The 55286-nt window shown below is 62.8% G+C and carries 46 protein-coding genes, 1 tRNA gene and 1 pseudogene; 28 read left to right on the top strand and 20 right to left on the bottom strand.

Annotated features, from left to right (window positions below; genetic code table 11):
- From H7225_RS17705 to H7225_RS17715, 3 genes are all read left to right on the top strand, one after another.
- A partial coding sequence (locus tag H7225_RS17705; protein ID WP_290664234.1) for a hypothetical protein occupies positions 1–285 on the top strand: 285 nt, incomplete at its 5' end.
- Positions 286–297: 12 nt separating this feature from the next.
- The gene (galE, locus tag H7225_RS17710; protein WP_290664236.1) at positions 298–1329 is read left to right on the top strand and encodes a UDP-glucose 4-epimerase GalE; all 1032 of its coding nucleotides are present in this window, start codon (positions 298–300) and stop codon (positions 1327–1329) included.
- A gap of 29 nt (positions 1330–1358) precedes the next feature.
- Positions 1359–2813, top strand: a complete 1455-nt coding sequence (locus H7225_RS17715; RefSeq protein WP_290664237.1) for a mannose-1-phosphate guanylyltransferase/mannose-6-phosphate isomerase — start codon at positions 1359–1361, stop codon at positions 2811–2813.
- Positions 2814–2825: 12 nt separating this feature from the next.
- Here the strand turns inward: H7225_RS17715 and H7225_RS17720 are convergent, their stop codons facing one another.
- Positions 2826–3515 (bottom strand): HAD-IA family hydrolase, encoded by a 690-nt coding sequence (locus H7225_RS17720; RefSeq protein ID WP_366481738.1) that lies wholly within the window; start codon positions 3513–3515, stop codon positions 2826–2828.
- On the bottom strand, positions 3512–4222 hold the full coding sequence (gene ubiG, locus H7225_RS17725) for a bifunctional 2-polyprenyl-6-hydroxyphenol methylase/3-demethylubiquinol 3-O-methyltransferase UbiG (RefSeq protein ID WP_290664239.1): 711 nt from the start codon (positions 4220–4222) through the stop codon (positions 3512–3514). The genes H7225_RS17720 and ubiG overlap by 4 nt, the downstream gene beginning before the upstream one ends.
- 59 nt (positions 4223–4281) lie before the next feature.
- On the opposite strand from ubiG, the gene H7225_RS17730 reads away from it, so the two are divergent.
- Positions 4282–4641, top strand: a complete 360-nt coding sequence (locus tag H7225_RS17730) for an ArsC family reductase (protein WP_290664241.1) — start codon at positions 4282–4284, stop codon at positions 4639–4641.
- A 65-nt stretch (positions 4642–4706) separates the two neighbouring features.
- On the opposite strand, the gene H7225_RS17735 is transcribed toward H7225_RS17730, so the two are convergent.
- Positions 4707–7556: an aconitate hydratase gene (locus H7225_RS17735; RefSeq protein WP_290664243.1), complete on the bottom strand. Its 2850-nt coding sequence runs from the start codon at positions 7554–7556 to the stop codon at positions 4707–4709.
- A 95-nt stretch (positions 7557–7651) separates the two neighbouring features.
- On the opposite strand from H7225_RS17735, the gene H7225_RS17740 reads away from it, so the two are divergent.
- The 9 genes from H7225_RS17740 to kefC all read left to right on the top strand — a co-directional run bounded on the left by H7225_RS17740 (position 7652) and on the right by kefC (position 22886).
- Positions 7652–8383, top strand: a complete 732-nt coding sequence (locus H7225_RS17740; RefSeq protein WP_290664245.1) for an RluA family pseudouridine synthase — start codon at positions 7652–7654, stop codon at positions 8381–8383.
- A gap of 21 nt (positions 8384–8404) precedes the next feature.
- Positions 8405–8824 carry a UPF0158 family protein gene (locus H7225_RS17745; RefSeq protein WP_290664247.1) on the top strand — a complete coding sequence of 140 codons (420 nt, stop codon included), beginning with the start codon at positions 8405–8407 and terminating at the stop codon, positions 8822–8824.
- Positions 8825–8849: 25 nt separating this feature from the next.
- Complete coding sequence (sbcB, locus tag H7225_RS17750; RefSeq protein WP_290664249.1) at positions 8850–10274, top strand: exodeoxyribonuclease I; 1425 nt, start codon at positions 8850–8852, stop codon at positions 10272–10274.
- A complete protein-coding gene (locus H7225_RS17755; protein WP_290664251.1) occupies positions 10271–10777 on the top strand; it encodes a M48 family metallopeptidase in 507 nt (168 codons plus the stop codon). The genes sbcB and H7225_RS17755 overlap by 4 nt, the downstream gene beginning before the upstream one ends.
- Positions 10778–10868: 91 nt before the next feature.
- Positions 10869–11111, top strand: a complete 243-nt coding sequence (locus tag H7225_RS17760; protein WP_290664253.1) for a hypothetical protein — start codon at positions 10869–10871, stop codon at positions 11109–11111.
- 6 nt (positions 11112–11117) lie between these two features.
- Positions 11118–19700, top strand: coding sequence for a glycoside hydrolase family 94 protein (locus tag H7225_RS17765; protein WP_290664255.1), 8583 nt, complete (start codon positions 11118–11120; stop codon positions 19698–19700).
- A gap of 107 nt (positions 19701–19807) precedes the next feature.
- Positions 19808–20365 carry a ferritin-like domain-containing protein gene (locus H7225_RS17770; protein WP_290664257.1) on the top strand — a complete coding sequence of 186 codons (558 nt, stop codon included), beginning with the start codon at positions 19808–19810 and terminating at the stop codon, positions 20363–20365.
- 74 nt (positions 20366–20439) lie between these two features.
- A complete protein-coding gene (locus H7225_RS17775) occupies positions 20440–21060 on the top strand; it encodes an NAD(P)H-dependent oxidoreductase (RefSeq protein WP_290664260.1) in 621 nt (206 codons plus the stop codon).
- A 2-nt stretch (positions 21061–21062) separates the two neighbouring features.
- The gene (gene kefC / locus H7225_RS17780; RefSeq protein WP_290664262.1) at positions 21063–22886 is read left to right on the top strand and encodes a glutathione-regulated potassium-efflux system protein KefC; all 1824 of its coding nucleotides are present in this window, start codon (positions 21063–21065) and stop codon (positions 22884–22886) included.
- A 29-nt stretch (positions 22887–22915) separates the two neighbouring features.
- Here the strand turns inward: kefC and H7225_RS17785 are convergent, their stop codons facing one another.
- The gene (locus H7225_RS17785; RefSeq protein WP_290664264.1) at positions 22916–23659 is read right to left on the bottom strand and encodes a DUF4142 domain-containing protein; all 744 of its coding nucleotides are present in this window, start codon (positions 23657–23659) and stop codon (positions 22916–22918) included.
- Between the two features lie 37 nt (positions 23660–23696).
- Positions 23697–24152, bottom strand: a complete 456-nt coding sequence (locus H7225_RS17790; RefSeq protein ID WP_290664266.1) for a PA2169 family four-helix-bundle protein — start codon at positions 24150–24152, stop codon at positions 23697–23699.
- Positions 24153–24367: 215 nt separating this feature from the next.
- On the opposite strand from H7225_RS17790, the gene H7225_RS17795 reads away from it, so the two are divergent.
- From H7225_RS17795 to H7225_RS17810, 4 genes are all read left to right on the top strand, one after another.
- A complete protein-coding gene (locus tag H7225_RS17795; RefSeq protein WP_290664268.1) occupies positions 24368–25030 on the top strand; it encodes a porin family protein in 663 nt (220 codons plus the stop codon).
- Between the two features lie 4 nt (positions 25031–25034).
- A complete protein-coding gene (locus tag H7225_RS17800) occupies positions 25035–25958 on the top strand; it encodes a YihY/virulence factor BrkB family protein (protein ID WP_290664270.1) in 924 nt (307 codons plus the stop codon).
- Complete coding sequence (locus H7225_RS17805; RefSeq protein ID WP_290664272.1) at positions 25945–26205, top strand: hypothetical protein; 261 nt, start codon at positions 25945–25947, stop codon at positions 26203–26205. The genes H7225_RS17800 and H7225_RS17805 overlap by 14 nt, the downstream gene beginning before the upstream one ends.
- Positions 26206–26368: 163 nt before the next feature.
- Positions 26369–27829 carry an RNA polymerase factor sigma-54 gene (locus tag H7225_RS17810; protein ID WP_290664274.1) on the top strand — a complete coding sequence of 487 codons (1461 nt, stop codon included), beginning with the start codon at positions 26369–26371 and terminating at the stop codon, positions 27827–27829.
- A 2-nt stretch (positions 27830–27831) separates the two neighbouring features.
- On the opposite strand, the gene H7225_RS17815 is transcribed toward H7225_RS17810, so the two are convergent.
- The 5 genes from H7225_RS17815 to H7225_RS17835 form a co-directional block, all read right to left on the bottom strand.
- Positions 27832–28944, bottom strand: a complete 1113-nt coding sequence (locus H7225_RS17815) for a catalase family protein (protein WP_290664276.1) — start codon at positions 28942–28944, stop codon at positions 27832–27834.
- Between the two features lie 12 nt (positions 28945–28956).
- Positions 28957–30309, bottom strand: a complete 1353-nt coding sequence (locus H7225_RS17820) for a sorbosone dehydrogenase family protein (RefSeq protein ID WP_290664278.1) — start codon at positions 30307–30309, stop codon at positions 28957–28959.
- Between the two features lie 85 nt (positions 30310–30394).
- The gene (locus H7225_RS17825) at positions 30395–30808 is read right to left on the bottom strand and encodes a DUF2177 family protein (protein WP_290664280.1); all 414 of its coding nucleotides are present in this window, start codon (positions 30806–30808) and stop codon (positions 30395–30397) included.
- Positions 30805–31737, bottom strand: coding sequence for a DUF6279 family lipoprotein (locus tag H7225_RS17830; RefSeq protein WP_290664282.1), 933 nt, complete (start codon positions 31735–31737; stop codon positions 30805–30807). Before H7225_RS17830 ends, H7225_RS17825 begins: the two co-directional genes overlap by 4 nt.
- On the bottom strand, positions 31734–33758 hold the full coding sequence (locus tag H7225_RS17835; RefSeq protein ID WP_290664284.1) for an AsmA family protein: 2025 nt from the start codon (positions 33756–33758) through the stop codon (positions 31734–31736). The genes H7225_RS17830 and H7225_RS17835 overlap by 4 nt, the downstream gene beginning before the upstream one ends.
- A 183-nt stretch (positions 33759–33941) precedes the next feature.
- Here H7225_RS17835 and H7225_RS17840 point away from each other — a divergent pair, with 183 nt between their 5' ends.
- Positions 33942–34592 (top strand): DJ-1/PfpI family protein, encoded by a 651-nt coding sequence (locus H7225_RS17840; RefSeq protein ID WP_290664286.1) that lies wholly within the window; start codon positions 33942–33944, stop codon positions 34590–34592.
- Here the strand turns inward: H7225_RS17840 and H7225_RS17845 are convergent.
- Together H7225_RS17845 and H7225_RS17850 are read right to left on the bottom strand one after the other, a co-directional pair.
- On the bottom strand, positions 34562–34762 hold the full coding sequence (locus H7225_RS17845; protein ID WP_290664288.1) for a hypothetical protein: 201 nt from the start codon (positions 34760–34762) through the stop codon (positions 34562–34564). The genes H7225_RS17840 and H7225_RS17845 overlap by 31 nt on opposite strands.
- A gap of 29 nt (positions 34763–34791) precedes the next feature.
- Complete coding sequence (locus H7225_RS17850; RefSeq protein ID WP_290664290.1) at positions 34792–35691, bottom strand: hypothetical protein; 900 nt, start codon at positions 35689–35691, stop codon at positions 34792–34794.
- 244 nt (positions 35692–35935) lie between these two features.
- Here H7225_RS17850 and H7225_RS17855 point away from each other — a divergent pair, with 244 nt between their 5' ends.
- Complete coding sequence (locus tag H7225_RS17855; protein WP_290664292.1) at positions 35936–36391, top strand: response regulator; 456 nt, start codon at positions 35936–35938, stop codon at positions 36389–36391.
- 27 nt (positions 36392–36418) lie between these two features.
- Entirely contained in the window at positions 36419–36655 is a 237-nt protein-coding gene (locus tag H7225_RS17860) for a hypothetical protein (RefSeq protein ID WP_290664294.1), read from the top strand.
- Here the strand turns inward: H7225_RS17860 and H7225_RS17865 are convergent.
- Together H7225_RS17865 and H7225_RS17870 are read right to left on the bottom strand one after the other, a co-directional pair.
- A complete protein-coding gene (locus tag H7225_RS17865) occupies positions 36597–38003 on the bottom strand; it encodes a sigma-54 dependent transcriptional regulator (protein ID WP_290664296.1) in 1407 nt (468 codons plus the stop codon). The two genes, H7225_RS17860 and H7225_RS17865, sit on opposite strands and share 59 nt — an antisense overlap.
- Positions 38004–38197: 194 nt before the next feature.
- Complete coding sequence (locus H7225_RS17870; protein ID WP_290664298.1) at positions 38198–38701, bottom strand: pyridoxamine 5'-phosphate oxidase family protein; 504 nt, start codon at positions 38699–38701, stop codon at positions 38198–38200.
- Between the two features lie 534 nt (positions 38702–39235).
- Here H7225_RS17870 and H7225_RS17875 point away from each other — a divergent pair.
- Complete coding sequence (locus H7225_RS17875; RefSeq protein ID WP_290664300.1) at positions 39236–39733, top strand: FxDxF family PEP-CTERM protein; 498 nt, start codon at positions 39236–39238, stop codon at positions 39731–39733.
- A gap of 65 nt (positions 39734–39798) precedes the next feature.
- Here H7225_RS17875 and H7225_RS17880 read toward each other — a convergent pair whose 3' ends face one another.
- Positions 39799–41382, bottom strand: a complete 1584-nt coding sequence (locus H7225_RS17880; protein ID WP_290664302.1) for an ATP-binding protein — start codon at positions 41380–41382, stop codon at positions 39799–39801.
- 235 nt (positions 41383–41617) lie between these two features.
- Here H7225_RS17880 and H7225_RS17885 point away from each other — a divergent pair, with 235 nt between their 5' ends.
- Positions 41618–41926, top strand: a complete 309-nt coding sequence (locus H7225_RS17885) for a hypothetical protein (protein WP_290664304.1) — start codon at positions 41618–41620, stop codon at positions 41924–41926.
- Positions 41927–42040: 114 nt separating this feature from the next.
- On the opposite strand, the gene H7225_RS17890 is transcribed toward H7225_RS17885, so the two are convergent.
- Positions 42041–45055 carry an ATP-binding protein gene (locus tag H7225_RS17890; protein ID WP_290664306.1) on the bottom strand — a complete coding sequence of 1005 codons (3015 nt, stop codon included), beginning with the start codon at positions 45053–45055 and terminating at the stop codon, positions 42041–42043.
- 124 nt (positions 45056–45179) lie between these two features.
- Between H7225_RS17890 and H7225_RS17895 the strand changes: the two genes are divergently transcribed.
- The 3 genes from H7225_RS17895 (at position 45180) to H7225_RS17905 (ending at position 51195) form a co-directional block, all read left to right on the top strand.
- Positions 45180–47636: an ATP-binding protein gene (locus H7225_RS17895; protein WP_290664308.1), complete on the top strand. Its 2457-nt coding sequence runs from the start codon at positions 45180–45182 to the stop codon at positions 47634–47636.
- Positions 47633–48526 (top strand): sterol desaturase family protein, encoded by an 894-nt coding sequence (locus H7225_RS17900; protein ID WP_290664310.1) that lies wholly within the window; start codon positions 47633–47635, stop codon positions 48524–48526. Before H7225_RS17895 ends, H7225_RS17900 begins: the two co-directional genes overlap by 4 nt.
- Positions 48527–48681: 155 nt before the next feature.
- Positions 48682–51195, top strand: coding sequence for a DNA internalization-related competence protein ComEC/Rec2 (locus tag H7225_RS17905; protein ID WP_290664312.1), 2514 nt, complete (start codon positions 48682–48684; stop codon positions 51193–51195).
- Here the strand turns inward: H7225_RS17905 and H7225_RS17910 are convergent.
- On the bottom strand, positions 51183–52487 hold the full coding sequence (locus H7225_RS17910) for a hemolysin family protein (RefSeq protein WP_290664314.1): 1305 nt from the start codon (positions 52485–52487) through the stop codon (positions 51183–51185). The genes H7225_RS17905 and H7225_RS17910 overlap by 13 nt on opposite strands.
- A 63-nt stretch (positions 52488–52550) precedes the next feature.
- Between H7225_RS17910 and H7225_RS17915 the strand changes: the two genes are divergently transcribed.
- The 3 genes from H7225_RS17915 to H7225_RS17925 all read left to right on the top strand — a co-directional run bounded on the left by H7225_RS17915 (position 52551) and on the right by H7225_RS17925 (position 53989).
- Complete coding sequence (locus H7225_RS17915; protein WP_290664316.1) at positions 52551–53375, top strand: symmetrical bis(5'-nucleosyl)-tetraphosphatase; 825 nt, start codon at positions 52551–52553, stop codon at positions 53373–53375.
- Positions 53376–53407: 32 nt separating this feature from the next.
- Positions 53408–53497, top strand: a tRNA-Ser gene (locus tag H7225_RS17920).
- Between the two features lie 96 nt (positions 53498–53593).
- A complete protein-coding gene (locus H7225_RS17925; protein WP_290664318.1) occupies positions 53594–53989 on the top strand; it encodes a DUF6538 domain-containing protein in 396 nt (131 codons plus the stop codon).
- Between the two features lie 213 nt (positions 53990–54202).
- On the opposite strand, the pseudogene H7225_RS18380 reads toward H7225_RS17925, so the two are convergent.
- From H7225_RS18380 to H7225_RS17935, 3 genes and pseudogenes are all read right to left on the bottom strand, one after another.
- Positions 54203–54298, bottom strand: a pseudogene (locus H7225_RS18380) (ATP-binding protein); the annotation flags it as partial.
- Positions 54299–54388: 90 nt separating this feature from the next.
- On the bottom strand, positions 54389–54664 hold the full coding sequence (locus H7225_RS17930) for a helix-turn-helix domain-containing protein (protein ID WP_290664320.1): 276 nt from the start codon (positions 54662–54664) through the stop codon (positions 54389–54391).
- A 22-nt stretch (positions 54665–54686) separates the two neighbouring features.
- The gene (locus H7225_RS17935) at positions 54687–55001 is read right to left on the bottom strand and encodes a transcriptional regulator (protein WP_290664322.1); all 315 of its coding nucleotides are present in this window, start codon (positions 54999–55001) and stop codon (positions 54687–54689) included.
- Positions 55002–55286: the final 285 nt, after the last annotated feature.

Below are 55286 nucleotides of genomic sequence, written 5' to 3' on the forward strand. Positions count from 1 at the left end.
CGATGGACGCCCACCGCGAAGTTGGGTTTCACCGCTGGCTTGGGGTGGGATAAATATGATGTGAATACATCGCGCACCAACGGGCAGTCTGGAAAGACATCAAGCGACTACACCGTGGCATCGCTGTCCTCCGACTACAACTTCTCGCGCGCCATCGCCGTGGGCTGCTCAGTCCAGCAATACAAGCAGTCGGCTGAAAGTAATACCCAGGTGATCACCAACACGCAACGCGTTGCCCATGATGGGCGCCAGTTCAGCTGCAGTGCCAGTTTCACCATCGACTGAGAGTCATTGACCATGCCCTGCATTCTCTTGACCGGCGCCACCGGTTACATCGGCTCCCACACTTGGTTGGCGCTGCAAAGTGCCGGGTTTGACGTGGTGGGGGTGGACAGTTTCGTCAACAGTTCGCCCAAGGTGCTGCAACGGCTGGAGCACCTTGGAAAGATCAAACCTCGGTTTGTCGAAGGCGATGTTCGGGATGCCGCTGTGCTTGACCGGTGTTTCGAGCTGGGGCAATCAGAGTTCGGGGGTATTTCGGCGGTGGTGCACTTCGCGGCGTTGAAGGCCGTGGGTGAATCCGTTGAAAAGCCCCTGGATTACTTCGAAAACAACCTGGGTGGTTTGCTGTCCGTGAGCCAGGCCATGAAACGGCATGGCGTGTTCAACCTGGTGTTCAGCTCGTCGGCCACGGTGTATGGCAAGCCTGACCAGTTGCCCATCACCGAAGCGGCCGCTTTGCGGGTGACCAATCCCTATGGTCAGACCAAGTTGATGGGCGAAGAAATTCTGCGCGAACTGGAGCGTTGCGACAGTGGCTGGCACGTGGCTTACTTGCGCTATTTCAACCCCGTCGGCGCCCACCAAAGCGGCCAGATTGGCGAAGATCCGCGCGGCATTCCCAACAACCTGATGCCCTATGTGGCCCAAGTTGCGGCTGGCAAACGCGAGCACTTGAACGTCTACGGAAACGACTACGACACGCCCGATGGCACCGGCGTGCGCGACTACATCCACGTCTGCGATCTGGCCGATGGGCATGTGGCCGCACTGCGGTACCTGGCCGAGCAAAACCGCTCCTTGACGGTGAACCTGGGCACGGGGCAGGGCTACAGTGTGCTGGAGCTGGCGCAGGCCTATGGCAAGGCATCGGGGCGCGACATTCCGGTGGTTTTTGCCCCCCGTCGCCCGGGTGACATCGATGCCTGCTACGCTGATCCGGCGCATGCGTTCAACACCATGGGTTGGAAGGCTCAGCGCGGCTTGGACGACATGTGTGCGGACTCCTGGCGCTGGCAGTTCAACAATCCCCAGGGCTTTGCTGGATAACAGGCCTGAAATTTGCTGAATAGAACCGTATGAAACTCAATTTGCTTCCCGTGATCATGGCCGGTGGATCGGGCACCCGCCTTTGGCCGCTGTCTCGTGCCTTGTACCCCAAGCAGTTCCTGGTGTTGCAAGGCAATCAAAGCTTGTTCCAGCAAGCGCACCTGCGTCTGCAATCTTTGGGCGCGCAAGACATCGAGGTGGCCAAGCCCTGCGTGGTGGGCAACGAGGAACATCGTTTCCTGGTGCTGGATCAACTGCGCGAGCTGAAGGGCGAGCCCTCGTCTTTGCTCTTGGAGCCCGTGGGTCGCAACACCGCGCCAGCTGTGGCGCTGGCCGCCTTGCAGGCTGTTGCAGCGGGGGATGACCCCATCCTGGTGGTGACGCCTGCCGACCAGACCGTGACCGATGAAGCGGCTTACACCAAGGCCTTGCAATTGGCGGTGCGTTGCGCCGCCAAGGGCGACATCGTGATCCTGGGCATCACGCCCGACCGCCCTGAAACCGGTTTCGGTTACATCCGCACTGGGCAAGCGGAGGCCGATGGTGCGCGCGGCGTGCTCGCTTTCGTTGAAAAACCCAACCTGGAAACCGCCAAGGGCTATCTGGCCGAGGGCGGCTACTTCTGGAACAGCGGCATGTTCGTGATGCGTGCGTCACGGTGGTTGGCCGCGCTGGAGCATTTCCGGCCGGACATCCTCCAGGCCACGCGCCAGTCCTTTGACGTGCGCACCACCGATGCCAGTTTCGTGCGTCCCGGCAAGGCCGAGTTTGCGCAAGTGCCGTCCGAGTCGGTCGACTATGCGGTGATGGAGCAGTGTCCTGGCAAACCGGCCAGCGGCTTCGTGGTGCGCATGGTGCCCCTGGACGCAGGTTGGTCCGACCTGGGGGCCTGGGATGCCGTCTGGCAGGTCAGTCCTCAAGATGCCCAAGGCAACGCTAGCCAGGGCGATGCGTTGCTGCACAACAGCCGCAACACCTTGGTTCATGCCACCAGCCGCCTGGTGGCCACGGTGGGCCTGGACAACATCGTGGTGGTTGAAACACCCGATGCCGTGTTGGTGGCCGATCGCAGTTGCAGCCAGGACGTCAAGCAGATCGTCAATGCGCTGGCCTTGCAGGAGCGCAGCGAAGGCACGGTGCACCGCCGTGTGCACCGGCCTTGGGGCTGGTACGACTCGATCGATTTCGGGCCGCGTTTCCAGGTCAAGCGCATCATGGTCAAGCCCAAGGCCAGCCTCAGTTTGCAGATGCACCATCACCGCGCCGAGCACTGGATCGTGGTCAGCGGCACGGCCGAGGTCACCAATGGCGACAAGGTCCTGATGCTGTCCGAGAATCAGTCAACCTACATCCCTCTGGGAACGGTGCACCGCCTGGTCAACCCCGGCACGATTCCTTTGGAGATCATCGAAGTGCAGTCGGGCAGCTACCTGGGTGAAGACGACATCGTCCGCTTCCAGGACAACTACGGCCGTTCGGTTTAAGCCAGCCAGGTCTCAGCGTTGATTCAAACCGAGCACGGCCAGCAAATCCAGCGGCCGCTCGGTGATCACATTGGCGCCCCAGTCGCGAATGTCGTGGCTGTGGCCGAGGTAGCCCCAGGCTGCGGCGGCGCTGGGCATGCCGGCAGCTTGGGCGGCCTGGATGTCGCGCAGGTCATCGCCGACGTACAGCGTGGCTGCCGGGTCTGACTTGATCTGTTCGCAGGCGGTCAGCAAGGGCAGGGGGTGAGGCTTGGCGTGGGCCGTGCTGTCGCCGCTGATGGTGGTCATGCTCCGATTTACCAGGCCCAGACCCTGCATCACCGGGATGGTGAAGCGGTGGGGCTTGTTGGTGACCACGCCCCATTTCAGGCCGGCCCGTTCTAACTGATCAAGCAGCTGCGCCACGCCGTCGAACAGCACGGTGGTGTCGCTCAGGCATTGCGTGTAGGCGTCCAGGAAGGCCAGGCGCGTGTCGTCGTATTCGGCATGGCCGGGATGGATGTCCAGTCCGACACCGATGAGGCCCCGCGCACCCGCAGAAGCATGCGGGCGGAGCAAGTCCAGGGACATGGGCTGCAGGCCACGTTGCACCCGCAGGTGGTTGAGCGCACCGCCCAGATCACCGGCTGTGTCGGCCAGGGTGCCATCCAGATCGAACAGCACGGCCTGAGGCGGCGTGGTCCAGTTCAAGGCCATGCTCATGCGCCGGTGGGCTTGCGGCAAGCGATCATGTAATTGACGCTGGTGTTGCCCGACAGCCAGTAGCGGCGGGTGATCGGGTTGTATTCCAGGCCCTTCATTTGCGTGGTCGACAGATCGGCCTCACGGGCCCAGCGGGTCAATTCGGCTGGGCGGATGAAGCGCGAGAATTCGTGCGTGCCTTTGGGCAGCAGCTTGAGCAGGTATTCGGCGCCAACGATGGCGAAGAGGAAGGACTTGGGGTTGCGGTTGAGGGTGGAAAAGAAAATCCAGCCGCCCGGCTTGGCCATCTGCGCGCAAGCCCGCACCACTGATGATGGGTCGGGCACGTGCTCGAGCATTTCCATGCAGGTGACCACGTCGAACTGGCCAGGTTGCTCGGCGGCCAGGTCTTCAGCGGCAATGCTGCGGTAGTCGAGGTTGGCCACGCCGCTTTCCATGGCGTGCAATTGGGCGACCTTCAAGGGCCGATCGGCCAGGTCGATGCCCAGCACGTTGGCGCCACGGCGCGCCATCGATTCAGCCAGGATGCCGCCGCCGCAGCCAATATCGACCACGCGTTTGCCGGCGATGTGGGCTTGCTGGTCGATCCAGTCCAGGCGCAGAGGGTTGATCTGGTGCAGCGGTCGAAACTCGCTTTCAGGGTCCCACCAGCGGTGGGCCAGGTCACTGAATTTGGCGAGTTCTTGGGGGTCGGCGTTCGTCGTCATGGACAACATCGTACCGCGTGGACAGGCAGGCAGAATGGGGCTTTGCGAAAGGGCCGAGGATGTTGAAGGTTTACGGGATCCCCAATTGCGACACGGTGAAGAAGGCGCGGACGTGGCTGACGGCGCAAGGCCTGGCCGTCCAGTTCCACGACTACAAAAAGCAGGGCGTGCCAGCAGATCGGCTGGACGCCTGGATCAAGGCGGTGGGCTGGGAGGTTCTGGTGAACCGGCAGGGCACGACCTGGCGCAAGTTGGATGAGGCGACCAAGGCGGGCGTGCTGGACGCGGCCAGTGCCAAGGCCCTGATGCTGGCCCATGCCAGCGTGATCAAGCGGCCGGTCATTGAGAAAAACGGGCAGGTGCTGGTGGTGGGTTTCCACGAAAAAAAGGCCGCTGTCTTGCTGGATCAACGGCCTTGAGTGCGCTGGCGTGCGCTGGCTGGCGCGGTGTGGCCAGCCGGGGCATTTTTGCCTGAATGGATGGGTCAGGCCGCCAGCAACTGCCTCAGCACGAAGGGCAGGATGCCGCCGTGCTGATAGTAGTCCACCTCGATCGGGGTGTCGATGCGCAAGGTGACCACGACCTCCTGGGTGCTGCCGTCCAGGCGGCGGATGATCAGTTTGGCGTCGGCCTGCGGCTTGATCTCGTTGTCCAGTTGGACGTCGATGGTCTCGTCGCCCTTCAGGCCCAGCGTCTCCCAGGTGTCATGGCCTTTGAACTGCAGGGGCAGCACGCCCATGCCGACCAGGTTGGAGCGGTGGATGCGCTCGAAGCTGCGTGCCACCACGGCCTTGATGCCCAGCAATTGGGTGCCTTTGGCGGCCCAGTCGCGGCTGGAGCCGGTGCCGTACTCCTCGCCCGCCAGGATCACGGTGGGCACCTTGGCGGCCTGGTACTTCATGGCCGCGTCGTAGATGGGCAGCTTGGTGCCCTTGTCTTCGCCATCCAGCTGGTACAGGGTGTAGCCGCCTTCTTCGCGCGAGCCATCAAGCTTGGCCGGCAGCATCAGGTTCTTGATGCGCACGTTGGCGAAGGTGCCGCGCATCATCACTTCGTGGTTGCCCCGGCGTGAGCCATAGCTGTTGAAGTCGGCCTTCAGCACGCCTTGGGCCAGCAGATATTGTCCGGCGGGCGTGGTCTCTTTGAACGAGCCAGCGGGCGAGATGTGGTCGGTGGTGATCGAATCGCCGAACAGGCCGATGATGCGGCCCCCGGTGACGCCCGGTTCGGTGATGGCGGGCGTCTGGGTAAAGTCCTTGAAGAAAGGCGGCTCGGCGATGTAGGTGCTCTTGGGCCATGAGTAAACATTGCCCTTGACGCCGTTGATCTTGTTCCACAACTTGCCCGGGTCGCTGATGACCTTTTCATAGTTCTCGCGGTAGGCCTTGCCATTCATGGCGTACTTGAGAAGTTTGTAGATCTCGTCGCTGCTGGGCCAGATGTCGCCCAGGTAGATGTCCTTGCCACCTTTGCCTTGGCCCACGGGCTCGGTCATCAGATCTTTGGTGACGTTGCCAGCGATGGCGTAGGCCACGACCAGCGGGGGCGAGGCCAGGAAATTGGCCTTCAGGTTGGGGTGGATGCGGGCTTCGAAGTTGCGGTTGCCGGACAGCACGGCCGCGCACACCAGGTCGTTCTTGGTGATGACTTCGTTGATCTCGGGCGTCAGGTCGCCCGCGTTGCCGATGCAGGTGGTGCAGCCATAGGCGGCCAGGGTGAAGCCCAGCTTTTCAAGGTAGGGCAGCAGACCGGCTTTTTCCAGGTACTCTGTGACGATGCGCGAGCCAGGCGCCAGGGAGGTCTTGACGTGTGGCTTGACTTTCAGGCCCGCTTCGACCGCCTTCTTGGCCAGCAGGCCGGCCGCCAGCAGGACGCTGGGGTTGGAGGTGTTGGTGCAGGAGGTGATGGCCGCGATTAGCACGTCGCCATTGCCGATGTTGACGACGTCGACATTTTTGCTGGGCTTGCCCTTGGCCGATTCCAGCGTGGGGCGGTTGCCCTCCATCTCCACCACCTGGCGTGGCGCGCCAGCGGGCGTGGGTGTGGCAGGCGGTGCCACTTCGCCTCCGCCCAGGCTGTAGCGTTGACCCAGCTTGTCGGCCGGTTGGTTGAAGCCGTTGTCGGCCGCAGGCTTGCTGTAGAGGTTGATGAATTGGCTTTTCACATTGCCCAGCTCAATCCGGTCTTGCGGGCGCTTGGGGCCTGACAGCGAAGGCGTGACCGCGCCCAAATCCAGCTGCACAACGCTGGAGTAGTCGATCTCGCCAGCCTGGGGTATGCCGAACAGCTTCTGGGCCTTGAAATAAGCCTCAAAGGCTTCGATCTCGGCTTTGGTGCGGCCGGTGCCCTTGAAGTAGTCGATGGTTTTCTCATCGACCGGGAAAAAGCCCATGGTGGCGCCGTATTCGGGGGCCATGTTGGCGATCGTTGCGCGGTCGGGCAGCGCCAGGGTGGTGGTGCCCGAGCCGAAGAACTCCACGAACTTGCCCACGACCTTGGCCTTGCGCAGGATTTCGGTCACGGTCAGCACCAGGTCGGTGGCCGTCACGCCTTCGCGCAGTTGGCCGGTCAACTCGAAGCCGACGACATCCGGCGTCAGGAAGTAAACCGGTTGGCCCAGCATGCCCGCCTCGGCCTCGATGCCGCCCACGCCCCAGCCCACCACGCCGATGCCGTTGATCATGGTGGTGTGGCTGTCGGTGCCGACCAGGGTGTCGGGGTAGGCCACGCCATCTTTGGTTTTGTGGATGCCGCGCGCCAGGTACTCCAGGTTGACCTGGTGGACGATGCCGAAGCCTGGGGGCACCACGCCGAAGGTGTCAAACGCCTGCATGCCCCACTTCATGAACTCGTAGCGCTCTTGGTTGCGCTGGAACTCCAGCTTCATGTTCAGGTCGAGCGAGTTCTTGGTGCCGTAGTGGTCGATCATCACGGAGTGGTCGACCACCAGGTCCACTGGCACCAGGGGCTCGATGGACTTGGGGGATTTGCCCAGGCTGGCGGCCACGTTGCGCATCGCGGCCAGGTCGGCCAGCAGGGGCACGCCGGTGAAATCTTGCAGCACCACGCGCGAGACCACGAAGGGGATTTCGTCGGTGCGCAGCGCCACGGGCTGCCAGTGGGCCAGCTCGGCCACGTGTTCGGGGGTGACTTTTTTGCCATCGCAGTTGCGCAGCACGGATTCCAGCACGATGCGGATCGAGACGGGCAGGCGGGCGATGTTGGGGTACTGTTTGGTCAGCGCGGGCAGCGAGTAGAACTGCAGCGATTTGCCCGATGCGGTCTTGAATGTCTTGAGCGTTTTGGCAAACGCATGCTTGGGAACTTTGGCCATGTGGACTCTCCGTGCAAAACAGACGCAATGCGAAAGTGCCATTGTGGCAGGGCCTGCCAAGTTCTGCGCTAGGCTTGGCGCCATGGGGTTTTGTGATGTCTGTTTTTGCGGTGATGGGGTGTGGCGTGATGATGAGTGAGCCGCTTGAGGCGGGCACGGCCCTGCACCAGCTGGCCGACTACGCGCCGCCGCCGCACACCGGGCTGAACATCGCCTACGCGGACGACACTCTCCTGATCGTCAACAAACCCAGCGGTCTGTTGAGTGTGCCGGGGCGGGGCGAGAAGTTTCATGACAGCCTGGCCTCGCGTGTTCAGCTGGAGTTTACGCAGGCTTTGATCGTGCATCGCCTGGACATGCAGACGTCGGGTCTGCTGGTCATGGCGCTGGGTGCCCAGGCGCACCGCGATCTGAGCGAGCTGTTTCAAAATCGGCAGGTGCAAAAGCGCTATGTGGCGCTGGTGGCCGGCCAGATGGCGACCGACAGCGGTGATGTGGCGCTGCCCTTGATCAGCGATTGGCCCAACCGGCCACGCCAGAAGGTAGATTGGGCAGACGGTAAACCGGCCTTGACGCGTTGGCAGGTGGTGGCGCGCGATGCGCTTCATGCCACCACGCGGGTCAACCTGGCGCCAGTGACGGGCCGCTCCCACCAGCTGCGCGTGCACATGATGTCGATCGGGCACGCCATCGTGGGCGACCCCTTGTACGCCAGCGCCGCCGTGCGCGCTCAGGCCGATCGCTTGCTGTTGCACGCGGCCGAGTTGAAACTACCGCATCCGCGAACGGGCGAATGGGTGCACATCGTGAGCCCTGTCCCGTTTTGACATCCGCTTTGAATGACCACCATGAACACTTTGACCATTGACCTGGACGACCTCATCATCGCTTTGGCCACCCGCTATGAGCTGGACGACCCAAGCCATTACCTGGACCTGGACACGGGCGAGGTGATCTACGCCGGTGAAGGCCTGGAAGCCTTGCCGCCCGACCTGGCCACCCACCCACGCTACCGCTGGATCGAATCGGTGCAGGCGGAGCCCGCGCTGCACGTGATCGAGGCCTTCATCGCGCAGTTAACCGATCCGCAGGCGCGCGCGACCTTGAGCGCTGCATTCCACAGTGATGAGCCCTTCGAGGCTTTCAAGGACGCCATGCAGACCTTGCCTGCGTTGCGAGACGAATGGTTTGCGCATCACCACCAGGCCTATTCAGCGATGGCGCAAGAGTGGTGCAGGCAGCAAGGCATCGAAGCCCAATGGCAGTGAAGCACCAAGATCGACGGGACATGGCATGAGCGAGTTCACCTTCTTCTGGCACGACTACGAAACCTTTGGCCGTGTCCCCCGGCGCGACAGGCCGGCGCAGTTCGCGGGCATCCGCACTGACGCGCAGCTCAACGAGGTGGGCAAGCCGGTGATGCACTACTGCCAGCCTGCGCCCGATTACCTGCCCGACCCCGAGTCCTGCCTGCTCACGGGCATCCTGCCGCAAACCTGCCTGGAACGCGGCCTGCCCGAGCACGCCTTTGCCCAGGCGATTGAGCGCGAGCTGGCCTGGCCCGGCACCGTTGGCGTGGGCTACAACACCATTCGCTTTGACGACGAGGTGACGCGCCACCTGTTCTGGCGCAACCTGATGGACCCGTATGCCCGCGAATGGCAAAACAACTGTGGCCGTTGGGACTTGCTGGACGTGGTGCGCTGCACCTGGGCCTTGCGCCCTGAAGGCATCGCATGGCCTAAGCATGACGATGGCCGCCCCTCGTTCAAGCTGGAGCACCTGACGGCGGCCAACGGCCTGTCGCATGAGGCCGCGCACGATGCGCTGTCCGACGTGCGCGCCACCATTGGTTTGGCACGCCTGATCTTGCAAAAGCAACCCAAGCTGTTCGAGTTCTGCCTGAAGCTGCGCAAGAAGGATGCCGTGCTGGCCGAGATTGGCGTGGGCAAGCCCTTCCTGCATGTATCGGGCCAATATGGGGTAGAGCGCGGCTGTTTGGCCATCGTGTGGCCACTGGCGCCGCATCCCACCAACAAGAATGAGCTGATCGTGTGGGACCTGTCGGTGGACCCGAGCGAGCTGTTCACGCTCAACGCCGATGTCATCCGCCAGCGCACCTTCAGCAAGGCCGACGAGCTGCCCGAGGGCATGACGCGTATGCCGATCAAGTCCATCCACATCAACAAGTCGCCCATCGTGATCGGCAACCTCAAGACGCTCACGCCTGCCGTGGCGGCCCGTTGGGGCCTGGACCTTGATCAAGCCTTGCGCCACGCTGAATTGGCAGCGCGTCAAGGGGCCTCGATGGCGGGCATCTGGCCCGATGTGTTTGCGCGGCCACCCCGTGATCAGCCCGCCGATGTCGATGAAGACTTGTACGGCGGCTTCTTGAGCAAAGATGACCGCAACGCACTGGACCGCCTGCTAACCTTGAGCCCCGAGTTGCTGGCCGAACGCCGCACCGGCTTTGAAGACCCGCGCCTTGACGAGTTGCTGTTCCGCTACCGGGCCCGTAATTTTCCACAAACCTTGAGCGGCTCAGACCAGGAGCGGTGGCAGCAGCTGCGTGTTGAGCGTTTGCACGATGGGGTCGGTGGCGGGCTGTCGCTGCAGGCCTTCTTTGACCGCATCGATGAGCTCAGCGACACCACCGACGAACGCGGCGAGGGCATCCTGGGCGCCCTGTACGACTACGCCGAGCAGATCGCGCCATGAGCGGTTTGAAGTACCTGTCGGGCTACCCCGAGCACGTGCTGGTGCAGGTGCAAAAGGTCATTGACCAGGGCAAGCTGGGCGAGGTGCTGCAGCGCAAATATGGCGACAAGCACGAGGTGCGCACCGACAAGGCCCTGTACGACTATGTGCTTGAGCTGAAAAGCCGCCACATGCGCAATGCGGACGCCATCCACAAGGTGGTGTTTGACGGCAAGCTCCAAGTGATCCAACATGCACTGGGCACGCACACAGCGATCTCGCGGGTGCAAGGCGGCAAGCTCAAGGCCAAGCGCGAGATCCGCGTGGCCAGCCTGTTCAAGGAGGCCCCGCCAGAGTTCCTGAAGATGATCGTGGTGCACGAGTTGGCGCACTTGAAGGAGAAAGCCCATGACAAGGCCTTCTACCAATTGTGTGTCCACCTGGAACCCGACTACCACCAGCACGAGTTCGATCTGCGGCTTTACTTGACGAACCTGGACTTGAGTAACGCGGCAGCAGCGTAGGATACGTCCTACCGGGCCCGACGCGTTGGACCGACATACGCGGGGTGGCGCGGGGCCTAGCATGGGTTTAAAACCACCAGGAGAGCCCCGCATGAACTCGCACCACGCTTTCTCGCCCCGCTGGAGCACGGCGTCGATCCCCGACGCGCCCGACACCTCGCCCATGGAGCTGTCGTCTTTGAGCGGGCATTTTGACGTTTGTCAGGGCTCCAGGGGGCGGTGGTTCAGCGTGCAGTGTTTGGCTGAGGCCGCACATGGCTTTGTGGCACCGCGTTTTGTGACCTCCCTGGTCACGGTGATGGTCGTTGTTGGCATAGCCTCTTTGGCGCTGTAGGCCGTCATGGCCCGATCTCCTCTGCTTCTGCTGCTGCCAGAAGTATCGGCAGAGGTGTGCGACATCCTGTCGTTTTCGCGTGGGCCGATGGCGCCCGCCAACCGCTCCGAAATTTTTGGGGTCAGCCGCTTTGCCGACCATGGTCGCAGCCTGGCGGCCACCCACCGGGCGCGCAACGCTGCACTGCGGTCAACCGCTTTCTTTCCCCGCTTGCGGGATAACATCCGCGTGCTGCGTGAAGCGCACCACTACATCAGCGCCCAGGCCATCACGGGCCACGACGTGAGCCCGGCGGCCGAATGGCTGCTGGACAACTTCCATTTGATAGAAGCACAGCTTAAAGAAATACGCGACGGATTGCCCCGCCGCTATTTCCGTGATCTGCCGGTGTTGATTGATGAACCACTGGCGGGCTTGCCGCGCGTGTATGGCGTGGCGTGGGCCTTCGTGGCCCACAACGACAGCGCGTTTGACGAAGAGCTGCTGACCCACTTTCTGCGCGCCTATCAGGAGGTTCGTGACCTGACCCTGGGCGAGCTTTGGGCCCTGCCCACGACCTTGCGCGTGGTGTTGATCGAGAACTTGCGCCGCCTGGCCGAGAACGTGGCCGTCAGCAAGGCAGCGCGCGAAGTGGCCAACCTGTGCTGCGACCGCATCGAGACCTACAGCCCCCATCAGCTCGATGCGCTGCTGGCCTTGATGAATGCACGCGGTGCAGGGCGTGCATTTCTGTCTCAAATGGCGCAGCGCTTGCAGGATTCGCAGATCGCCGGCGTGGGACACGAGCGTTACCACGATTGGCTGAACAAAACCCTGCCCGACTTGGCCGCGGTGCAGATGCAGCAGCCGGTAGAGCGCACGGCCAATAACCTGAGCGTGAGCAATGCCATCAGCGCCTTGCGGGCGATTGGCGATGCGGACTGGACCGACATCGTCGGGCAAACCAGTTCGTTGATGCAGCTCATGATGTCGGCGCCCACGTTTGAGGCTGAGCGCGATGACACGCGCAGCCAAACCTTGCACGACATTGAAGGGCTGGCCCGCCGCAGCGGGCAAAGCGAGCTGTCCGTGGCCCATGCGCTGTTGGCGTTGATGCACCGGGCGCAGGCCTCGCCCATGCCGCCTGAGATCGCCGACGATGTGACCGTGGCCAGCCATTGGCTGCAAGGGCCGGGGCGCCCGCAGTTGATGAGCGCGCTGAGGCTGCAAGAACACGCCGCCATGGCCTGGCGTTTCGCCTGGCGCGCGGGGGCAGTGCCCGCTTACCTGGCGGCCTTGGCCTTGGGCACCGCGGCGTTGGTGGCCTGGGTGCTGAGCCAGCACGGCCCGCAGGCCTTCGGCTGGGAGGGGCCGGCCTGGCTCGTTGGCCTGGCCGTGGTCTTGATGATCTTCCCGGCCTCAGAGGCCGTGGTGGCCATGGTGAACCGCCTGATCAGCGAGTCGGTGCGGCCCGTCAGGTTTCCGCGTTTGGCCTTGTCCGATGGGATCCCGCCTGAGCACCGCGTGATGGTGGTGATCCCGGCCATGTTGACCAATGCCGCATCGGTCAAGGCCTTGACCCACCAACTGAGCCTGCACTACCTGGCCAACCCGGAGCGCCATGCGCAGTTCGCGCTGCTGACCGATTGGGCCGATGCCGACGTGGCCAGCCTGCCCACTGATGCGGCTTTGGTGCAAGCGGTGGGGCACCGCCTGGGTGAGTTGAACGAACGTTTTCCGGTGGATGGCGACGAGGCGCCTCGCTTCATCGTCCTGCACCGTGAGCGGCGCTTCAGCGAGACCGAGCAGACGTGGATGGGGTGGGAGCGCAAACGCGGCAAGCTCGAGCAGCTTGTGGAGGCCCTGGCCACCGGCCAAACCGGCGCTTTCCTGAGCCTGGGCGCCGCGTCCAACATCGCGCCGCAGACCCGCTACGTCGTCACCCTGGACAGTGACACCCAACTGCCCCCCGGGCGCTTGCGCGAGCTGGTGGGCGTGGCTGCGCATCCGCACAACCGGCCCCGCCTGGATGCGCGAGGGACCCGCGTCATCAGTGGTCACGGCATCTTGCAGCCCCGCATCGTGACCCCCTTGCCGGCCCCCCGCGACATGACCCGCTTCCACTGGCTGTTCGCGGGCCAGCTGGGCATTGACCCCTACAGCGCGGCCAGCTCCGAGGTCTACCAAGATGTGTTCGACGAAGGTTCCTTCACCGGCAAAGGGCTGCTCCATGTCCAGGCGGTTCACGCGGTGCTCTGCGGCCGCCTGCCTGAGGGCCATGTATTGAGCCACGACTTGCTGGAGGGCTCCCTGGTGCGTTGCGCCGGGGTCACCGACATCACGCTGGTTGAGGACGCGCCTTTCCACGCCGATGTCGCGGCCTCTCGCTTGAACCGGTGGATTCGCGGCGATTGGCAACTGTTGAGCTTTCTGGTGCGTGGCGGCTGGTTCAGCATCAGCGGCATCAACCGCTGGAAGATGATCGACAACCTGCGCCGCTCCCTGGTGGCGCCCATGTCCTTCGCCTTGCTGATCCTGGCCCTGGCCAGTGGTGTGATCTCGCCGTGGGCGGTGATCGCCTTGGTGCTCGTCGCTTTTGCGGGTGGACCTTTGTTGGGGGCCGTGGCGGGCTTGGCCCCAAGCCGCGATGACATCGCCATGGCCCACTTCTATCGGCAGGCTTTGGCGGACGTGGTTCGGTCGCTGGGCGCCGGCCTGTGGCACCTGGCCCAGTTGTTGGACGAGGCCTTGATGGCGGCCGACGCGATCGTGCGCACCCTGTACCGCATGCTGGTCAGCCACCGGCACCTGCTGGAATGGACCACGGCGGCGGCCGCGCAAGCATCCACCAGCCATGCGCTGGCGGCCATCGTCCGGCGCCATCGCGCTGTGACCTCAGTGGCCCTGATCATGGGCACCTTGCTGTACTTCACGTCGCCGCAGCCCTGGCTGGCCTTGGGGCTGTGCCTGGTCTGGGCCGCCTCGCCTTTGTGGACCTGGTGGGTGAGCCGCACCAGTGTGTCCACGGCGCGGGATGCCGTGAGCTCGGCGGATCAGTTCTACTTGTCTGGATTGGCGCGTGACACCTGGCGCTTGTTCGAGCGTTGCGTGGGGCCCGGCGACCACCACTTGCCGCCGGATAACCTGCAGACCTTGCCTTATGACATGGTGGCGCACCGGACCTCACCGACCAACATCGGGCTGTACCTGCTCAGCACCGCCTGCGCGCGCCAGTTTGGCTGGATCGGCACACTGGATCTGTTGGACCGGCTGGAAGCCACCTTGGCCACCATGCTCACCATGCAGCGCCACCGTGGCCACTTCCTGAACTGGTACGACACGGAGACCCTGCGTCCCTTGTTGCCCAGCTACGTCTCTACCGTGGACAGCGGCAACCTGAGCGGGCATTTGCTGGCCACGGCGCAGGCCTGTCTTGAGTTGCGACTTGCGCCGCTGGATGAGCGAGCTGCCAGGCTGGCTTTGCAAACATCCCACCTGCGCTTGCAGCCGATGCTGCCCTTGCTGGCCGAGCTGCCGGGTCATCAGGCCCTGATGCAACTGGTGGCCTTGACCGACCCCTTGACCGGTGGTCGTCCGATGCCCGAGGGCGGGCAGTTGCTGCTGAACGGTGCGGCCCGGGAGTTGGAGGCCTTGCAAATTTTTTCAGAAGCTCGACCAGACAGCCAGACCCTGTTGTGGTGCCTGGCTGATCACCTGAGCACCGTGCGTTCGGCCTGGCGTGACCAGGCTGCGCCGGGCGAAGCGCACCAAGCCATCGCACGCCTTGACGACCTGGCCACGCAGTTCAAACGCATCGCCTGGGAGCCTGACTACAGTTTTCTGTACCACCGCAAGCGGCATCTTTTTCACATCGGCTACCGCATTGCCGAGCAGCAACTCGATGCCAGCTTCTACGACCTGCTGGCCTCCGAGTCACGCCTGACCAGCCTGCTGGCCATTGCCAAGGGCGACGCGCCGGTCAACCATTGGGCCGCGTTGGGTCGGCCCACCTACGCGGCGGGGACGCATGCCGGACTGCGATCCTGGTCGGGCTCGATGTTCGAGTACCTGATGCCCTCGTTGGTGCTGGATGAGCCGCATGGCAGCCTGTTGCACAGTGCCGGGCACGCTGCGGTGCTGGAGCAGATGGCCTACGCCCACAAGCAGCGCACGCCCTGGGGCATGTCGGAGTCGGCGTATGCGGCCAGCGACCACACCCTGGCCTACCAGTACGCGCCACAAGGCGTTCCCCGGCTGGCCTTGCGGCGCACGCCTCAGGATGAGCTGGTGATCGCGCCTTATGCCACGGTGTTGGCGGCCGAACTCATGCCCAACCAGGCGGTGAGCAATCTGCGCCGCATCGAGCTGCTGCTGGGCAGGGGCCGGTATGGCTTGATCGAGGCATTGGATTTTTCGCCATCCCGCCAGACCGGCGTTGATCGGGTCTCGCGTGTGAGCACCTTCATGGCCCATCACCAAGGCATGAGCATTGTGTCGCTGGCCAATGTCTTGCTGGATGGCGCGCCGCGCCGATGGGGCATGGCCAATGCCCACATCGAGGCGGTGGCGTCCTTGCTGCACGAGCGCGTGCCGCGTGAGATCTCGACCTTGCACACGCCCCCGGCCAGCACCGTCGCGGATGGTCAACAACGCGATGCACTGGGCATGCTGCGCGATGTCACCCCCGGGGTGGCCGCCGTTGAGCCCACGCACCTTTTGTCCAATGGCCGCTACAGCGTGGCCTTGCGCCCCAATGGCGCGGGCTGGAGCCGCTGGGGCAACGCGGGCATCACCCGCTGGCGTGATGATGTGTTGCGCGATGCCTGTGGCAGTTTCATGTACCTGCGCTGGGACCAGGCCTTGACACCGGTGTCACTCACACAGCACCCAGCGCCTGATCCCAACGCCCATTACCACAGCACTTACCACGCCGAGCGCGTGAGCTTCGATGCCATTTGGCCGGAGCTTGAAACGCGCGTCACCGTGTGGGTCAGCCCGGAAGACGACATCGAGTTCCGCCAGGTCGAGATCCGCAATGTGAGCGACCGCGACATCGACCTGGAGTTCATGTCGGCCTTCGAGGTGACCCTGGCCGACCCACGTGCCGACGAGGCGCACCCGGCCTTCTCCAACTTGTTCGTGCGGGCGGAGTGGGTGGCGGCGCAGCAGGCCCTGATGTTCGAGCGCCGGCCCCGCCTGGTCACCGAGAAGGGCTTGTCGGCCGTGCATTTCCTGGCCGATGGTGATGCGGGGTTGATCACCGAGGTGCGCATCCAGACCGACCGCCTGCGCTGGTTGGGCCGCAACCGCGACGTGAGCAGCCCGCAGGGTTTGTTTGACTCACCGCCCGAGCTGGATCAATCGCGGCCTGGCGAAGGCGCGGTGCTGAACACTGGGCTTGATCCGGTCGCTTGCTTGTCCGTGCGCATGCACATCCCGGCGCAATCCAAGGCCTGCCTGACCTTGTGCACGGCGGCGTCGGACAACGTGGCGACCTTGCGGTCCGTCATGGACAAGTACCGCCAACGCGCGCACATCGAGCGGGCTTCGTTGATGTCGGCCACCTTGGCGGGCATCAAGCTGCGCGAGCTTCGGCTCAACGCCGAGACTTTCGCGGCCATCCAGACCTTGACCACGGCGCTGGCCATGGTGGTGACTCGGCCCATCAACCTCAACGAGGAAAGCCCAGCCAATGCGTGTGACCGCAAGCTGTTGTGGCGCTTCGGCATCTCGGGCGACCGGCCCATCGTGCTGGTGTCGGCCGGTTTGCCGCAAGGACTGGGCTTGGTTCGCTCCCTGGCCCAGGCCTTGCGCCTGTGGACCTGGGGCTCGGTGGTCTGTGATCTGGTGATCGTCAATGCCGAACCCACGTCCTACCTGATGGCGCTGCAGCGCGACATCGGCACCCTGTGCGAACGCTATGTGTCGGACATCGCCGGCAACCCTGGGCCTTCGGCGGCATCGGGTTTTCATGTGCTGCGCAGCAACGAGTTGTCGGTTGAAGAGCTGCGCACCTTGCACACCCTGTCGCGCCTGCACCTGAACGCCGACGGACGCCCGCTGGCCCACCACATCAGCGAGTGGTGCGAGCGCCATGAGCAAGCCCTGGAAGAGCGCGGTTACCCGCCTCAAGTGACCGTGCTGGCCGGCATCCATTCCGGGGTTTCACCCAGCCCGCCCACCGGCACATTCGATGAGGCCAGTGGCGAATTTCGCTTTGAAGTCACCCCACGGCGAAGGCCAAGCCGTCCCTGGATCAATGTGTTGTCCAACCCCGGCTTTGGCGGTCAGGTCTCCGAGGCCGGCGGCTGCTACACCTGGGCCGTGAACAGCCGCCTGAACCAGGTAACGCCTTGGTCCAACGACCCAGTGGGTGATCCTTCCGGCGAGTGCTTGCTGCTGCAGGACGAGCGGACGCGCGAAGTCTGGAATGTGACGCCGGCGGGCCTGGGTGGCGCGCCGGTGAGCTACCGGGTCAAGCATGGACAGGGCGTCACCACGATCAGTCACCGGCTAGGCGAACTGGATGTGGAGGTCAGCTGGTGCGTGGACCCGAAGCAGTCCATCAAACAGCTCAGGCTCAAGCTGCTCAACCAGGGCAGCAAGACCGTGAACCTGCGTGCCATCAAGCTGGTGGAATGGATCATGGGCGCCAACCGCACCGACCGGCATTCGGTGCGCACCAGCACCTTGACGCAAACCTTGCCCGACCCACGCGGCATTGGGGGCGCGCGGCGCATCACCGCGCTCATGGCCACGCAGCGCGAGCAATCCGCGGGCTTTGGGGGCGGCACGGCCTTCCTGGCCATGGTCAGCGAGATCGACGATGCCGGTTTGTCTAACGACTGGACCTGCGATCGCCGCGAATGCTTCGACGCGCGCGGCCGCCTGGTCGTGCCCGACTATTTTGGCCAGAAGCGTGGCGTGGGGCTTGACCCCTGCGCCGCCTTGTCCGTGCGGCTGTCGGTGGAGCCTGGGACCGAGCTGGAGCAGGTGTTTTTGCTGGGCCACGCCAACAGCCTGGACGAGGCCCGGCACCTGGCCGTCAGCAGTGCCTTTGTGTCGCCAGGCTTGCGCCTGCAGCAGGTGCGCGAAGACTGGAACGAGCGCTTGGGCGCCACCACCGTCAAAACCCCAGACCCCCTGTTCGACGCCATGGTCAACCGCTGGCTGCTTTACCAGACGGTGACCTGCCGCCTGTGGTCCAAGGCCGGTTTCTACCAAGCGGGTGGGGCCTTTGGCTTCAGAGACCAGTTGCAAGACTCGCTGGCCTTGGCGGGCTCTGCGCCCGACATGCTGCGCCAACAGATCCTGCTGGGAGCTTCAAGGCAGTTCCCGGAAGGCGATGTGCAGCATTGGTGGCATGCCCCCACGGGGGCTGGCGTGCGCACGCATTTCTCGGACGACCTGCTGTGGCTGGCCTATGCCAGCGTGCACTACCTGAATACGACCGGCGATGCCAGCCTGCTCAGCGAAGAAATCCCCTTTTTAGAAGGTGTCCCGATCCCCGAAGGCGCCGAGGACGCTTATTACACCCCCACCATCAGCACACAGACTGCCAGCGTGTACGAGCACTGCGCCCGCGCCATCGACCGCAGCCTGAAGGTTGGGGTGCACGGCTTGCCGCTGATGGGCGTGGGCGACTGGAACGACGGCATGAACCGGGTTGGCTCCGAAGGCCGTGGTGAATCAGTGTGGTTGGCCTGGTTCCTGTGCCGCATCGTGACCGACTTTGCGCCCATCGCCAAAGGGCAGGGCGACACCGCCCGTGCCCGGCGTTGGGAACAGGCCATGGCCGGCTGGAAAAGCGCCTTGCAGGAGCACGGCTGGGATGGCCAGTGGTACCGCCGCGCTTTCTTCGACGACGGCGAGGCCCTGGGTGCCAGCGCCAATGCCGAATGCCGCATCGACCTGATCGCCCAGGCCTGGGCGGTGCTGTCGCAGGCCTCTTCGCCAGCCAACGAGCGCATGGCCATGTCGGCGGTTGAAACCCACCTGGTGGACCAGCAGGCCGGATTGATCAAGCTGCTCGACCCACCCTTGGCGCACGCCGAACCCAGCGCTGGCTACATCCAGGCCTACCCGCCCGGTGTGCGCGAGAACGGCGGCCAGTACTCGCACGCTGGCGTCTGGGCCCTCATGGCGCAGGCCCAGCGTGGCGATGGCGACGCGGCCTACCGCTACTTCACTTACCTCAGCCCTGCGCACCGCACCGCCCACCCCACGCGCGGCGCGGCCTATGGCATCGAACCTTATGTGATGGCCGGCGACGTCTACACCCAACCACCTTACGTGGGCCGCGGCGGTTGGAGTTGGTACACCGGTGCTGCGGCGTGGTTGTACCGCGCCGCCATCGAATCCATCTTTGGCCTGCAGCAACGCGATGGCACCTTGATGTTCAAGCCCTGCTTGCCATCGCATTGGCAGCACGCCGACATGACGGTGCGACGAGGCGGCCACACGCTTCACTTCAAGCTGTGCCGACCTGCTGCCCAGTTGGAGATGGCCAAGGCTTCCGGCCAAGGCGCCATCGTGCTGCAGCCCGGTGAGGTCCTGCGTTGGGATGGGCTCGGGCTGGAGACCTGGTTTCTGATCCCCTTGTCTGATTGACATGCGGTGATGTCCTACAAACGCATGCGCCAAACGCCGATGCAGCTCGGCGGTGGCCGGGCATAAATTGAAGCCATGGCATCACCCCAGCAGACGAGGACATCCCCATGAGCACCGAGGCCCCCACGAAATCACCAGCCCCAGGCAACCGACTGGTGCTTGATGAATCAGCGATCAACGCTGCCAAATCCGGCTTGGACAAGGGGGCCGTCACCCCTCACGATGCCCCGTGGCGCGAGGACATCATCAAGCTGCTGAACGATGCGCTCGCCACCGAGCTGGTTTGCGTGCTGCGCTACAAGCGCCATCACTTCACCGCAGCGGGGCGCTCGTCGCCCAAGATCGCGGAGGAGTTCATGGTGCACGCCAATGAAGAGGCGGGCCATGCCGACCGCTTGGCCACCCGCATCTCCCAGCTCGGCGGCGAACCCGATTTCTCGCCAGACAGTCTGAGCAAGCGCAGCCATGCCGAGTACGACGAATCGCTGGATTTGACCGCCATGATCCGCGCCAACCTGGTGGCCGAACGCGTGGCCATCGAAACCTACAGCCAGATGATCGACCTGATTGGCGAGAAGGATTCCACCACTCGGCGCCTGCTGGAAGACATCCTCAGTGACGAGCAAGAACACGCCGACGAGTTGAAGGACTGGCTGAAAGAGTAAGCCGGCCTTCGGGCCGCGCTACCTGGCCGCTTGGCCTGAAGGGATGGGGTACGAAGGCGCATCTGCGTTATTTTGTGCCCGATGTCTGCTCCCTCCATCCTCGTGTCCTGGCAGCGCACCCCGATCTGCGGCATTCGCGGGTCAACCGCGTGTTGATGCAATCGGCGCAGTCGCTCGCGAATGTCACCGTGCGCGACTTGTATGCCCTGTACCCCGACCATGTGATCGACGTGCCTGCCGAGCAAGCCTTGGCCGCGCAGGCCGACTTGATCGTGTGGTTGCACCCCATCCACTGGTACAGCATGCCGCCGCTGATGAAGCTGTGGTTGGACGACGTGCTGACCCTGGGCTGGGCCTATGGCCCAGGCGGCAGCGACTTGCGCGGCAAGGATTTGTGGTTGGTGGCCACCACCGGTGGCACGCAGGAAACCTACAGCCCTCAGGGCCACAACCGCTATTTCTTCGACGCCTTCTTGCCGACGTATGAGCAGACGGCCACCTTGTGCGGCTTGCGTTTTTTGCCGCCGCTGGTGTTTCATGGTGCGCACGCCGTGTCGCGCCAGGAATTCGAAGCCCATGTCGAGGTTTACCGCGACCGCTTGAGCACCTACCCGAACTGGCCGGAAATGGCCGATCTGAAGGAGTGCCCCCTGTGCGAAGTGCCCGCCAACGATCGCCCGACCGAGGACGCCTGAGCATGGAACACAGCAACTGGTTGCTCAGCACCCTGGTCTACCTGTCGGCCGCGATCATCGTGGTACCCCTGGCCAAAAAGCTTGGCCTGGGCTCGATCATCGGCTACCTGGCGGCGGGCATCGCCATTGGTCCCTTAGGGCTGAAATTGGTGGCCGACACTGAATCCATCCTGCACTTTGCTGAATTCGGCGTGGTGCTGATGCTGTTCCTGATCGGCCTGGAGCTGGAGCCGCCACGTTTGTGGGCCTTGCGCCGGCCCATTTTCGGCTTGGGCAGCTTGCAATTGCTGGGTTGCGCCTTGGCCTTGGCGGCAGGGGCCATGGCCTTAGGGGTGTCCTGGCAGATCGCCGTGGTGGCGGGCCTGGGCTTGGCCTTGTCGTCCACCGCCGTCGCCTTGCAGGTGATGGGCGAGCGCAACATGCTGCCCACCTCGGCCGGGCAGGCGGGCTTTGCCATCTTGCTGTTCCAGGACGTGGCCGCCATCCCCATCCTCGCCTTGATCCCCTTGCTGGGCGCCAAGGCCGAGGCGGCGGGCAATCCGTGGCTGGAGGCTTTGCGCGCACTGGCCGTCATCGTGGGCATCGTGGTGGTGGGGCGTTTGTTGCTGCGACACGCCCTGCGCTGGATCGCGCGCAGCCAGTCGCAAGAGATCTTCACCGCCGCGTCGCTGGCGCTGGTGGTGGGCATTGCCACCTTGATGCAAGCCGTGGGCTTGTCGATGGCGCTGGGTGCTTTCCTGGGCGGCCTGCTGCTGGCTGAAAGTGAATACAAGCGCGAGCTGGAAACCGATGTGGAGCCCTTCAAGGGCTTGCTGCTGGGATTGTTTTTCATGGCCGTGGGCATGACGATCGATTTCGCCGCCTTGTCGCAGCACCTGTGGCTGGTCGCCGGCATCCTGCTCGGCTTCCTGGCCGTCAAGGGCGTGGTGCTGTGGGGCTTGGCCAAATTGGTCAAGGTGCCTGTGGGTGAGCGGCCGGTGTTCACGCTGTTGCTGGCCCAAGGGGGAGAGTTCGCGTTCGTGGTGTTCCAGCAGGCCGCGGGGGCGCAGGTGTTTTCAGCCGAGGTGTCGTCACTGCTGATCGGCACCGTGGCCTTGTCGATGCTGCTCACGCACCTGCTGTTGGTGGTCATCGACCGGTGGCTGCTGCCCCGCTTTGCCCGGCTTGCAGCGCCTTCACCGGATGCCTCGCTGGCACAGCGTCAGGAAGCGCCTGTCATCATTACGGGCTTTGGGCGCTACGGGCAGGTGGTTGGCCGCCTGATGTACGCCAATGGCTTGAAAGCCACCGTGCTGGACCACGATGCAGAACAAGTTGAAGCCCTGCGCCGCTTTGGCTTTCGGGTGCATTACGGCGATGCGACCCGGCTTGACCTGCTGCGCATGGCCGGCGCCGAATCCGCCAAGGTCCTGGTCGTGGCCATTGACGATGTCGATCAGAGCTTGAAGCTGGTGGACTTGGACAAGGCGCATTTTCCGCACCTGGCCATCGTGGCGCGGGCGCGCAATGTGCAGCACTGGTACGCCCTGCGGGATCGCGGCGTCACCCTGATCGAACGTGAGACCCTGGATTCGGCCCTCATGAGCGGGCGCAGCGTGCTGGAATTGATGGGGTGGCATCCGCACCATGCACGGCAGATGGCGATGCGTTTTCGGCGTCATTCCCTGCAGCAGCTGGTCCAGCTCTGGCCGCACCACAAAGACCAGAAGGCCCTGGTGGCCATGGCCAAGCAAGGGCGCCAGCAACTGGAAGAGCTGTTCGCGCAAGAGCGAGAAGCACCTCAAGGCAACCGGCCTCAGGGCTGCGGCGATGGGCAGCAGCCTTGATGCGGCCGACTGCCCACGCCGTCATCCCGTCAGGCGCCTGCGCCGCCCTTCACCCTGGGCGGCAGGTTCTGCGCTGCACTGAGGTGAGCCCGCAAGGTGGGCAAGGTTGACGAGGCGAACTCGCGAACCTCGCTGTCCTTGGCCTCTCGGCTGGCCTTCTCGAACAAGCCGATGTCCGTCTTGTGGTCGTGCAAACCCACCATCTGGATGAACTGTTGATCAAACTCAGGGCCAGTCACCTTGGTCAAGCGATCAATCACTTGCTGCTTGTCGGGCGGCAAGATCGTGGGCAACACCACATTGCGCCGTTGCGCCAGCGACTGCAGTTTTTGATTGGCCATGGTGTGGTCACTCACCAGCATCGCGGCATAGGACCTCACCGCAGAGTCCGACGCGTTGGCCTTGGCCAACTGCGCCAAGGCCAATTCGTACTGGCCACCACTGGCCGCGTCTGACAGGAACCTTTTTTCTGCCGCGTTCAACGCCGTGGCCGCGGCCGTGGGCGAGGGCGTGTTGGGCATGCCTGCCGCCGTGGGCTCGCGGCTCAAGGTGTCGTTGGAGTCACGCAGCAGGCTGTTGTCGCCTGTGGGGCGGGTGGTCGATGCAGACGCCGCAGAATCATTGGCCGCCACCATCGCGCTGTCCTGCAGTGGCGTGTCGGCGGAGTTGGCCGTTCGAGACGAGACGTCCTCCTGCCGATTGCAGGCGCTCAAGGCCAGGGTGGCAGACACGGCGATGCCTGCCAAGCCCATGATTTGACTTTTGGTTTTCATGGTTTTTCCTCAGTGCGGGTAAAGCCTGCAGAAGCTTCTACAGGGTGGCCTTGTGCTGATCGCGCAGCAGCTTGACCTGGTCGTGGTTGCGTTGAACGCCGGTGAGCTGACGCTCGATGACGGCGCGCAAGGCGGGGGGGAGGGCCTCGTCCTTCAGGGCCTTGCGGTAGCGGCCCAGGGCCGAGTCTTCGCCACGCTCGCACTCTTCCAGCACAGCGGCATCGCTGTAGCCGGCCAGCGAGTCGCGAACGGCCACCCACCCACGGTGCAGGGCGCCGGCCACGCTGCCGCCTTGCTCGGGCTTGCCGCCGAACTGCAGCACAAAGGGTTGCAGTTCCGTGGCGGCGCGTTGGCACTCGATGGCGCGCTGGATGAACAGGCTTTTCAGGTCGGTGCTGCTGACATGCTTGGCGCAGGCGTTGAATCCTTGCTCGCCGTCCTTGGAGGTTTCAATCAGGTCGTTGAGTGTGTCAACAATGTGGTCGTTCGTCATGGTGTCGTCCTTTGGCTTGAGGCGAATTAACGCGGTTATGAAGCAATGAATCAGCCGCATTTCCAGCGATTGCAAGGTCGGGCTGATGCCTACGATGGCAGGCAAGCAGCGTGCCGCATGGACTTCGCACCGAGGGCTCGATAGGCACGGCACGCTGGTTGCTGATCAGGTTTTGATCAGACAGCGCACCGCGCTTTTTTCTGCAAGGAGCCGCGATGAACTTTCCGCAACGACAGCTCAGCCCGCGAGTGTGGTGCTTGGTGATGTTGTGCGTTGGTTCACAAGTGAGCCATGCCGGCGACGTGCCTGATGAGACGCCCGCCAAGGATGGCCCTTTTGCCAGCAACCTGGAGTACAGCGCCGACGCCCCCGCATCAAGCGACCAGGGTTGGAAGCCGCGCCAGATGAAGCACCATGTGGGCTTGAGCATTGGCTCCGCCCGCTTGCCTTGCATTGAGGGCATGGTCTGTCGCCGCAGTGCCAGGGCCATCACCCTGTACGCCGGTGGCGAGTTCAGCCAGCGCTGGGGTTTTGAGCTGGCCTACATGCGCATGAGCAACCTGGAGCACGTGGGCAATGCCGTTCGCGTCAGGGGTTTGAACGTGAACTTGCTGGGCGAGCTGCCTTTGGGTTCGCGCTTGAGCCTGACGGGCCGCTTGGGCGCCAACTACGCCCGCACTCGGATGGACCTGGCCACCAATCCCGCAGTCCCCACCGGCTCCGCCCAGGGCTTTGGCCTTTCTTACGGCGTGGGTGTGAACTGGGATGTCTCGGAGAGCTGGTCGGCATCGACCGATTTGAACCGCCATGACTTCAAGTTCGTGACCGGCCGCGACAACGTGGACACCGCCACGGTGAGCTTGCGTTTCCACTACTGACAGCATGGCGGGCTGGCCTGATCGACTTTGGGATCTGATGCCGTCGATGTTGCGGCAACCCTTGCAGATCCTGGTCAAAGCGGTGACCCGTTGGTCAGACGACCGAGGCCCCCAGTTGGGCGCGGCCATCGCCTTCTACACGATGTTCGCGGTGGCGCCTTTGCTGGTGGTGGCCATTGCCGTCGCGGGCGCGGTGTTCGGTGAGGACGCGGCCCGCGGCCAAATCGTTGGCGAGATCGAAGGGCTGGTGGGCCAGGCCGCCGCCAAGGGCATCGAGGCCATGATCGAGTCGGCCTGGCGCCATCCCAATGGCCTGTGGGCCAGCTTGCTGGGTGTGGTCACCTTGCTGGTGGGTGCCACGGGTGTGTTCGCCGAGTTGCGCCGCGCGCTCAACGCCATTGCACGCGTGGTACCGGCACCGTCCTCGGCCTTGTCCACCTTTGTGCGCGCACGCCTGATCGGCTTTGCGCTGGTTCTGGGCTTTGGATTTTTGGCCATCGTCTCGCTGCTGCTCAGCGCCGTGCTGGCCGCTTTGAGTGCTTACATGGCGACCCGCTACCCGACCATGGCCGAGCTGATGGGGTTGGTCGATGTGGCCGTGTCCACGGGCGTGCTGGTGATGGCCTTTGCCGCCTTGCTGCGCTGGTTGCCGGAAAGAAAGCCCAGCCGCCTGGCGGTATGGGTGGGGGCGATCAGCAGCGCGGTGATGTTCTCGGTGGGCAAGCACCTGATCGGGCTGTACCTGGTCCATGCCAGTGTGGCGTCGAGTTACGGGGCCGCCGGGTCTTTCGTGGTGGTGATGCTGTGGGTGTATTACTCCGCGCAGATTTTGCTGCTGGGCGGCGCTTTGGGGGCCGTGGTGGACGAGCACTACCCATCGGCGCGCCCGGCACGTGGATTGCCTGTTCAAGGGCATGAATTCCACTGATAAAACCCCACCGCAGGTTGCCACCTTGCCCAGTGCCAAAGGCAAGTCTTCACCCCGTTTGCCCCACGAGCATGATGAGTCAGCCGACAGCCAGACCAGCGAGCCCCGGCCCGAGATGAAACAGGCGCACGCGGACCTTGAACGCGGCTTGGTGGACACGGACCGGTCGCCCGTGACGGACGAGCTCTACAACCGCACCCTCAAGTCGGGAAAACCGACAGGCGGTCAAGCCAAACCGCGGCGTTAAAGCAAAAATCTTGCCCATCGGCACTTGTTGCCGTAAATCGCACCTGCCATTTGAAATTTGCACGCGCGTAGAACGGGCTTTAATACGGTTTCCCCAGGGCAAGCCAATCCGGCACGGGTGTTGCAAAGAGAGTCACTACCATGACACCTCAGAGAGACGCCCCATGAACTCACCGGCCATTCGCCAGGAACACCGGCAGCATCAGGCCCTGACCCCACGCTTGCAGCAAGCGGTGCGCCTTCTTCAACTGTCATCGTTGGATTTTGCCCAGGAAGTGCGCGACGCGATGGGCAAGAACCCATTTTTAGAGTCTGAAGAATCCGCCGGTGCGGATGCCGTCGATGCCACTGAAACCCCCTCGGTGGCCGAGCCAGTGGCCGAGGCCGCCTCCGAATCCCTGGATGCCGAGACCCCTTCTGCCATGAGCGATGCCGAGCCCTCCTGGGAGCGCGACAGCTGGCAATCGGCCACGGGCGCCCGCGCAGGTTCAGGCGGTGATTCAGGCACCAGCATGATCGACATGGTGGCCGATGACCTGGGATTGCGCGCCTACCTGCGCAACCAGATGAATGCCTGGCCTTTGAGCGACCGCGAGCGGGTGTTGGTGGTCACGATCATTGAGTCCCTGGACGACGATGGTTACCTGCGCACGCCCTTGATGGAGTTGTCTGCCTTGACCGGCTTGTCGCCCGTGGCCGATGAGGCCGAGATGGAGGCCGCGCTCGAGCAGGTTCAAACCCTGGACCCGATGGGCGTGGGTGCCCGCAGCGTGTCCGAGTGCCTGCTGTTGCAAGTGCCCTCCATTGAAGACGAACAGATCCGTGACCTGGCCCGCATCATCGTCACGCATTACCTCAGTCGGTTGGCCCAGCGGGATGTGGCAGGGCTGGCCAAAACCCTGAGTTGCAAGGCGGCCGACATTGATGCTGCGTGTGAGCGCATTCGTCACCTGGATCCCAGGCCTGGCTGGCGCTTTGGCACGGCCTCGGACACCCAGTTCGTGACGCCCGATGTGATCGTCAAGCAGGTGCGCGGCGAATGGGTGGCTACATTGAACCCGGCCGTGGTGCCGCGTGTGCGCATTAACCAGATGTACGCCGAGCTGTTCCAAAAGCACCGAGACTCCAACCATGCCGAGCTGGCCGCCAATTTGCAAGAAGCGCGCTGGACCGTGCGCAATGTGGAGCAGCGTTTCTCCACCATCCTGACGGTGTCGCAAGCCATCTTGAAGCGCCAGCACCACTTCCTGGAGTTTGGGCCTTTGGCCATGAAGCCCCTGGGCTTGCGTGAGATCGCCGAAGAGGTGGGCTTACATGAATCGACCGTGTGCCGAGTGACCAACAACAAGTTCATGGCCACGCCGGTGGGTGTGTTCGAGCTGAAGTACTTCTTCTCGCGCGCCATGCCGACGGCCAGTGGCGGTGAGTGCTCGGCCACGGCCATCCGTGGGGTCATCAAAGACATGATTGATGCCGAGAATTTGGTCAGCCCCTTGTCAGACGCGGAGATCGCCCGTCAGCTGGCCAGGCAAGGCCTGAAGGTGGCACGGCGCACCGTGACCAAGTACCGCCAGTTGCTGAAGGTGCCACCGGTGGACCGCCGGCGCAAGCACGTGGTGGCCTGAGCTCAGTCGGGCAAGTCGTCCAGCGAGCGTGGCTCCTGGATGATCTGATGGTTGTGGCCGGCGCGGAACTGGGCAGACATCTCATACGCTGCCTTTCGAAGACGCATGATGGCGCCCAAAGGGCGGTGCGCGGCCAAACCATGCCAGGGGCTGAACGAATAAGTGTCATCGACCACGGCCGAGCGTGCTGCGCTCCAGGCTTTTTGAGGTGGCACCGTGATGCGGGCCACCGCCAGGTAAGCGCTGACCTCTTCGGGCCACACGGCCGAGGCACCTTCAATCGGCATCTTGTCGATGTCCGTGCACAACTGCACCCGCACCTCCCACTCCGCGCTGTGGCTTGAAAAGAAGTCAAGGACAGCATCGCGCAGGCCGTTGGGCTTGTCGTGCAGATCCAGGTGGGCATTCTTCAGCAGCAGCATGCCGGGAGAGATGGGCACCACCGACAGCTTGGCCATGTAGGGGCCATGCAGCATGGGCACTTGCGAATAAAACGTCTCGCCCAGGATGTGGGTTTCGGGGTGGCCGCCGAGGCTTTTTAAGGTGGCACTTTCACCTCCCACGCTTTCAATGACTTTCTCGGCACCACGCGCCACGGCGGAGAGCACTTGTTTCAAGCGGGGCACTTTGTCCGTGGTGGTGGCCAGCAGCTTCAGGCTTCTCAAGAAGCTCTTGCCATTGGGGGCGGCAAAGCGTGGACCGTTGATCAGCACGAAGTCTTGCGTCACCTGGCCTTCTGAACCGGGCAGCCGGGCGCCTTCCACGCCGACCACTTTGATGGCCATGCCCCGTGGGGTCGACACGCTGTCGTGCAGCAAGTCGCCAGGGATGGTCGACAGGCGCATGAAGAGGGGGTAGGCCACGGGGGTGGTGAACAAGCCCTGGGCCAATGCTGGTGGCAAACCAGTCAGCACCCTCAACTGGCCGCGCAGCAAACCATGGCTTTTGGCATGGACGCTGCGCAAGGCATCGCCGTCATCGGCCGAGGTTTTCTCTGAGATGCCGCGCAAGGTCTCCAGCAAGCCGTGCTCGGTCTCGGCTTCGTCTTCTTCAGCATGCTCAAACCGAGCCTCGTAGCGCACAGGAAAGGGCGAGACCACGTCGGGGTTGAACATGATGAAACTCCTTCAGGGTTTGGTGGGAGGCGCCGCCGTGGGCAAGGCCGTCACGCGCCAGATCACGTTGCCCACGTCATCGGCCACCAGCAAAGCGCCTTGCTTGTCGATGACGACGCCAACTGGGCGGCCCAGGGCATCGCCATCCTTGTTGACGAAATCGGTGAGTACATCCAAAGGTTGTTCGCCGGTGGGCTTGCCTTTGCTGAAAGGCACAAAGATCACCTTGTAGCCGCTGCGGGGCTCGCGGTTCCATGAACCATGCTGGCCAATGAACACGCCGTTGGAGAACTGAAGCGGCAGGGTGGTGCCTTGCGAGAAGCTCAGGCCCAAAGAGGCGGTGTGCGGTCCCAATGCATAGTCGGGCACGATGGCCTTGGCGACCAGGCCTGGGTTGGCCGGCTTCACGCGGTCATCGACATGCTGGCCGTAGTAGCTGTAAGGCCAGCCGTAAAAGCCCCCATCCCGGACCGAGGTCATGTAGTCGGGCACCAGGTCGCTGCCCAGTTCATCGCGCTCATTCACGGCGGTCCACAAAGCGCCGCTTTCGGGCTCCCAACCCAAGCCATTGGGGTTGCGCAAGCCCGAGGCAAACACGCGGCGGCTGCCGGTCTTGAGGTCCACCTCCAGGATGGCGGCGCGTTCCTTTTCAGCGTCCATGCCGTTCTCAGCCACATTGCTGTTGGAGCCGACCGTCACGTAAAGCTTGCTGCCGTCTTTGCTGGCGATCAGGTTCTTGGTCCAATGGTGGTTGATGGGGCCGCCCGGCAAGTCGACCACCTTGGTGCCGGATCCCGTGATTTGGCTCTGGCCCGGGGCATAGGTGTATTTCCACACCGCGTCGGTGTTGGCCACGTAGAAGTCATTGCCGACCAAGGCCATGCCGAAGGGCGAGTTGAGGCCTTGCAGGAAAACGGTGCGGGTCTCGGCCACACCGTCGGCATTGGCATCGCGCAGCAGGGTAATGCGGTTGGCGCTCGGCACACCGGCACCGGCTTTGTTCATCACCTTCTTCATCACCCAGCCCTTGAGGCCTTTGCCATCTTCTGGCTTGGGTGGGGCGCTGGTTTCGGCCACGAGCACGTCGCCGTTCGGCAGCACGTACAGCCAGCGGGGGTGGTCCAGCTTGTCGGCGAAGCGGGACACGGTGGTGCCACTGGCGGTTGATGGTTTGCCCCCGGCGGGCCACCCCTTGGCGGGGGCAATGTTCACCGTGGGGATCAAGGACTTTTCAGGTTTGGGCAGTTGGGGGTTCAGGCCCGTGCCGGCGGACACAGGCAATGTCGCATCGGCCCAGGCCACCGCGCCCAATGAGGCCACCAGCGCGGTCAAAGCCAGGTTTCGGACCGAACGTGTTTGCAGCATGGCGAGGCCTTTGTGACGGATTCAGGTGTGTTTTACTGTGGCGTCATCCGGGCGGGCAGGCCATAGGCCTTCGCCTAAGAGCTTGTCAGACATGTCCGACGTGGAGCTGCACCGCCTTGCCCGTGCCAGCGGCCAAGCCACTGACCAAGCTGCCCCAGGCCACATCGATGATCGACAGCTTGAGGGGCCAGTCGCGCAAGGTGGCCAGGTTGGTGATGTCGTAAGTGGCGTAAGCGAAAAATCCAAACAAGGCGCCCATCAGAGCGGCTTTTGTCCAGCCCGGCTCGTCGCCGGTGGGCAGCACGGCAAAGACCACCAATCCCAAGGGAAAGATCAGGTAAAACAAGGCCCCGACGGCCATGTTGGGCTGCGCGGCCATCAGGTGTCCGATGCCTTGCTGGTACCAGGCCTTGGCGATGAACCCCAGCCAGACCATGTCAAGCACCAGCATCACCGCCGCGGTGCCACCGTAAATTTGCAAGTAATTCATTGTGCTCATGCCGGTTGTTTGTTCAGAATGCGCAAGTCGGACTCCCAGTCGCGCAGGCGTTGCGCGGCTTTCTCTTTCTGCACCGGCGTGGTTTGTTGATGCAGGCTCGAGGTCAGCTTGCAGCCTGCCGCGATCCACTGCAGGCGCTGGCCGCGCAAAGGTTCTTTCGGCGGGTCGAAGAACTGCTGGAACAGCTCGCGCAACGCCTGTTGGGCTTGCGCCTGGGTGGCTTTCTGGGCGTTGAGCTGGCGGATCAGTTGCACGAAATCGCGTTGGTAGACCTGGCGCTCTTCAAGCACGTTTTGAGCATTAAGGGGCAATGCGGCGATCTCACTCTTCACGTGATCGCGTTGCGAGGCCTCCAGGCGCCCGTAGAAAATCTCGGCGACCTTGATGACGAATTTGGCGGCAGCCTTGTTGCGATCATCCATGCTGTCCTCCAGGTAGTCGTTGCGAAAATCTTCGTTGGTCTTGGCCTGGTGTTTTTCCAAATGTTTGATCTGATCGGGGCTGAGGGACAGCACCAGATCGGCCATGGCGGGCACGGCCTGGTCAATGGCTTTGCGGCCCCAACCTTCCAGCTCAGTGCGGCGCTCGCAGACCAGCGCGGGCGACACCGGCGCCAGCGCCTCCTTCTCGGCGCGCGCCAAGAAGGGGACATACACCGGCAACTGGGTGCGGCGGTGCCATTGGAACCACTGCTTGATCGCGCCCTTCACCTTCACCGATTGCTCATCAGTGAAATCAAACGCTCGGTTCAACTGCCAGTAAGCCAGGTGATCAGCCTGGTTATAAGCGAGCCTGACGATGCTGCAGGCGGTCAAGGCCAGCACGACCATCATGAGGAGTGAGGCGCTCAGGGAGCGGGTGACTGAGCGGTTGCCTGGGCGGGTGACACGGGGCGTGATCGGCATGGATCCCTTTGCGGTTTGGTTCATGGGCGGGCCACCTTGGTCACCTTGGTGTTGGGCCGATCACCCCTGAGTTTCGCCAGGGCCTGCTGACAACCACCATCGGTCTTGTCGCCCAAGTCAATCAGGGGAATGATGCTGGCCAATGGGTTGACGAAGCCCAAGGCTACTGCTGAAATGATCTTCAGGCCCAAGGGCTTGGCTTCCAGCCTGAATTTGGGGTCGGCAAAAGTGCCTTGCACTTTCAAGGGCGAACGCAATGTCAGGGGGCTGATGTCCTTGGGCTTGGCGGTCATGACCAAGTTCAGGCTTTCGTCCACCAGCGACAGCGAGCCCGAGACCAGGATGGTGGAGTCCTCGGTGTCGATCACCCCAACCTCCGGCTTCAAGGCGCCTCGCTGTGCCTTCACGCGGACCGCAGCGCAGTGCATGGGCATCAGGTCATCGCCGATCACCGCCACACCCAGGGCCTGGGCCACGTCCAGGCCGATGGCCTCCACCACCAAGTGTGAAATGGTGCCATCTTGCACCCAGGCCTGGGCATCGCCATCCATGGTGCCCAGCATCTGGGCGGCCGAATTGCCTTGACCATGCAGCTTGGCGTGCCCGCCCAACTGGCCCGTCACGTAACGATTTTGTTTGCCTTTGTCAGGCTCACCCTGCCCGGCAAACTGGTTGCGGGGGCTCAGCCACTGCTCCAGTCGGATGCCTTTCCAATGCACATCGGCATCCCAAGAGGCAGGCTTTGGATTTCCGTTCAAACTTACGCGCCCGCTGACCTGTCCATCGGCTGTGCTGGCCAACAAGTCCGAGATGGTCAGCACGCCAGATTTCAATCTTAATTGTCCATCCAGCGGTTCGAGTGGGCGATCGAATAAGGCGCCCAGCTCAACGCGCTTCAAGCGCACTTTGATGTCGGCATTCATCGCGTGCAACGAGGGGATGTCAAACGTGCGCTGCGGCACCATCCGGCCCTCAGGCGGAGCCGGGTTGTTGGCCCCCGGGGCCTGCGCACCAAAGGCCGGGGCCAGGTCACTCAAGACAAAGCGTGAACCGGTCACTTCACCGGTGAGCATGGGAACTTTGGGCCGGCGGTCAAAGGTGAATGAGCCACCTAATTGGCTGGTGCCAACGTTCAGGTTGGTTTGCTTGAGTGACCACACATCGCCCTTCCTGCTCAGTTGGCCCTTCAATGAGAACAGCGTGGTCGTGGGCAAGGTCACGCCCGCCGCGTCACCCACGGCCGCCAGGGATGGGCCCGACAGCGTCATGGAGCCATCCAGGTCAGACAGTGTCAGTACGTCCGCGGCTTGGCCATTGAAGCGCAGCCGCGATTGGCCCGCACTCGCTTCCACGGTGATCGGCACCGCCACGGCCGGCCCTGGTGAGGCGGCCAAAGGCAGCACGCCGCTTGACTTGATGTGCAGCTCAAAGGGCCGTTTCAGGTAGTGGCCTTTGCCATTGATCAACAGCCCGCTGGTACCTTGTGCCTGATCACCTTCGGCGGTGCTGACTTGCGCGTCCAGGTTCAACTTCATCAGAGCGTCCTGCATCTGCAGGCGGCCAGCTTTGACCACCAGCCTGTCAAAGCGTGGCAGGCCCAAACCAGGCGAGTCGGTCGTCTTTGCCGACCTTGGTGAAAATTGCCAGTTGGCCTGGCCTTGGGCATCGCGGCTCAAGGCGGCGTCCATGCGGTCCAACTCAAGTGAAGTGATGCGGATGGGCTCATGCGGTCCTGATCGCATCAATCCGAAAACGGTCGAGTAGGGGACCTCAAGCCGAGGGTTGACCGCGTTCAACAGGTCGGGGGCCGAGCCAGGCGAGCCAATCGTCAAGGCGCTGGTGCGCAGCCTGATGGCACCCAGCAGGTGAAGGGCGAACTGGTCACCCAGCACGATGCGCCGTTGCAGCTTCTGGCTGAGGGTGCGCTCAAGAGGCCCCTTCAAAAAAGGCCAGCCTTGGTATTCGCACACGGCCACGGTGGCCATGATCGCCGTCAGGATTCCCAGCGCCAGCAGTGTCCCTTTTTTGCCTTGTTTGATCATCATGCTTTTGAACGGCAAACGGTATGCCTGTCCAGCGAGGGCACGTGCTTTGCTGAACAGGGGGCATCTGCAAGTTTTGGAGAATCAACATGGGCAAGTATGTTTTGGGTTGGTTGTTGGGTGTTCCTGCGGTCGTGCTGGTCATCCTCTATTTGCTCTTCAACTGATCAAGGCGATGAGACCATCATGAAAAACCCACCATTCATTGACATCTTCATGGACTCGTCCATTACCGCCTTGGGCATGCTCCAGGCTGATTCGGTGGCGGCTGAGCCGCCATCGGCCGTGCTGGCATCGCGCCGAGTGGCGGTGCTGGCGGGTGACGGCTTGGATGAGGTGCAGCTTGATGCCGTGCGGCGCGCCTTGGAAATCGGCGGCGCCCAGGTCAATGTGGTTTCTAACCGACGTGGCCCCCTGCTCGGCGAGTCTGGTGGGCAGGTGCCGGTGGACCACCATTGGCTCGACATGCCCTCGGTGATGTTCGACGCGGTGTATGTGCCCGGCGGCATGGGCAGTGTCGCCATCCTGCAAGACGACCCGGACGCGATTCACTTCATGCGAGAAGCCTATGAGCACGGCAAGTCAATGGCTGCGACGGGCCAAGGTGTTGATCTGCTGAAAGCGCTGGGTGTGTTGCTGCCATCGCATGCCGATGATTTGAGCGCCAGCGGCATCGTGACCGATCTGCATGACCAGGGGTTGGACCGCCTGGCTGAACATTTCATCGCGGCCATCGTCAAGGACAGGCATTGGCGGCGCACCGAAGATCTGGACGGCGCCATCACTTCAACGGCATGGCCCGCCAATCAAGGCAGCGTGGGGATCGGGCCGGTTTGACTGCCAGTGCGGGGCAGTGCCCCGCCTTCATGCTCCCAGGTCTGAACCGCTTCCGGTTTGGCCTTGGATCGCAAGGCCATCTGACGTTTTTGCTTGGCCTGACTGCGCAGTGACCAGACGGTGCCGGTGAACAAAGCGGCCAGTGCAAGACGGTAGAGGTTGCGGTTCATGCTGATCTCCTGTGGGTGGTGGGTGAACATCAAACGGCTTGAAGGGTGTTTGAGGTGACCAGCATCAATGAGCTGGCCAAGCCCTGAGAGATTCGTTCGCGGTTCACGCTGACGCCTCGCACAAAGTATTCAGTGAACACCGTGGTCGCGTCGGTCAAAAGGCGAATGCTTTGCAACAGCTTGCGCGCGACGAGTGGCTTGAAGGTGTGGCCGTCGAGCTCGCCTGCATCGGCCTCGGTGACCAAGGCAACATCGTTGCCCACCACCTGACGGCACACCATGGCCAAGGCATCGCACTGCATGGCGTCATGTTGGGCGGGGGGGAGGTCACGCATGGCTTGGGCGATGTCGTTCAAGGCCACGGCAGCCGCCTTCAAGGCGCCATGCAAGCTGACCAGGTTGTCCATGGCGTTCACAGGCGTGACCGCGTCGGCAGCGCTGACGAAGGGCAGCTTCAAGGTGTCGGTCAGGGCCTTGGCCACTTGCTCGCGCACTTGCATCGATGTGCTTTGATGCATGACCAGTTGGTGGGCGCAGGGCAGGGCGGCCATGATGGCGCCATGAGCGAGCGAAAGTTGGGCCACGTGCTCGCTCAATTCCAACTCTGCGCTCAAGCTCGCCAAGGCGGGCAGGAGATTGTGCGCAACGCCCACACTGGCGGCCACGTGCAAGGCCGCGCAAGGGTCTGAGATGATCTGAGAGGTGGCCAGGTCAATGGCCTGGGCCATCGCTGGATTGACCTGTTCCATGTCTCGGCTGGCTTTGGCACACGCGCGTTTGACCATCGCCATGGCCGCGATCAACTCTGAGGGCATGACTTCCATCGGTTTCTTTTGCCCCGTCATTGCCCGCATTTTCCTGGCGCCCTGGATGGGCTGCTCGGTGACATGGGCGGCGTGCGAGGCGTGTTGTTCTGTCCTTGAGGGCATGGGGGTCTCCATCGGCAAGGGCCTGATGCCAATGCATTTTGAACATGGCAATTGGAGGGCCTGAAGCTACATTCGTTACATCTGGAATCAATGCTCGTGAGATCGCTCGGGGCTTGCATGCTTTTCCGCAATCTTTCCCGATTCCAGCCGCAAACCCGCGCCTTGAGGGGCGAAAACAGGGTGGTTCGGAGGTGGCATATAGGTTGCTGAGGCAAAGTGAACCCAAGCTCTCCGAGGAATCCACGTGCCTGCTGCCAACCATACCCGCCCCCAGGTCTTGTATGTGGAAGACCATCCCGTCAATGTGCAGTTGATGCAGGCTGTGTTTGCGCAGCTGCCATCACTGGAGCTCACCATCGCCACCAATGGTGAGGATGGCTACCAGGCCGCGGTGAAAAGGCCGCCAGCCTTGTTGTTGCTGGATCTGAACCTGCCGGATTGCCATGGCACGGAGTTGCTGGAACGCCTGCGTGCGCTACCGATTCTGTCGTCGGTGCCCGCCATCGCAGTGACAGCGGCCGACGTACAACATTTGAGCGAAACCACGTTCCTTGAAGTCTGGCAAAAACCGCTGGACATCCCGGCCATCCTCAATAGGCTTGACCAGTTTCTGCTGGGGCCGCCATCTGTTTTTTTTGCCGAAGCGCCATGGGGCATGAGGGCAAAACCCATGGCTAGTCCGCCTGCTTTCGCCCGCTGATTTGTCCAATTCCCAATGGAGCTCACGATGAAGTCATCTTCTGACCAACGTCATGCATTGCGCGATGAATTCGAATCCAACAAGGCGACGCGGGACGCGTCCAAGTCTCGCAAGGGTTGGTATACAACCCGCAAGGCGCAACTTCAGGTCGAGGCTGCGTTTGCCGAAATCGAAGACGAGCAGGTCGGCCCGGCTTACCGCCGGCTCAATGGCCCAGATCGCCCCATGACGAAGATCCTGGGGGCAGGTCGCCATCCAGGCTGACGGGCACCGTGGAGTATTCCTTGAGGCGGTTGTACAAGGTCTTCAGGCTGACCCCGAGCGTGGCCGCTGTTTTTTCCTTGTGTCGACCCAGGTACTCCAGGGTGGCCAGGGTCACCTGACGCTCGATTTCGGCCAGGGTGGTGCCCACGCGGATCGACAGGATCGGCGCACCGGTCAGCACCGGCAGTGGCGTGTCTGTGGTGGGCAGGCACTCATCGACGATGACACTGCCACGCGCCATCACATAGGCACGGTGAACAATGTTGCGCAGCTCGCGCACATTGCCGGGCCAGCCAAAGTCTGAAAGCCTGCGCAGGGCTTGCGGGTCAAAGGTTTTGAGCTGGCCTTCGCGGCGCGAGATCTCTTGCAGGAAATGCTGGGCGATCAAAGGCACGTCTCCTGCGCGCTCGCGCAAAGCGGGCAGGTGGATCGGGAAAACGTTCAGGCGGTACAGCAAATCTTCCCGCAATTTGCCGTCTCTCACGGCTTGCATGGGCGGGCGGTTGGTGGCCGCGATGATGCGCACGTCGGTTTCCTGAATCTGGGTGGAGCCCACGCGCATGAAGGTGCCTGTTTCCAACACACGCAGCAGCTTGACCTGCAGGTCCAGCGGCATCTCGGTCACTTCGTCCAGGAACAGGGTGCCGCCGCTGGCGCGTTCAAAAAACCCCTGGTGCTGGCGATCGGCGCCGGTGAAGCTGCCTTTCTCGTGGCCGAAGATTTCGCTCTCGATCAGGTGAGGTGAGATGGCGCCGCAATTGACGCCCAGGAAGGGCCGGCCACGCCGACGGCTCAGGTCGTGAACCGTGCTGGCCACGACTTCCTTGCCGCTGCCGCTTTCACCGGTGATGAACACCGTGACGGCCGTGCCGGACACGCGCAGGATCTGCTCGTACACCTGGCGCATGACGGCCGAGCGGCCCCACAACAAGCCAAAGTGGCCTTCTTCTTCCAGGCCTGTTTGCAGATCGGCCGCTTCAGCCTTCAAGGCCGAGGGCTTGGTCACGCGCGACAAGATGCCGTGCAACTGCTTCATGTTGACGGGCTTGACCAGGTAATCCACCGCACCCAGGCGCAGTGCCTGGATGGAGGTTTCCAGGCTGGCATGCCCGGTGATCAGCACCACCTCGGTGTTGACCAGGCTCTTGCCGTCGTCAAACAACTGCATGCCGCTGCCATCGGGGAGCATCAAATCCAGCAAAACGATGTCGGGTTCTTGCAGCGCGAGCTGCTTGCGTGCGTCACGGAGCGAGCCTGCGGTCGCAACGGTGAAACCTTCCATCGCGATCAATGTCGCCATCATCTCCGCCGAGTCGGCTTCGTCATCCACCACCAATGCGTGAGGCATTCCAACATCCTTGAAAGTGTAAAAACCAGTTCAAAACGATTATGAGCGATCACCCGCCATGTGTCCGTAACTTCCCTGAGATTTCGAAGCAGGTGGGTGCTGGAATTCAGGGCGGCAACGCACAAAGGCGCCCCGAGGGGGTCCCGGGGCGCCAGACAGAAGGAGAGGGTGGGCTTGGCTCACAACCGGTGGCATCAACCCAGGCGCACCTTTTCGTGTTCTCCCAGGTGGGTGGGCGGTTTGCCGGTGATGGCGGCTTGCGCCATCTTGAACAACTGGACCATTTTGCTGCTTTTGATGTCCCAGTATTCTGCTTGGTGGATGTCAACCGCCAGCAAAGCGAGGTCTGGGTCATCGACACCGCCCGGAAACCAGGCCTGCGACAGGGTCGACCACAACGCCTGCTTTTGTTGAGGGTCGTTGACCAGGCGCGCTCGCCCGCTGATCGACACGTAGCGGTCATCTGCGGGTGAGGCGTAGGCCAGGTTCACCTTGGGCCGAACCAGCACATCGCGCACGGTCTCACTGCGTGCCGAGATGAAGAACCAAAGCACTTGCCCCTCGTCCTCCTTGCGGTTTTGCGTGGTGAGTGGGGTTGAGCACAGATCGCCTGATTCTGTTTGCGTGGTGAGCATGCCGAAGCGGATATCGCGGATCAGTTTCCAGAGTGATTGTTCGTGTGTGGTGGATGCAGTCATGGCTTGTTTCCAGTTCCAGGTTTTGGCAGGTGATGGCGCACAACGCCATGGGCGTGGGCATCACCGGGGGTTCCCGCACGGGGATCTTGATCTCGTCGGGTGGCGGGTCTTCCACTTCCGGCGGTGGCAGATCCGGTCCGGGCGGCGGCGGGGTTGGGGGCAGCTCAGGGCTGTAAGGCGGGGCCGGAGACGGCGCCGGAGCGGGGCCCAGGTGCGTGCGAAGGCTAAGGTGGTCGTTCATGGACTGAGCAGGCAGACGGTGCCGTAAAAATGACGCATGGAGGGTCAGGCCTCGTCGATGGCGTCATTGATCTTGCCCTTGGCTTCTTCAGCCCGGCCGGAGACTTGGTCTTTGTTCATGGTCAAACTCCTGAGGGATGCAGTGGATGAGTTCACCGTGATCTCATCTCAATGACATCTCGGCAAATGGCAGGCCCACGCCCGTAAAATTCAGATGGGATTGAGGCGGGCACAAACTTTGCTATATCAACCTGAACTCGATCCGAGTTTGTCTTTTTATCCGGGGGAATACACATGGGCTTGAAACTCTTAACCGTTGCCATTGCCAGCGTTCTGGCATTCAATGCACACGCCAACACCATTGACTGGGGAACACACGGAAAGCTTGAGTTGGGCACCAACCTGTCCGAGCCTGGTGACATTGACGACATCTTCACCTTTGTGCTGGGCGACGGTGGCAGCGTGGTGAGCTCCGCTGTGGCGCTTGGCTCGCCGGGCTTGTTGAACATTGCCAACGGCACGGTCAAGCTCTACAGGGAAACCGGTATCGAAGATGCTTTCCTGGGCAGCTATGCCTTTGACGGCACCACGGGCAGCACCTTCCACACTTTTGACATCACAGCACCTGGCGCCTACTACTACAACGTGGTGGGTCAGGCCACGGGCGCGTTTGGCGGTTTTTACTCGCTGAGCTCGGCCACCACCGCGGTGCCAGAACCCACCACCCTGGCGCTGATGCTGGCGGGTCTGGTGGCTACGGGCAGCATGTACCGTCGCCGCTATCAGTCCTGAGCCGTTCAACTGCAACCCAATCACGCTTGACGGTGTAAAAAAGCGCTCTTCGAAGCGCTTTTTTTTTACACAGACATTCTTCGAGCCGCACTTTTGTCCAGCGCAGTCTCCAATGTCTGGAGCACCATCTGCGAGTCGATCGGCTTGCCCACATGCTCGTCAAATCCTGCGGCCAGCGCGCGTTGTCGGTCCTCCGTTCGCGAGAAAGCAGTCAGTGCCAGGGCCACCAGTCGAGGTCGGTGCAGGCGGGCTTCCAGTTCGCGCACCCGGTGGATGAAGGCGTAGCCATCTTCGTCCGGCATGGCGATGTCCGAGATCAAGGCGTCGGGTTGTTCTTCGGGGGGGGCATTGGCCAAGTGCTCATACGCACCGGCCGCGCGGTCAAAGCTGAGCAGCTCAACTTGGGCGTCTCGCAGCAGCAGCTCGAGGATCTCTCGTCCATCGGGGTCGTCCTCAACCACCACCACGCGCTTGCCGACCAATGTGCTCAGGGACAGATGGCGCGGCGACGCGGGGTGGACAGGCAAGCTGGTGTGGTCGGGTAACTCGATGGTGAACGTGGCGCCCAAGCCCACCCCGTCGCTGCGCGCTTCAATGCGGCCGCCGTGCAGCTCAATCACCTGTTGCGCCAGCGACAGGCCCAGGCCCAAGCCGCTTTGGCGGCGGGTGCTGGAGCTGTCGGCCTGCTGAAAGCGGTTGAACAAAAATGGCAGTTGCGTTGGCGCCAGGCCAATGCCGCTGTCCATCACTTCAATGGCCACCGCTTGATCTTTGCGAAGGGTGCGCACATGGACGATGCCATCTTCTGGCGAGAACTTGATGGCGTTGGACAGCAGATTGGTCACTGCTTGCTGCAAACGGTCCACATCGGCAGAGACGGGGCCAATGCTGTCGTCGTGGCTCACGTTCAGGGTGATCCGCTTGGCGGCGGCCCGGTCGTGCATGGACGAGGCCGCATCGTCGGCCAGGGACGCCAGATTGGCGCGTCCCCACTGCAGCTCCAAGGTGCCACACAGGATGCGTTGGCTGTCCAGCAGATCGTCCACCAGGTGGGCTTGCGCCTGGGTGTTGCGGTCGATGGCGTCCAGGGCTTTTTCTTGCAGCGCGTTGAGCGGCCCGGCCCGCCGCAGCACGTGTGCCCAACCGCGCATGGCGTTCAACGGCGAGCGAAGCTCGTGGGTAACCACCGCCAGGAATTCGTCTTTGGACAAGGCCAGCGCCTCGGCCTCCCGGCGGGCCATTTGCTCGCGTTGCAGCATCTGCTCGCGCTGGATCTCGGCTTGTTTGCGCTCGGTGATGTCTTCGGCAATGCCGCCCACCCGAACTGCCTGGTCCAGGGCATCGCGCACGTAAAAGCGCCGATCGCGGATCCAATGGCATTGTCCGTGGGCATCCAGGATCTGGTACTCGCGCACTGAGTTCTCGGAGGCCGGGGTGTCTGCGAAGAAGGGTGTGGGCAAGAGGTGGGCGTGCTTGGTCACCACGGCTTGATTCCACAGGGACGGGTCTTGCAGCAAGGCATCGCTGCTGGTGCCCCAGAAATGTTCGAAGCGCGAATTGACGTAAAGCAACTGTTGGGTGGTCAAGTCCGCCAGCCAGAACACGTCGTCGCTGCTTTCGGTGAAACGCTGGAACGGCATCTCACTCATCACAAGTTCAAAGCCTTGTGCGGTGACGGAAGAAACCTGGTGGTTTGTCATGGCAGACCGCGCTAGCAGTACTCCTGTTTGCGTGCTGGTGCAAGATGCGGCAGCGCTTACATCGTCCAGAAAATCTTGCCGATTTCTGGCTTGAAAACCGGGGTTTTCATTGGGTTCGTCCATGTCATGCACAAGGCATGCCATTTGCCAATTTCGGCTGTCTTTTCAATTCAGGAGAATCTCGATGAATGACAGAACGAAAACCTTACTTCAAGACGGCGACTCTTTCGACTCCGGCGCTGCGGTGGACCGCGTGGCGCAACGGGCCCACGAGGCCATTGACAGCGTCGCGGCAAAAGCCAAGCCAGCGGTGGAGCGCGTTCACTCCGCGGCCAGCCAGGCGGCAGATGCCTTGCATGCCAAAGCCGATGCTTTGGGTGAGCTGGAGGAGCAATGGCTGGACAGTGCCCGCACGCACATCCGCGAACAGCCTTTGACCGCGATTGCCATTGGTTTGTTGGCCGGTTTGTTGCTGAGCCGACTGGCGCGCTGAAGCTGGGCGAATCAGCATGGTCCGCTGGGTCATGTCAGTGTTCTTTCAGTGGCGCAAGCCAGATTGGTTTGCTCACCTTCATGCCAGCAATGGCCATGCCCAGAGGCGTGTTGCTCAGACCTTGTTCATCAGGTGTTCCAAGGCGACGGGGTCTACCGGCTTGACCAGGTGGGCGTCAAAGCCGGCTGCCAGAGCCTGGGCCACATCCTTGGGTTGACCATAGCCTGACAAGGCCACCAGCTGCCCCTTGTACCCAGCCTGGCGGATGCGTTGCGCGGCCTCGTAGCCGTTCAGTTTGGGCAGACCGATGTCGATCAAGGCGATGTCAGGTTGAGTGTTGATCACCAGTTGGGCGCCCGCCTGACCATCTTCGGCGGTGAACACGCTGTGCCCGGCCAAGGCCAGCAAAACCTGCAGGGCTTCGCGAACATCCTCGTTGTCCTCGACCACCACCACACGCCGATTCGCCGTCAATGTGTTCGCCGGGCTGGGCAGTGCGGCGCTTTCAGGCAGCACCAACGGCAGCCGAACCACGAAGGTGCTGCCTTGCTGGTGCCCATCGCTGCGCGCGGCCACGCTGCCGCCATGCAGTTCGGTCAAGCGGCGGACCAGGGTCAGGCCAATGCCCAGCCCACCTTGCCGGCGGTCCAGTGATCGGTCGCCTTGCACGAACAAGTCAAACACCCGCGACAGCAGCGGCTCGGTCATGCCCACGCCGCTGTCGGAGACTTCCAGCACACCCATGTCGCCTTCCTTGCGCACGGTGGCCTTGATGTGTCCACCATCTGGCGTGTACTTCAGCGCGTTGGTCAACAGGTTGTAAATGATCTGCTCGATGCGCGTGCCGTCGGCCTGCACCCAAACCTCGTCCAGCTCGATCTGAAGTGTGTGGGCCTTCAGCATGCCGGACACCTCCAGGGTGGTCACCAGGCGCTGCGTGGCCTGGGCCAAGTCAAGGGGGTGGCGGGTCAGCATGATCTTGCCGGTGATCACGCGGGCCACGTCCAGCAGGTCGTCCATCAGGCGGGCCAGGTGCCGGGTCTGGCGGGCGATGATTTGGCGAGCGCTCAAGGCGGCGGGGTTTTCCGAGCCCAGGCGGTTGAGCACTTCGGAGGCAGCGGCGATGGCGCCCAGGGGGTTGCGCAACTCGTGGCCCAGCATGGCCAGGAACTCATCCTTGGCGCGGTTTGCGTTTTCGGCCTCCACGCGCGCTGCCTGCTCTCGGGCCACGAAGTCGGCCCGGGCCAGCTCAACCGACTTTTGCTGCGTGGCATCCACCATCACGCCGATCATGTGCAAGGGTTGGCCGGCCTCGTCGTACTTCAGCACCACGCGGCCCGACAGCCAGCGCACCGACTGATCTGGCGGGCAGGTGCGGAACTCGAACACAGCTTGCTCCTGCTTCTGGCGCGCGGCGGCTTGCAGGGCGTCCTGCACCTGTTGGCGGTCTTTCTCATCAATGAGCTTGATCCAGGCGTCCCAGGTGCCGTCGAACTCCACGAGCTTGATGCCAAACAGCGGGGCCATGCCCGATGTCCAGGTGGTGCGGTCGGGCACGAATTCGTAGTCGAAAAAGCCCACGTGACCGGCGGCTTGCGCGAGCTCCACCATGTGCTGGCTTTCGCGCAGGCGGCGCTCGGCGGTGACCAGGGCTTCTTCGGCGCGCTTGCGCTCGGTGATGTCGGTGTAGGCGCCGATGGCCCCGCGAGGTTGGCCAGCGTGGTCGTACAAAGGCACGGCGTGGGCGATCAAGCGCAGGGTTCGGCCGTCCTGGTGCACCACGTCCAGCTCGACGTCGCTGGTTTTGGCGCCGGTCAAGGCGGCGTGCTTCAGGGGCTGCTCATCGGGCAGCAGTTCTTGCCCCTCTTTGAGCACCACGTGCGGGGGCAGGTGGCCGTCTGCCAGTTCATTGAACATGGCGGCCAGCGCGGGGTTGCGCAAGACGCTGTGGCAGTCCTTGTCCTGCGCGATGGCCAGGCCAATGGGGCTGCTCTGGAACAGGGTTTCAAACTCATCGGCCTTGGCCTGCAGCCGCTCGCGGGCCAGCTCGCGTTGCAGTTCAAGCACGCGCAGTGCGCTTTGCAGCAAGGCGAGTTCACGCACTTCGCTGGGATGCTGCACGGCCTGTGGCCCGCCCACGGCCAGCTGCTGCAAGGGCTTGGTGACGCGCCTGGCCACCAGCATGGCCAGCGCCAGGCCCGCGATCAGGGACAACGTCCCGGCACCCAGCGCCATGGCGATCGACCGGGCATGGTTGCGGTCGATGGGCGCGGCGGGCACGCCCACGCCAATGCCCCAATCCGCCATGGGAATGCGTTTCCAGGCCACGTACACATCGGTGCTCTTGTCGCTCGCCATCTGAGCGCGCTTAATGCCCGCGAGCTGGCTGCCCATCACTTGCTGAGCGGCCAGCGGCAGCGGTTGGCCCACAAAGCGCTGGGGATCCAGGCTGCGGGCGATGATCTGAAACCGCGAATCAAAAATCGACACGAAGCCCCCCGGCGCGATCGTGACCCCGGTCATCAGCTTTTGCCAGTTGGCCGGCGTGATCCAGGCGCCCAGCGCGTACTTGACCTTGCCCTGCACGAACACGGGCACCAGAACCCCGGTGGTGCGCTGTCCGTTGGGCCCCTCCATCAGGCTGGTCACTTCGGGCTCGCCAGTGCGGATCAGGCGTTCCAAAGCCGATCTATCGCTGATTTTTTCAAGGGGTTTGCCCATGGGCTGGCGGGTGTTGAAAATCACCTCGCCATTGAGTTCGACCAGGTAGGCGCTGCTCCAGGTGCTGCGCATTTTTGGCAGGGCCGTGAGCGTGGCAAAAAATCCGGCAACGTCGTCCCGCTGCAGGGAGTCGGAATACGACAGGATGGCCAGCGCGTCGATCGACGACACCATTTCGCGCTCGACCGTGAGCGCAAAGGTAGACGCGGTGCGCAGCAGGCTGTCTTCCAGGGCCTTGTTGCCGGCCAAGGTCTCCTGGACGACCAGGTAGCACGCCAGCCCGGACATGGGCACCGTGGCCACAATGATGACCGCGGTGAGGTAGCCGCGCAACGAGGCCAACGGCCAATGGAAGAGGTCGTGCAACTTGCCAAGGCGAGACCGCAGATTCTGCAAGAAATGGGGCATGGGGGTTTGCATTGGCCAACAACCCCGCCATGTTGACACAGGCCGATCAAGCTCGCTCCTGGCGGGCCCAGGCGGTTGTAGACTGCCCACCATTCCCTGGCGTACGGCGTATCGGAGACAAGGCTTGAGCGTTTCAGCTGAAAAAAAGTCATGGCGTTGGCTGGGTGTGGTGCTGGCGGGGGTGGTGGCGGGCATGGGCACGCGGGCCTTGCTGCAACCTTGGCTGGCCGATGCCGTTCCATTTGTCCTGGCATTCACTTCGCTGATCGCGGTGCAGGTCGTGGCTGGGCGGGCTGCGGCGATCTGGACCGCCGTGGGCTGTGCGGTGTGGGCGCTGGTACCAGGCCTGAACCCTCACCCCAGTAACCTTCACGTTGTCATCTTCTTGATGTCTGCCTTGGCGGTGGTTTTCTTCCTGGAGCGTTTCATCGGCCTGAGTCGGCCTGACGCTGCAGACGACCGCACCGCGGTGCCCTCTGAAGGCTCCTTGTGGTGGTTGCGCGTGTGGATCGCCATGTCGCTGGTGCTGCCGGTGGTTTTTTTCTGCAGCATCGCCTGGTACACCCGGGGCCAGATCCTGCAGGAAGGGCACGCCCGGGTTGATCGGGCAGCCGCCATCGTGCGCGAGCACGCCTCGCGCGTCATCGAAACCAATGGCGTCATCGTCAATTTCATCCTGGACGAGGTGGGTTCGCAATCGGCCGCTGACATCCGCGCTCGGGAAGGGCCCCTGCACCGCAAGCTGGTGCAAGCAGCCTCTGAGGTAGAACAAGTTCGCTCCATCTGGATCTGGGCCGCCGATGGTCGCCCGCTGGTGTCCAACCGACTTTTCCCTGTGCCGACGGACTTGAACGTCAACGACCGGGGCTACTTGGCCTTTTGTGACAAGAAGTCGGACACTTGGTCCATCTCCAACCTGGCCATCGGGCGCACCACCGGGCGGAAGTTCTTCAATATCAGCCGCTGTCGGCGGGCGCCGGATGGCAGCTTGCTGGGCGCCGTGGCCGTCTCACTGCTGCCGCAGTACTTCACTGATTTCTACCAGAAGATGGCTGAGTCCGAACCCGGGCTGAGCGTGACCTTGATGCGAGCCGATGGCACAGTCCTGGCCCGCTATCCCGTTGCTGACCCCAGTGCGCGGCCGATGTCATTGGCCGAGATGGCGGAGCCCACTGGCGACACCGGGCCGCTGGTCTCGCTGAGGCGGCTGGAGCCGTATTCGGTGTATGTCGCGGCCTCCATTGACCGCGGGGCCTTGCTGGCCCAGTGGCAAAACCGCGTGGCGGTGCTGGCCGCCGCAACCTTCCCCGCGGGGCTGGCGCTGGCCTATGTTGCTTCGGTGGCGCTTCGCCGCGCTTCCAGAGAATTGAAAGCCGTGCGGCGCCTGCAGGAAGAGTCCGAGCAAAGGCGGCGGGCGGAAGATGCGCTTCGGCATTCCCAGAAGCTGGAAGCCCTGGGCCAGCTCACTGGCGGGGTGGCGCACGACTTCAACAACCTGCTGATGGTGGTCAATACCAACGCCTATCTGATGGGGCAGTTGTACCCCGCCGTCAAGGACAGCAAACCGCTGGGGGCCATCAACCGCGCCGTGACGGCGGGCACCAAGCTGACCCGGCAACTGCTGGCGTTTTCGCGCCGCCAGGCCCTGAGGCCGGAAACGGTCTTGCTGCAAGACAGCCTGCCTGCGCTGTCCGACCTGTTTCGAACCACTTTGGGCGGAGCCGTGCAGTTGAGCATCGAGCTACAGGCCGACACGCACCCGCTGCTGGTCGACCCGGCCGAGTTGGAGTTGGCCTTGCTGAACCTGGTCATCAATGCCCGGGATGCCATGCCCAGCGGGGGACAACTGATCATCAGCTCCCGCAACCTGAGCGCTGCTGAACTGGCGGCCGGCGGCTCTACTCTGGGTGGTGCCGTCGTTGAGTTGGTGGTGACCGACACCGGCTCCGGCATCCCCGAGGCCATCCGAGATCGCATTTTCGAACCCTTCTTTTCGACCAAGGCACCGGGCGAAGGCACTGGCCTGGGCCTCAGCCAGGTCTATGGTTTTTGCGTGCAGGCCAAAGGCGAGGTGCTGGTCAGGTCCAACCATGGTGAAGGCACCAGCGTGTTGATGCGGCTGCCGGTGAACCTGGCGGCCGCGGTTGAAGCCGAGCCCGAGGTGCCGGTGGTGGCGGTGGTGGCGGTGGCGCCCCTGGTGGCCCGGGTGCTGCTGGTTGAAGACAATCCTGAAGTGGCCGAGGCCACCTGCGAGCTGATCCGCGTGCTCGGGTGTCAGGTCACCCACCTGGACAGCGCCGACGCCGCGCAACCTTGGCTGGCAACCCATCACCAAGACATTGACTTGGTCATCAGCGATGTCATCATGCCGGGGCAAGCCAGTGGCATCGACCTGGCGGCGATGATCCGGCGCGACTACCCGACCCTGGCCGTGCTGCTGGTGACGGGCTACACCAAAGAGCTGTGCCGGGCCATCGAAGAGGGCATTGCCGTGCTGCCCAAGCCCTTTGGCGCGGAGACCTTGCAACAGGCCATGCGAGGTGCTTTGAACAAGGCCAGCCGCACGGTTACCACCCCATGAATAGCCAACTCGACCACATTGACGCCATCCTCTTGTTCCTGGTGGTGCCCGCCATCGTGCTGGCCTCGCTGATCGAGGCCTGGGTGCTGTCCCGCCGGGCTCGCTACGATTGGCGTGCCTCGGGCATCTCCTTCCTGGACCTGGTGCTGCGCATCACCATCAACCTCACGGTGCCCTTGGCCTTGTCCACGCCGGTCACACAATGGGCGGTCAAGCACCGCCTGACCACCCTGCAGCTGGATGGCTGGCAGACCGTGCTGTTGCTATTCTTGGGCCAGGAGTTTTGCTACTACTGGTTTCACCGCGCAGCCCACCGTGTGCGTTGGTTCTGGTGCAACCATTCGGTGCACCACTCGCCCAATGAGCTGAACCTCACGGCGGCGGTGCGCATCGGTCTGTTCGGCAAGCTCACCGGCACCTTCATTTTCTTCGCGCCGCTGGTCTGGCTGGGGTTTGAGCCCAGGCTGGTGGCACAGACCCTGACCTTGAACCTGCTGTACCAGTTCTGGATTCACGCCACCTGGATCCCAAAGCTGGGCTGGATGGAATACGTGTTCAACACGCCCTCGGCGCACCGCGTTCACCATGCCAGCAACCCCCAATACCTGGATGCCAACTACGGTGGCGTGCTGATCATCTTTGACCGCCTGTTTGGCACCTACGTGGCCGAGCGCGATGACATCCCCATCCGCTACGGCCTGGTCAAACCCCAGCGCAGCTACAACCCCTTGCGCGTGGAATTTGATGCGTGGATCGAGTTGGGGCGGGACATGCTCAAGGCCCCCAACCTCAAATCAGCCTTGCTGCACGTGGTGATGCCGCCGGCCTGGCAGCCAATGGGGCGATCCGTCCCAACCCCGCCATCATCGATTGACACGGTGCGCGACTGACCCCAGACCCTGGGGCTTTGTCCATCACCTGTTGGGGTGGGTCGCCAGCGCGCGGTTGACAGCAACAATCTGCCTCTTCCCGGATGCCGCCGCTGAGACCGCTTGATGATCTTGATGATTCACGACACCCACCCACGTCACGCTTCCCATTCCACATGAGCCTGTGGACGATGGCCATGGCCGCCTGGGTGGTGGGCGTGGCATTTCAGCTGCAGCAACCCAGCTTGGTCGCCTTGGCTTGGGCTCAGGGCGCTTGTGCATCCGCCCTACTGATGGTGTTGATCAGCGCCTGGCTGATGAGCCGCAGCAGGCCGGGCCAGCGTCGGGCGGCATGGCCCCTGGTGTGGCTGGCATGTGCCTTGTTGGCCTGGGGCAGCACCACATGGCGAGCCCATGCGCTGATGCAGCAGGCCTTGCCGCCTTCATGGCAGGACCAGGACTTGTTGCTCCAGGGGCAGGTGCAGGGTCTGCCCACGTTGCGAGGCGGCAGCCTGGGATTCGACGTGGCGGTTCATAGCCTGGCACTTCAGGGCAAGACCCTGGACCAAGGCATGCCAAGCCGCGTGATGCTGTACTGGCAGGCTGGCGAGTCCTTGTCCCAGGTGCAAGCCGGCCAAGTCTGGCGTTGGACGGTTCGTTTGCAGCCCCCCGTGCCCACGGGCAACCCCGGTGGTTTTGACGCGGCACTGTGGTTGCTGGACAAGGGCGTGCGAGCCACCGGCTCGGTCCGCGCCAAGAAAGGCCAGCAACCGCAGTTGCTGCAATCGCCCAGCCATTGGTGGTCGGACGGTGCGGTAGACCGGCTCAGGCAGGGCATCCGCGAGGCCATCCAGCGGCAAGTGCCCGATGCGCGCCTGGCCGGCGTGCTCTCAGGATTGACCATCGGGGACCAGTCCGGCATCGGCCGTGAAGACTGGGATGTCTTCCGCAAAACGTCGATCGCCCATTTAATCAGCATTAGTGGCCTGCACATCGCCATGGTAGGCTGGATGGGCAGCACGGTGCTGGCGTGGCTGTGGCGGCGCAGCTCCCGGCTCATGCACCATTGGCCCGCCCCCGTCGTGCAACTGGTCAGTGGCGTCCTCGTGGCCACGGCCTATTCGCTGCTGGCCGGTTGGGGCGTGCCCGCACAGCGCACCGTTTGCATGATGGCTGTCTGGGCGCTGTTGCGCATCGGTGGTCGCCCCTGGCCTTGGCCACCGGTCTGGCTGGCGGCGGCGGTGGTGGTCACCGTGATGGACCCCTGGGCACTTTGCCAAGCGGGTTTCTGGTTGTCCTTTGTCGCGGTGGGTGTGCTCATGTCCAGCGGCACCGCAGTCGAAAGGCCTGAACCGGGCGACGAGTCCTGGCGCATGCGCGGCTCGATCATGGTCCGATCCTTGGTTCAAACGCAGTGGCTGACCACCTTGTCGTTGACGCCGCTGGCGGCGGTGTTCTTCCAGCAAGTCTCGGTGGTTGGTTTTGCCGCCAACTTGCTGGCCATCCCGGTGTTCACGGCGCTGATCACGCCTTTGGCGCTGGGCGGCGTGGTCTGGCCTGCCTTGTGGGGTGTGGCTGCGTGGTTCGTGTCCATGACTGTCAAGGTGCTGGCCTGGATGGCCCATTGGTCTTGGGCGTCCACCCATGTGCCCATGCTGCCCATGAGCTTGTCGGTGTTGGTGGTCCTGGCAGCCGCGGCCTTGGTGCTGCCCGTGCCCTGGCGCTGGCGTCTGGCAGGCTTGCCAGCTTTGCTGTTGCTGCCGTTCTTGCCCGGCCCATGGTCGCTGGTGCCGCCGCCCGTGCCTGGCCAGTTCAGCGTGGTGGCGGCGGATGTGGGGCAGGGCACCTCGGTGCTGGTGCGCACTGCGCGGCACGCCCTGGTGTTCGACGCGGGCCCCAAGGTGGGCGACCAAAGCGACGCTGGCCAGCGTGTGGTGGTGCCGCTCCTGGTGGCCTTGGGCGTGACCCAGCTCGACGAGCTGATCATCAGCCACCGCGATGCCGACCACGTGGGCGGTGCAGCTTCGATCGTGCGCGAGGTGCCGGTGACGCTGTTGCGCTCATCCCTGGAAGACGAACACCCCTTGCGCCAGACCATGGTGGGCGGCGAGCCTTTGCGGCATCGTCGGTGCGAGGCGGGCCAGCATTGGCAATGGGATGGCGTCGATTTCACCGTGGTTCACCCCCGTGCCGAAGACTACGCGCGCCGCGCTGATCTCTCGCCCAATGCCTTGTCTTGCGCGGTGCGGATTCAGGCCAAGACCTTGCCCGGCCGTGAGGCGGCCAGTGTGTTCCTGGCGGGTGACATCGAAGCTCAACAAGAGGCTGATGTGGTGGCGCGGGCTCAGGCTTTGGGTGAGCAGGTTGCCGGTTTGCGCAGTACCGTGCTGGTCGTGCCGCACCACGGCAGCAAAACCTCGTCCACCGATGCATTCCTGCAGGCGGTGGGGCCCACACAAGCCGTGATCCAGGTGGGGCGGCGCAATGGCTATGGCCATCCCTCGCCCGAGGTGGTGGCCCGCTACGACGAACTGGGTGTGGCGCGAGTGGCCACGCCCGCCTGCGGTGCTTTCTTGTGGAACAGCAGTGAAGCGCCGCTTGCGCAGCCCCAAGCGCTCAAGCGGGATCCGGCACAGCGCCTTCGCCTGGGCGAATGCTGGCGCCAGCGATCCCGGCACTACTGGGACTGAAGCGCTTCTTCAGGCAAGGGCGAAACCAGCAGCTTGTCGATGCGCTTGCCGTCCATGTCCACCACCTCGAAACGCCAGCCGTCCCAATCGACGGTGTCGGTGGTTTGCGGCAAACGGCCCAGCAACATCATCACCATGCCCGCCAGCGTGTTGTAGCGGCCGCGGTCCTCATCGGGCAGCGCCTTGAAGCCCAGCCGGTCTTTCAGCTCAGGCACCGGGATCAGGCCATCGACTAGCCAGGATCCATCCGCGCGTTGAACGGCCCAGCTGTTCTCGTCCTGTGGCGTGGTGAACTCACCCGTGATGGCTTCAAGCACATCGCGCAAGGTGATCACCCCCTGCACCTCACCGTACTCGTCCACCACAAAAACCATCTGTACCGACGAGGCGCGAAAGTGATCCAACAGCTCCATGCCCGACAAGGTTTCGGGCACAAACACCGCCGGCTGCAAGCCTTGCAACAGGTCGTTGCTCAAACCCTGAGTGATCTGGTGCAGCAACTGCTGCGCTGTGATCACGCCCAGCACATCGTCCAGGCCACCTCGGCAAACTGGGTAGCGTGAATGCCCGTGCAGCGCAATGATCGCGAGGTTTTGCTTCATCGACGCTTCCAGATTCAGCCAGGCGATGTCACTGCGCGGAATCATCATCGAGCCCACTTGCCGGTCATCCAGGCGGAACACATTGCGCACCATCTGGTGCTCATTGGCCTCGATCACGCCGGCGTCCAAGCCCTCTTCCAGGCTCGCGTTGATTTCTTCTTCGGTCACCCCACGGCCACCCGTGTCGTGCACGCCCATCAGCTTCAGCAGGCCTTCGGTGCAGGCGGTCAGCAGGTACACAAAGGGTTTGGTCAGGCGGGACAGCCATTTCATGGGCTGTGCCACCAAACGTGCCACAGGCTCCGGGTACATCTGGCCTACCCGCTTGGGCACCAGTTCGCCAAAAATGATCGTGATGAAGGTGATGATCAGCACCACCAACCCGGTGGCCGTGATTTCGGCAACGTTCTGGCTGAGGTGAAATTGGGCCGTCAACCAGATCGACAAGTCTCCGGAAAATGCAGCATTGCCCACGATACCGTTCAGTATCCCGATCGAGGTAATGCCAATTTGCACGGTCGACAAAAACTGGGTGGGGTTGTCATGCAACTCCATGGCCACCTTGGCGCCAGCATCGCCGGTTTCGGCCATCACCTGCAGCCGCGCCTTGCGGCTGGCAGCCAGGGCCATCTCTGACATGGCGAACAAGCCGTTGAGAATTGTTAGAAAAATTAAAAGCGCAACGTCCATGTGGGGCGCCGGGCATTGCCGGGCCATCGATTTTCATCGCCGAAGCGTAGCAGAATTGGTGCCATGATCTACCTCGTTGGCGACTTGCAAGGCTGTTGTGACCCTCTTGAGCGGTTGCTGGCCACGATTGACTTCTCTCCCTCGCGGGACCGGCTCTACGTTTTGGGCGATCTGGTGAACCGGGGGCCTGATTCGTTTGGCGTGCTGAAAAGGCTGCGCGGCCTGGGCGATTCGGCGGTTTGCCTGCTGGGCAACCACGATCTGCACCTGCTGGCCGTGTCGCATGGCGTGCGCAAACCGAACCGAAGCGACACCCTGGACAGCATTTTGTCGGCCCCCGACCGAGCCGACTGGCTGAACTGGCTGCGGCAACGCCGTATGGCGGTCTGGGAGCATGGTTGGCTGATGGTGCACGCCGGGGTGGTGCCCCAGTGGGATGCGGCCCAAACTGTCGCCCTGGCGGGTGAGGTTGAGGCGATGCTGCAAAGCCCGGACATCGGCGATTTTTTGAACGTCATGTATGGCGTTCAACCCAACCGCTGGCAAGACGATTTGCAAGGCCCGGATCGGTGGAGGTGCATCATCAACAGCCTGACGCGCCTGCGCTTTTGCGCGGCCGACGGCACCATGGAATTTGCCACCAAAGATGGGGCGGACGAGGCGCCAGAGGGGTTTTCGCCTTGGTTCAAGCTGCCCGGGCGGCGCACGGCCGATACCCCGGTTGCTTTTGGGCATTGGTCGACCTTGGGTTTGATCAACACCGACAACTTGCTCTCTCTGGACACCGGTTGCGTGTGGGGCGGGCAGTTGAGCGCGGTGCGCATTGAGGGTGCCACGCGTGAGTTGATCCAGATCGATTGCCCCCAATCGCAAAAGCCTGGAAGGTAGCGCCAGGCTTCGCTTACAATCCAGCGCTTCCAGGAAGTGTGGCCGAGTGGTTTAAGGCTCTAGTCTTGAAAACTAGCGTAGGGGCGACCTTACCGTGAGTTCGAATCTCACCGCTTCCGCCAAGCTAAGTAGTTGATTCATAAATAAAATTAACGAAATCAACAACTTACGGGCTGTGACTGTATACCCAGGGTGTACATCTAAAGGGTGCTTATTTGATGGAGCACACCAAGATGAAGACCCCCGGGACCATCTATAAACGGGGCACCGTTTACTGGTTCAAAGTCAAGGTTCCCAATGCTTTGGCAAGCTTGCCGAAGTACCTTAAGGCCGATGGTTCACCGCTGATCTACGCGGCCCCACCCGTCTCCCTGACCACTCAAGATCCGACAGAAGCCAACGCCAAGGCTGCACCCTTAAGTGCTCATTGGGCGGCTCAGTTTGTGGCCGACCACAAGGCCTTGGTTACCCAGAGTCCTGCCCAGCTATCTGAAGCCATGGTGGCCGCTATTGCCCATCGGGTTCACTCTTCGGTGCTGGCTGAAGATGCTTCCTTGCGTGGCAACCCTGTTGCGTATTCCGGCGAAGGTGACCGCCGATTCCGGCCATCGTGACCGATCAGGGTGTTGCGCGGTTTGATTGTAGGGTTTGGCTTGCTTTGAAGGTCTTTTTTCCTTTTTCCGATGGCTTGTTAAATATTTCGATCAGGCCCCCGCCAGGCCGCCGGAGGCCCCCCGATCCTGTCCGACGGTTGTTGGGGGTCGAGCATCGGCCTGCTGCGTGTCGGCGCTCGCTGGTGAGCCCGCTTTGCCTTTGGCCGGCCCCTTCTTGCGCAACGTCTCCCCGGTCAGCGTGAGGCGGTGATGGCTTTGCATCAGTCGGTCGAGCATCGCATCGGCCATCGTGGCGTCACCGAGCCGACCTGTTGAACCGCCCACTGCGGACCCGCATGGTGGGTGGTGTGGGGGCTGGGGGTTAAAAGCCCCCGGCTACCCGATTTAGGCCACGCGGATTCACGCGAGAGACTCGAGCAGGATTTCGGGATGCCTGCGGGCAATGCGAATCAGAGCTTGTGCTGCGCCAGAAGGTGCACGGCGACCTTGCTCCCATTCTTGCAGCGTGCGTTTTGAAATGCAGAGAGCTTCGGCAAACTGAGTTTGAGACAACCCGGTTTGTTGGCGAGCTTCAGTCACTTCGTTGAGCTCTACTTGGGTGACCCGTGCGGCCTTGCCAGCCTTCATTTCCTTGACAGATTGAAGGAGCTTGAGACCGAGTTCAGTGCCAGACATTGAGTCTGTGGTTTGGCGGCGATTACTCATTTTCAATGGCCTCTCGAACATCTTTGAGAAGATGGCCAGGGATGTTGCCCCTGACCGCTTTAGCGTAGATCACGAGGAGCCAGATTTCACCTGACAGCAAGCGAGTGAAATAGATCACTCGCACGCCGCCCTGTTTGCCCATGCCAGCACGAGACCAGCGGACCTTGCGACAACCGCCGCTACTGGGGATGACATCACCAGCTTCGGGATTACCTGCGATCCAAACACAAAAGGCAGCGCGTTCTTCCTCTGTCCACAGCTTTTTCGCATCCTCGATAAACGAAGGCGTTTCTGCGATCGTGTACATGCGCAACTATACGTCAAGGACGTATTTTTTGCAACTACCACTTGCTCACGGGTAGCGAGGCCTAACGCCCGCGGTAAGCCGCGCCGGAGCGCGAAGCGCGCAGGGCACCGACAAGCGAAGCTTGTAGGTGTCGGCTTGACCGAAAAGGTGCGCCCAGCATGGGCGCGAACTTATGGGGTGGAAGTCCCCTGTGGGAGTACCGACATGGACTCATGGTGAGCATGATAACCACGAGCTGAGGGCAAGTGCACCACCGCGAGGTGGTGTGCGGAGGAAGCCGTAGGC

Source organism: Aquabacterium sp., from assembly GCF_014378415.1.
GTDB lineage: Bacteria > Pseudomonadota > Gammaproteobacteria > Burkholderiales > Burkholderiaceae_C > Aquabacterium.

Excerpts from the sequence above, each read along its gene's own strand:
- galE (WP_290664236.1), top strand. The coding sequence starts at position 298 with ATGCCCTGCATTCTCTTGACCGGCGCCACCGGTTACATCGGCTCCCAC.
- H7225_RS17715 (WP_290664237.1), top strand. The coding sequence starts at position 1,359 with ATGAAACTCAATTTGCTTCCCGTGATCATGGCCGGTGGATCGGGCACC.
- H7225_RS17720 (WP_366481738.1), bottom strand. The coding sequence starts at position 3,515 with ATGAGCATGGCCTTGAACTGGACCACGCCGCCTCAGGCCGTGCTGTTC.
- ubiG (WP_290664239.1), bottom strand. The coding sequence starts at position 4,222 with ATGACGACGAACGCCGACCCCCAAGAACTCGCCAAATTCAGTGACCTG.
- H7225_RS17730 (WP_290664241.1), top strand. The coding sequence starts at position 4,282 with ATGTTGAAGGTTTACGGGATCCCCAATTGCGACACGGTGAAGAAGGCG.
- H7225_RS17735 (WP_290664243.1), bottom strand. The coding sequence starts at position 7,556 with ATGGCCAAAGTTCCCAAGCATGCGTTTGCCAAAACGCTCAAGACATTC.
- H7225_RS17740 (WP_290664245.1), top strand. The coding sequence starts at position 7,652 with ATGTCTGTTTTTGCGGTGATGGGGTGTGGCGTGATGATGAGTGAGCCG.
- H7225_RS17745 (WP_290664247.1), top strand. The coding sequence starts at position 8,405 with ATGAACACTTTGACCATTGACCTGGACGACCTCATCATCGCTTTGGCC.
- sbcB (WP_290664249.1), top strand. The coding sequence starts at position 8,850 with ATGAGCGAGTTCACCTTCTTCTGGCACGACTACGAAACCTTTGGCCGT.
- H7225_RS17755 (WP_290664251.1), top strand. The coding sequence starts at position 10,271 with ATGAGCGGTTTGAAGTACCTGTCGGGCTACCCCGAGCACGTGCTGGTG.
- H7225_RS17760 (WP_290664253.1), top strand. The coding sequence starts at position 10,869 with ATGAACTCGCACCACGCTTTCTCGCCCCGCTGGAGCACGGCGTCGATC.
- H7225_RS17765 (WP_290664255.1), top strand. The coding sequence starts at position 11,118 with ATGGCCCGATCTCCTCTGCTTCTGCTGCTGCCAGAAGTATCGGCAGAG.
- H7225_RS17770 (WP_290664257.1), top strand. The coding sequence starts at position 19,808 with ATGAGCACCGAGGCCCCCACGAAATCACCAGCCCCAGGCAACCGACTG.
- kefC (WP_290664262.1), top strand. The coding sequence starts at position 21,063 with ATGGAACACAGCAACTGGTTGCTCAGCACCCTGGTCTACCTGTCGGCC.
- H7225_RS17785 (WP_290664264.1), bottom strand. The coding sequence starts at position 23,659 with ATGAAAACCAAAAGTCAAATCATGGGCTTGGCAGGCATCGCCGTGTCT.
- H7225_RS17790 (WP_290664266.1), bottom strand. The coding sequence starts at position 24,152 with ATGACGAACGACCACATTGTTGACACACTCAACGACCTGATTGAAACC.
- H7225_RS17795 (WP_290664268.1), top strand. The coding sequence starts at position 24,368 with ATGAACTTTCCGCAACGACAGCTCAGCCCGCGAGTGTGGTGCTTGGTG.
- H7225_RS17800 (WP_290664270.1), top strand. The coding sequence starts at position 25,035 with ATGGCGGGCTGGCCTGATCGACTTTGGGATCTGATGCCGTCGATGTTG.
- H7225_RS17805 (WP_290664272.1), top strand. The coding sequence starts at position 25,945 with ATGAATTCCACTGATAAAACCCCACCGCAGGTTGCCACCTTGCCCAGT.
- H7225_RS17810 (WP_290664274.1), top strand. The coding sequence starts at position 26,369 with ATGAACTCACCGGCCATTCGCCAGGAACACCGGCAGCATCAGGCCCTG.
- H7225_RS17815 (WP_290664276.1), bottom strand. The coding sequence starts at position 28,944 with ATGTTCAACCCCGACGTGGTCTCGCCCTTTCCTGTGCGCTACGAGGCT.
- H7225_RS17820 (WP_290664278.1), bottom strand. The coding sequence starts at position 30,309 with ATGCTGCAAACACGTTCGGTCCGAAACCTGGCTTTGACCGCGCTGGTG.
- H7225_RS17825 (WP_290664280.1), bottom strand. The coding sequence starts at position 30,808 with ATGAGCACAATGAATTACTTGCAAATTTACGGTGGCACCGCGGCGGTG.
- H7225_RS17830 (WP_290664282.1), bottom strand. The coding sequence starts at position 31,737 with ATGAACCAAACCGCAAAGGGATCCATGCCGATCACGCCCCGTGTCACC.
- H7225_RS17835 (WP_290664284.1), bottom strand. The coding sequence starts at position 33,758 with ATGATGATCAAACAAGGCAAAAAAGGGACACTGCTGGCGCTGGGAATC.
- H7225_RS17840 (WP_290664286.1), top strand. The coding sequence starts at position 33,942 with ATGAAAAACCCACCATTCATTGACATCTTCATGGACTCGTCCATTACC.
- H7225_RS17845 (WP_290664288.1), bottom strand. The coding sequence starts at position 34,762 with ATGAACCGCAACCTCTACCGTCTTGCACTGGCCGCTTTGTTCACCGGC.
- H7225_RS17850 (WP_290664290.1), bottom strand. The coding sequence starts at position 35,691 with ATGCCCTCAAGGACAGAACAACACGCCTCGCACGCCGCCCATGTCACC.
- H7225_RS17860 (WP_290664294.1), top strand. The coding sequence starts at position 36,419 with ATGAAGTCATCTTCTGACCAACGTCATGCATTGCGCGATGAATTCGAA.
- H7225_RS17865 (WP_290664296.1), bottom strand. The coding sequence starts at position 38,003 with ATGCCTCACGCATTGGTGGTGGATGACGAAGCCGACTCGGCGGAGATG.
- H7225_RS17870 (WP_290664298.1), bottom strand. The coding sequence starts at position 38,701 with ATGACTGCATCCACCACACACGAACAATCACTCTGGAAACTGATCCGC.
- H7225_RS17875 (WP_290664300.1), top strand. The coding sequence starts at position 39,236 with ATGGGCTTGAAACTCTTAACCGTTGCCATTGCCAGCGTTCTGGCATTC.
- H7225_RS17880 (WP_290664302.1), bottom strand. The coding sequence starts at position 41,382 with ATGAGTGAGATGCCGTTCCAGCGTTTCACCGAAAGCAGCGACGACGTG.
- H7225_RS17885 (WP_290664304.1), top strand. The coding sequence starts at position 41,618 with ATGAATGACAGAACGAAAACCTTACTTCAAGACGGCGACTCTTTCGAC.
- H7225_RS17890 (WP_290664306.1), bottom strand. The coding sequence starts at position 45,055 with ATGCCCCATTTCTTGCAGAATCTGCGGTCTCGCCTTGGCAAGTTGCAC.
- H7225_RS17900 (WP_290664310.1), top strand. The coding sequence starts at position 47,633 with ATGAATAGCCAACTCGACCACATTGACGCCATCCTCTTGTTCCTGGTG.
- H7225_RS17905 (WP_290664312.1), top strand. The coding sequence starts at position 48,682 with ATGAGCCTGTGGACGATGGCCATGGCCGCCTGGGTGGTGGGCGTGGCA.
- H7225_RS17910 (WP_290664314.1), bottom strand. The coding sequence starts at position 52,487 with ATGGACGTTGCGCTTTTAATTTTTCTAACAATTCTCAACGGCTTGTTC.
- H7225_RS17915 (WP_290664316.1), top strand. The coding sequence starts at position 52,551 with ATGATCTACCTCGTTGGCGACTTGCAAGGCTGTTGTGACCCTCTTGAG.
- H7225_RS17925 (WP_290664318.1), top strand. The coding sequence starts at position 53,594 with ATGGAGCACACCAAGATGAAGACCCCCGGGACCATCTATAAACGGGGC.
- H7225_RS17930 (WP_290664320.1), bottom strand. The coding sequence starts at position 54,664 with ATGTCTGGCACTGAACTCGGTCTCAAGCTCCTTCAATCTGTCAAGGAA.
- H7225_RS17935 (WP_290664322.1), bottom strand. The coding sequence starts at position 55,001 with ATGTACACGATCGCAGAAACGCCTTCGTTTATCGAGGATGCGAAAAAG.